Source organism: Acinetobacter sp. 479375, from assembly GCF_000581715.1.
Lineage (GTDB): Bacteria > Pseudomonadota > Gammaproteobacteria > Pseudomonadales > Moraxellaceae > Acinetobacter > Acinetobacter ursingii.
This window is the reverse complement of the sequence record NZ_JEZN01000012.1, coordinates 1-57,671: the sequence shown is the minus strand read 5'-3', so window position 1 is coordinate 57,671 and position 57,671 is coordinate 1. Positions and strand designations below refer to the sequence as shown.

General features: G+C 40.0%; 55 protein-coding genes, 7 tRNA genes, 2 rRNA genes and 1 pseudogene (1 of these 65 running past the window's edge). 23 read left to right on the top strand and 42 right to left on the bottom strand.

The window, feature by feature from the left end; translation table 11 throughout:
* Both J500_RS11075 and J500_RS11070 read right to left on the bottom strand, forming a co-directional pair.
* Positions 1 to 267, bottom strand: partial view of a hypothetical protein gene (locus J500_RS11075; protein ID WP_004995877.1) — the 5' portion only. 456 nt of this gene lie to the left of the window's left edge; 267 of the gene's 723 nt are visible here — the first part of the coding sequence; its start codon is at positions 265 to 267; its stop codon lies beyond the left edge, outside the window.
* 42 nt (positions 268 to 309) lie between these two features.
* Entirely contained in the window at positions 310 to 663 is a 354-nt protein-coding gene (locus tag J500_RS11070; protein WP_004995876.1) for a DUF6176 family protein, read from the bottom strand.
* 139 nt (positions 664 to 802) lie between these two features.
* On the opposite strand from J500_RS11070, the gene J500_RS11065 reads away from it, so the two are divergent.
* Positions 803 to 1,387, top strand: a complete 585-nt coding sequence (locus J500_RS11065; RefSeq protein ID WP_034699616.1) for a peroxiredoxin — start codon at positions 803 to 805, stop codon at positions 1,385 to 1,387.
* Positions 1,388 to 1,428: 41 nt separating this feature from the next.
* Here J500_RS11065 and ftn read toward each other — a convergent pair whose 3' ends face one another.
* Entirely contained in the window at positions 1,429 to 1,893 is a 465-nt protein-coding gene (gene ftn, locus J500_RS11060) for a heteropolymeric bacterioferritin subunit Ftn (RefSeq protein WP_004991126.1), read from the bottom strand.
* Between the two features lie 335 nt (positions 1,894 to 2,228).
* Between ftn and J500_RS11050 the strand changes: the two genes are divergently transcribed.
* Positions 2,229 to 3,284: an SDR family oxidoreductase gene (locus J500_RS11050; protein ID WP_004995870.1), complete on the top strand. Its 1,056-nt coding sequence runs from the start codon at positions 2,229 to 2,231 to the stop codon at positions 3,282 to 3,284.
* 102 nt (positions 3,285 to 3,386) lie between these two features.
* Here the strand turns inward: J500_RS11050 and ligA are convergent, their stop codons facing one another.
* The 5 genes from ligA to J500_RS11025 form a co-directional block, all read right to left on the bottom strand.
* Positions 3,387 to 5,426, bottom strand: coding sequence for an NAD-dependent DNA ligase LigA (gene ligA, locus J500_RS11045; protein ID WP_004995867.1), 2,040 nt, complete (start codon positions 5,424 to 5,426; stop codon positions 3,387 to 3,389).
* Positions 5,427 to 5,522: 96 nt separating this feature from the next.
* Entirely contained in the window at positions 5,523 to 6,569 is a 1,047-nt protein-coding gene (locus J500_RS11040) for a cell division protein ZipA C-terminal FtsZ-binding domain-containing protein (RefSeq protein WP_004995864.1), read from the bottom strand.
* A 1-nt stretch (position 6,570) separates the two neighbouring features.
* On the bottom strand, positions 6,571 to 10,017 hold the full coding sequence (gene smc / locus J500_RS11035; protein WP_004995859.1) for a chromosome segregation protein SMC: 3,447 nt from the start codon (positions 10,015 to 10,017) through the stop codon (positions 6,571 to 6,573).
* Between the two features lie 254 nt (positions 10,018 to 10,271).
* Complete coding sequence (locus J500_RS11030; protein WP_004991137.1) at positions 10,272 to 10,967, bottom strand: GntR family transcriptional regulator; 696 nt, start codon at positions 10,965 to 10,967, stop codon at positions 10,272 to 10,274.
* Between the two features lie 246 nt (positions 10,968 to 11,213).
* Complete coding sequence (locus J500_RS11025) at positions 11,214 to 12,017, bottom strand: sulfite exporter TauE/SafE family protein (protein ID WP_004995854.1); 804 nt, start codon at positions 12,015 to 12,017, stop codon at positions 11,214 to 11,216.
* A gap of 30 nt (positions 12,018 to 12,047) precedes the next feature.
* Between J500_RS11025 and J500_RS11020 the strand changes: the two genes are divergently transcribed.
* Both J500_RS11020 and J500_RS11015 read left to right on the top strand, forming a co-directional pair.
* Positions 12,048 to 12,815 (top strand): biotin--[acetyl-CoA-carboxylase] ligase, encoded by a 768-nt coding sequence (locus J500_RS11020; protein ID WP_004995852.1) that lies wholly within the window; start codon positions 12,048 to 12,050, stop codon positions 12,813 to 12,815.
* On the top strand, positions 12,812 to 13,570 hold the full coding sequence (locus tag J500_RS11015; protein WP_004995851.1) for a pantothenate kinase: 759 nt from the start codon (positions 12,812 to 12,814) through the stop codon (positions 13,568 to 13,570). Before J500_RS11020 ends, J500_RS11015 begins: the two co-directional genes overlap by 4 nt.
* Here J500_RS11015 and J500_RS11010 read toward each other — a convergent pair.
* From J500_RS11010 to ffh, 3 genes are all read right to left on the bottom strand, one after another.
* Positions 13,528 to 14,094: an RBBP9/YdeN family alpha/beta hydrolase gene (locus tag J500_RS11010; protein WP_004995848.1), complete on the bottom strand. Its 567-nt coding sequence runs from the start codon at positions 14,092 to 14,094 to the stop codon at positions 13,528 to 13,530. The genes J500_RS11015 and J500_RS11010 overlap by 43 nt on opposite strands.
* 135 nt (positions 14,095 to 14,229) lie before the next feature.
* On the bottom strand, positions 14,230 to 15,039 hold the full coding sequence (locus J500_RS11005) for a hypothetical protein (RefSeq protein ID WP_004995846.1): 810 nt from the start codon (positions 15,037 to 15,039) through the stop codon (positions 14,230 to 14,232).
* Positions 15,040 to 15,188: 149 nt separating this feature from the next.
* Positions 15,189 to 16,598: a signal recognition particle protein gene (ffh, locus tag J500_RS11000; protein ID WP_004991146.1), complete on the bottom strand. Its 1,410-nt coding sequence runs from the start codon at positions 16,596 to 16,598 to the stop codon at positions 15,189 to 15,191.
* 196 nt (positions 16,599 to 16,794) lie between these two features.
* Between ffh and J500_RS10995 the strand changes: the two genes are divergently transcribed.
* Both J500_RS10995 and J500_RS10990 read left to right on the top strand, forming a co-directional pair.
* Positions 16,795 to 17,604 carry a cytochrome C assembly family protein gene (locus J500_RS10995; protein ID WP_004991147.1) on the top strand — a complete coding sequence of 270 codons (810 nt, stop codon included), beginning with the start codon at positions 16,795 to 16,797 and terminating at the stop codon, positions 17,602 to 17,604.
* 80 nt (positions 17,605 to 17,684) lie between these two features.
* Entirely contained in the window at positions 17,685 to 18,617 is a 933-nt protein-coding gene (locus tag J500_RS10990) for a tRNA dihydrouridine synthase (RefSeq protein WP_004995844.1), read from the top strand.
* A gap of 39 nt (positions 18,618 to 18,656) precedes the next feature.
* Here J500_RS10990 and J500_RS10985 read toward each other — a convergent pair whose 3' ends face one another.
* The 11 genes from J500_RS10985 to J500_RS10935 all read right to left on the bottom strand — a co-directional run bounded on the left by J500_RS10985 (position 18,657) and on the right by J500_RS10935 (position 29,087).
* Complete coding sequence (locus J500_RS10985) at positions 18,657 to 19,850, bottom strand: low temperature requirement protein A (RefSeq protein WP_004991149.1); 1,194 nt, start codon at positions 19,848 to 19,850, stop codon at positions 18,657 to 18,659.
* A 109-nt stretch (positions 19,851 to 19,959) separates the two neighbouring features.
* Positions 19,960 to 20,406, bottom strand: a complete 447-nt coding sequence (locus tag J500_RS10980; protein WP_004995841.1) for a YybH family protein — start codon at positions 20,404 to 20,406, stop codon at positions 19,960 to 19,962.
* 168 nt (positions 20,407 to 20,574) lie between these two features.
* Positions 20,575 to 20,919, bottom strand: a complete 345-nt coding sequence (locus J500_RS10975; protein ID WP_004995833.1) for a YegP family protein — start codon at positions 20,917 to 20,919, stop codon at positions 20,575 to 20,577.
* Between the two features lie 144 nt (positions 20,920 to 21,063).
* The gene (locus J500_RS10970) at positions 21,064 to 21,468 is read right to left on the bottom strand and encodes an NUDIX hydrolase (protein ID WP_004995832.1); all 405 of its coding nucleotides are present in this window, start codon (positions 21,466 to 21,468) and stop codon (positions 21,064 to 21,066) included.
* Between the two features lie 68 nt (positions 21,469 to 21,536).
* Positions 21,537 to 21,881 (bottom strand): zinc ribbon domain-containing protein YjdM, encoded by a 345-nt coding sequence (locus J500_RS10965; protein WP_004995828.1) that lies wholly within the window; start codon positions 21,879 to 21,881, stop codon positions 21,537 to 21,539.
* 167 nt (positions 21,882 to 22,048) lie between these two features.
* A complete protein-coding gene (locus tag J500_RS10960; protein ID WP_004995824.1) occupies positions 22,049 to 22,432 on the bottom strand; it encodes a ribonuclease E inhibitor RraB in 384 nt (127 codons plus the stop codon).
* Between the two features lie 120 nt (positions 22,433 to 22,552).
* On the bottom strand, positions 22,553 to 23,215 hold the full coding sequence (locus J500_RS10955; RefSeq protein ID WP_034699633.1) for a pseudouridine synthase: 663 nt from the start codon (positions 23,213 to 23,215) through the stop codon (positions 22,553 to 22,555).
* 136 nt (positions 23,216 to 23,351) lie between these two features.
* A complete protein-coding gene (locus J500_RS10950; RefSeq protein WP_004995820.1) occupies positions 23,352 to 24,305 on the bottom strand; it encodes a patatin-like phospholipase family protein in 954 nt (317 codons plus the stop codon).
* Between the two features lie 257 nt (positions 24,306 to 24,562).
* A complete protein-coding gene (locus J500_RS10945; RefSeq protein ID WP_034699605.1) occupies positions 24,563 to 26,038 on the bottom strand; it encodes an alanine/glycine:cation symporter family protein in 1,476 nt (491 codons plus the stop codon).
* Positions 26,039 to 26,175: 137 nt separating this feature from the next.
* Positions 26,176 to 27,411, bottom strand: a complete 1,236-nt coding sequence (gltS, locus tag J500_RS10940; RefSeq protein ID WP_004995817.1) for a sodium/glutamate symporter — start codon at positions 27,409 to 27,411, stop codon at positions 26,176 to 26,178.
* A 302-nt stretch (positions 27,412 to 27,713) separates the two neighbouring features.
* Entirely contained in the window at positions 27,714 to 29,087 is a 1,374-nt protein-coding gene (locus J500_RS10935; RefSeq protein WP_004995815.1) for a DcaP family trimeric outer membrane transporter, read from the bottom strand.
* Positions 29,088 to 29,621: 534 nt separating this feature from the next.
* On the opposite strand from J500_RS10935, the gene J500_RS10930 reads away from it, so the two are divergent.
* Positions 29,622 to 30,329, top strand: a complete 708-nt coding sequence (locus J500_RS10930; RefSeq protein ID WP_004995812.1) for a nitroreductase — start codon at positions 29,622 to 29,624, stop codon at positions 30,327 to 30,329.
* 47 nt (positions 30,330 to 30,376) lie between these two features.
* Here J500_RS10930 and J500_RS10925 read toward each other — a convergent pair whose 3' ends face one another.
* Positions 30,377 to 31,597 (bottom strand): multidrug effflux MFS transporter, encoded by a 1,221-nt coding sequence (locus J500_RS10925; protein ID WP_034699603.1) that lies wholly within the window; start codon positions 31,595 to 31,597, stop codon positions 30,377 to 30,379.
* Positions 31,598 to 31,746: 149 nt separating this feature from the next.
* Between J500_RS10925 and yccS the strand changes: the two genes are divergently transcribed.
* The 4 genes from yccS to J500_RS10905 all read left to right on the top strand — a co-directional run bounded on the left by yccS (position 31,747) and on the right by J500_RS10905 (position 38,306).
* Positions 31,747 to 33,921 (top strand): YccS family putative transporter, encoded by a 2,175-nt coding sequence (gene yccS, locus J500_RS10920; RefSeq protein ID WP_081402795.1) that lies wholly within the window; start codon positions 31,747 to 31,749, stop codon positions 33,919 to 33,921.
* An 85-nt stretch (positions 33,922 to 34,006) separates the two neighbouring features.
* On the top strand, positions 34,007 to 34,567 hold the full coding sequence (locus J500_RS10915) for a YcxB family protein (RefSeq protein ID WP_004991187.1): 561 nt from the start codon (positions 34,007 to 34,009) through the stop codon (positions 34,565 to 34,567).
* A gap of 156 nt (positions 34,568 to 34,723) precedes the next feature.
* Complete coding sequence (locus tag J500_RS10910; protein ID WP_004995804.1) at positions 34,724 to 37,384, top strand: PepSY domain-containing protein; 2,661 nt, start codon at positions 34,724 to 34,726, stop codon at positions 37,382 to 37,384.
* Positions 37,385 to 37,523: 139 nt separating this feature from the next.
* The gene (locus J500_RS10905; protein WP_004995801.1) at positions 37,524 to 38,306 is read left to right on the top strand and encodes a YdcF family protein; all 783 of its coding nucleotides are present in this window, start codon (positions 37,524 to 37,526) and stop codon (positions 38,304 to 38,306) included.
* A gap of 5 nt (positions 38,307 to 38,311) precedes the next feature.
* Here the strand turns inward: J500_RS10905 and J500_RS10900 are convergent, their stop codons facing one another.
* The 10 genes from J500_RS10900 to J500_RS10855 all read right to left on the bottom strand — a co-directional run bounded on the left by J500_RS10900 (position 38,312) and on the right by J500_RS10855 (position 41,052).
* Entirely contained in the window at positions 38,312 to 38,770 is a 459-nt protein-coding gene (locus tag J500_RS10900) for a DUF2750 domain-containing protein (protein ID WP_004995798.1), read from the bottom strand.
* A gap of 74 nt (positions 38,771 to 38,844) precedes the next feature.
* Positions 38,845 to 38,920: transfer RNA gene (locus J500_RS10895), tRNA-Val, on the bottom strand.
* A 111-nt stretch (positions 38,921 to 39,031) separates the two neighbouring features.
* Positions 39,032 to 39,108, bottom strand: a tRNA-Asp gene (locus J500_RS10890).
* 38 nt (positions 39,109 to 39,146) lie between these two features.
* Positions 39,147 to 39,222: transfer RNA gene (locus J500_RS10885), tRNA-Val, on the bottom strand.
* 20 nt (positions 39,223 to 39,242) lie between these two features.
* Positions 39,243 to 39,319 (bottom strand) — tRNA-Asp (locus tag J500_RS10880).
* A 45-nt stretch (positions 39,320 to 39,364) separates the two neighbouring features.
* A tRNA-Asp gene (locus J500_RS10875) sits at positions 39,365 to 39,441 on the bottom strand.
* Between the two features lie 45 nt (positions 39,442 to 39,486).
* Positions 39,487 to 39,563: transfer RNA gene (locus J500_RS10870), tRNA-Asp, on the bottom strand.
* A 23-nt stretch (positions 39,564 to 39,586) separates the two neighbouring features.
* Positions 39,587 to 39,662: transfer RNA gene (locus tag J500_RS10865), tRNA-Val, on the bottom strand.
* Between the two features lie 187 nt (positions 39,663 to 39,849).
* On the bottom strand, positions 39,850 to 40,401 hold the full coding sequence (gene elsL / locus J500_RS10860; protein ID WP_004995797.1) for a cell wall-recycling L,D-carboxypeptidase ElsL: 552 nt from the start codon (positions 40,399 to 40,401) through the stop codon (positions 39,850 to 39,852).
* 291 nt (positions 40,402 to 40,692) lie between these two features.
* Positions 40,693 to 41,052, bottom strand: a complete 360-nt coding sequence (locus J500_RS10855; RefSeq protein WP_004995796.1) for a YbaN family protein — start codon at positions 41,050 to 41,052, stop codon at positions 40,693 to 40,695.
* A gap of 91 nt (positions 41,053 to 41,143) precedes the next feature.
* Between J500_RS10855 and J500_RS10850 the strand changes: the two genes are divergently transcribed.
* The 3 genes from J500_RS10850 to dapE all read left to right on the top strand — a co-directional run bounded on the left by J500_RS10850 (position 41,144) and on the right by dapE (position 43,530).
* On the top strand, positions 41,144 to 41,998 hold the full coding sequence (locus tag J500_RS10850) for a DUF1853 family protein (RefSeq protein WP_004995794.1): 855 nt from the start codon (positions 41,144 to 41,146) through the stop codon (positions 41,996 to 41,998).
* A gap of 128 nt (positions 41,999 to 42,126) precedes the next feature.
* Positions 42,127 to 42,270 carry an entericidin A/B family lipoprotein gene (locus tag J500_RS10845; RefSeq protein WP_125625138.1) on the top strand — a complete coding sequence of 48 codons (144 nt, stop codon included), beginning with the start codon at positions 42,127 to 42,129 and terminating at the stop codon, positions 42,268 to 42,270.
* A 126-nt stretch (positions 42,271 to 42,396) separates the two neighbouring features.
* Positions 42,397 to 43,530 (top strand): succinyl-diaminopimelate desuccinylase, encoded by a 1,134-nt coding sequence (gene dapE, locus J500_RS10840; RefSeq protein WP_004995790.1) that lies wholly within the window; start codon positions 42,397 to 42,399, stop codon positions 43,528 to 43,530.
* A 109-nt stretch (positions 43,531 to 43,639) separates the two neighbouring features.
* Here the strand turns inward: dapE and omp38 are convergent, their stop codons facing one another.
* Positions 43,640 to 44,689, bottom strand: a complete 1,050-nt coding sequence (gene omp38 / locus J500_RS10835) for an outer membrane protein Omp38 (RefSeq protein WP_004995788.1) — start codon at positions 44,687 to 44,689, stop codon at positions 43,640 to 43,642.
* Between the two features lie 383 nt (positions 44,690 to 45,072).
* Here omp38 and J500_RS10830 point away from each other — a divergent pair, with 383 nt between their 5' ends.
* The 4 genes from J500_RS10830 (at position 45,073) to J500_RS10815 (ending at position 49,280) form a co-directional block, all read left to right on the top strand.
* Positions 45,073 to 45,585: a GspH/FimT family protein gene (locus J500_RS10830; protein ID WP_004991208.1), complete on the top strand. Its 513-nt coding sequence runs from the start codon at positions 45,073 to 45,075 to the stop codon at positions 45,583 to 45,585.
* A gap of 109 nt (positions 45,586 to 45,694) precedes the next feature.
* Positions 45,695 to 46,870, top strand: coding sequence for a thiolase family protein (locus tag J500_RS10825; protein WP_034699595.1), 1,176 nt, complete (start codon positions 45,695 to 45,697; stop codon positions 46,868 to 46,870).
* 139 nt (positions 46,871 to 47,009) lie between these two features.
* The gene (locus J500_RS10820; protein ID WP_004991211.1) at positions 47,010 to 47,456 is read left to right on the top strand and encodes a VOC family protein; all 447 of its coding nucleotides are present in this window, start codon (positions 47,010 to 47,012) and stop codon (positions 47,454 to 47,456) included.
* A 537-nt stretch (positions 47,457 to 47,993) separates the two neighbouring features.
* A complete protein-coding gene (locus J500_RS10815; RefSeq protein ID WP_034699592.1) occupies positions 47,994 to 49,280 on the top strand; it encodes an OmpP1/FadL family transporter in 1,287 nt (428 codons plus the stop codon).
* 45 nt (positions 49,281 to 49,325) lie between these two features.
* Here J500_RS10815 and J500_RS10810 read toward each other — a convergent pair whose 3' ends face one another.
* Positions 49,326 to 49,643, bottom strand: a complete 318-nt coding sequence (locus J500_RS10810; RefSeq protein ID WP_034699590.1) for a rhodanese-like domain-containing protein — start codon at positions 49,641 to 49,643, stop codon at positions 49,326 to 49,328.
* Positions 49,644 to 49,734: 91 nt separating this feature from the next.
* Here J500_RS10810 and J500_RS10805 point away from each other — a divergent pair, with 91 nt between their 5' ends.
* Both J500_RS10805 and J500_RS10800 read left to right on the top strand, forming a co-directional pair.
* A complete protein-coding gene (locus tag J500_RS10805) occupies positions 49,735 to 50,223 on the top strand; it encodes a YajQ family cyclic di-GMP-binding protein (protein ID WP_004991216.1) in 489 nt (162 codons plus the stop codon).
* Between the two features lie 33 nt (positions 50,224 to 50,256).
* On the top strand, positions 50,257 to 50,751 hold the full coding sequence (locus tag J500_RS10800) for a DUF4442 domain-containing protein (protein ID WP_004991219.1): 495 nt from the start codon (positions 50,257 to 50,259) through the stop codon (positions 50,749 to 50,751).
* A gap of 68 nt (positions 50,752 to 50,819) precedes the next feature.
* Here the strand turns inward: J500_RS10800 and J500_RS10795 are convergent, their stop codons facing one another.
* The 4 genes from J500_RS10795 to J500_RS10780 all read right to left on the bottom strand — a co-directional run bounded on the left by J500_RS10795 (position 50,820) and on the right by J500_RS10780 (position 53,205).
* Positions 50,820 to 51,299 (bottom strand): GAF domain-containing protein, encoded by a 480-nt coding sequence (locus tag J500_RS10795; protein ID WP_004991222.1) that lies wholly within the window; start codon positions 51,297 to 51,299, stop codon positions 50,820 to 50,822.
* Between the two features lie 155 nt (positions 51,300 to 51,454).
* Positions 51,455 to 51,868 (bottom strand): acyl-CoA thioesterase, encoded by a 414-nt coding sequence (locus J500_RS10790; protein ID WP_004991224.1) that lies wholly within the window; start codon positions 51,866 to 51,868, stop codon positions 51,455 to 51,457.
* A 1-nt stretch (position 51,869) separates the two neighbouring features.
* Entirely contained in the window at positions 51,870 to 52,307 is a 438-nt protein-coding gene (gene trxC, locus J500_RS10785; RefSeq protein ID WP_034699588.1) for a thioredoxin TrxC, read from the bottom strand.
* A 1-nt stretch (position 52,308) separates the two neighbouring features.
* A complete protein-coding gene (locus J500_RS10780) occupies positions 52,309 to 53,205 on the bottom strand; it encodes an alpha/beta hydrolase (protein ID WP_034699586.1) in 897 nt (298 codons plus the stop codon).
* Between the two features lie 125 nt (positions 53,206 to 53,330).
* Here J500_RS10780 and J500_RS10775 point away from each other — a divergent pair, with 125 nt between their 5' ends.
* Entirely contained in the window at positions 53,331 to 53,666 is a 336-nt protein-coding gene (locus tag J500_RS10775; RefSeq protein WP_034699630.1) for a TIGR01244 family sulfur transferase, read from the top strand.
* 136 nt (positions 53,667 to 53,802) lie between these two features.
* On the opposite strand, the gene J500_RS10765 is transcribed toward J500_RS10775, so the two are convergent.
* On the bottom strand, positions 53,803 to 55,278 hold the full coding sequence (locus tag J500_RS10765) for a hypothetical protein (protein ID WP_034699582.1): 1,476 nt from the start codon (positions 55,276 to 55,278) through the stop codon (positions 53,803 to 53,805).
* A 153-nt stretch (positions 55,279 to 55,431) separates the two neighbouring features.
* On the opposite strand from J500_RS10765, the gene J500_RS10760 reads away from it, so the two are divergent.
* Both J500_RS10760 and J500_RS17140 read left to right on the top strand, forming a co-directional pair.
* Positions 55,432 to 56,811, top strand: a complete 1,380-nt coding sequence (locus J500_RS10760; RefSeq protein ID WP_034699579.1) for a dihydrolipoyl dehydrogenase — start codon at positions 55,432 to 55,434, stop codon at positions 56,809 to 56,811.
* Positions 56,812 to 56,838: 27 nt separating this feature from the next.
* A pseudogene (locus J500_RS17140) lies at positions 56,839 to 56,976 on the top strand (protease); the annotation flags it as partial.
* 88 nt (positions 56,977 to 57,064) lie between these two features.
* Here the strand turns inward: J500_RS17140 and rrf are convergent.
* Together rrf and J500_RS10750 are read right to left on the bottom strand one after the other, a co-directional pair.
* Positions 57,065 to 57,179: ribosomal RNA gene (gene rrf / locus J500_RS10755) — 5S ribosomal RNA — on the bottom strand.
* Between the two features lie 175 nt (positions 57,180 to 57,354).
* Positions 57,355 to 57,671: ribosomal RNA gene (locus J500_RS10750) — 23S ribosomal RNA — on the bottom strand; the annotation flags it as partial.

The window sequence follows — 57,671 nt, the reverse complement described above, 5'->3', positions numbered from 1 at the left end:
CATCGTAATCAAAGTCTTGTTTTGACCTGTCTTGAGAGCAACGTCATGTACCAAGCGCATGGCTAACTCGCCCCCCAATGACCATCCTGCAATCACATCAAATTTGATAGCTTGTTCTACCTGTTGTGCTAAAACCTGCTCATCTAGCGCATTAAAAATATTACTGAGTTCAACGGTATAGCCTTGTTGTTCAAGTAACTGTTTTAAGGGGTTTAATAGCTTCTCACCGCCACCCCATCCTGTAATGAGAAGAATACGTTGTTTCAATGTCTTACTCTGTGCCTTTCACTTGAAAAAGTATAACCATTTTTATTCGGTGATTTGATTGCGGGGTTGCTCATTATTGTCCAGATCAAGTAACAAAGTTGCAGGAATCACTTTTTCCCAACAATCTCGTTTAAATTGTTGATGAACTTGATCAATCTCAAAAGGACTGGTTTTAGCTATTTGTTGCGCTTTGACTAAATCGACGGCTCGCATATAAGCAATTAAATAACCCTGCCCTTCGATCTGGATATGAAACCATGATTCAACTATAACACCTTCGGCTTGAAGCGTTTCAATCGCTTCAACTTTGCGCTGCTCAAGCTGTTGTTGCCATGTTTCAACTTTTGACCATGTATTATTGGGCTTTAATTTAATCAGTGCTGCACCAACGTCCATTGATCTTCTTTCACTTTATTTATTTTGATTGATCTAATATGCATAGACCGAATCACAAAAGCAAAAATTTCTTAGTACATTTCAAAGTTGATTTTGTTAAACTGGGATTTAGGCTTTTCCAATGGGCTTTTGAATAAACATGAAAATGACGCGCACAATAACAATATTGAGAACAAGCTTAATCAGTCTCTGTTTAACCACAGGACTGATCAATTTCACACATGCTGCCAATGAGATATTTTCAAAATCCAGTACAGATCAAAAACAATGGGTGGGTCAGCCTGCACCTGAGTTTCGATTACAGGATCAAAATGGAATCTGGCACGAATTAAAAGATTTTCGAGGCAAGTGGCTGGTTTTGTATTTTTACCCCAAAGATGACTCTCCTGGTTGTACCCAGGAAGCCAATCGCTTTAAAGCGCTTTCTTCGCAATTTACACAATCGAATGCCGTGGTCATGGGCGTAAGTCTGGATGATGTTGCCTCACATAAGAAATTTTCAGACAAATTAGGACTCACGTTTCCCATTTTGGCAGATAGTGATCATCAGTTAGCCGAAAAATTTGGCATTGTGCGAAATATGGGGATTATGGAAATCGCCAAAAGAGAAAGTTTTTTAATTGACCCCAAAGGTACTGTGGTCTATCACTACACCAGCGTCAACACTCAAACGCATGCTGATGAAGTGCTTAAAGATGTAAAACGTTTACAGCAAAAACCATAATATCAAAATGAAAAACTCAGCCGAAGCTGAGTTTTTTAATCTTACATCTGTGATTGAATATAATTTTGTAAGCCCATCAATTCAATCAAACGTAACTGTTTTTCTAACCAGTAAGTATGATCTTCTTCAGTATCTGACATTTGTGAACGGAGCATATCACGGCTGACATAGTCCCCTTTTTCCTCACACAATTTCACGCCATCTGCCAATTTCTGACGAACATGATATTCAAGCGCCAAATCTGCTTTGAGGCAAGATACAACATCTTCACCAGTGACAATATCATCACGGTTCATGTTAGGCTTGCCTTCGAGGAATAACACACGGCGAATAATCGAATCCGCATGTGCAGCTTCTTCTTGCATTTCATGATCGATACGTTCATAAATTTTGCTTAAACCCCAATCCTCATACATACGTGAATGGATCAGGTATTGATCACGGGCAGCCAGTTCGCCACCGATCAACATATTTAAATAGTCTATGACTTCTGGATTGCCGCGCATTTGTAATTCTCCTCTCGAATATGAATATTATGGTCAAGTTTAAAAATGATTGCAAAGTAAAAATGATGTAAGTTTATGATTTTTATAAAATTAAAATGAGAAACATACGCATTTACAGTTTTAATTGGAAAATTTATTGTGAAAAAATAAATGTTTGCACCCTTTTTAGAGAAAAATTTCTTCAAAATTGCATTCATTTCTTGTTTTTTTATTTTGTAACTAAAGACAATGCTTCTTATTTCATCTGTTTTCATGAAAATATATGTTGCACCTGATTGTATATTTCTGAAAATTTCGTTAAATAAAATAGAGCAAAAACCCTAATAGGCCGCAAAATGAATAAGAACACACCGATTTTAGTGACGGGTGCTACAGGCTATGTAGCTGGCTGGATTATTGAACGTTTACTCATGCAAGGTTATATCGTACATGCAACTGTGCGTGACCCGTCTAAAAAAGAAAAACTACAACATCTCACCGAAATTGCAAAAAAATCATCCGGGCAAATTTATTTTTTTAAAGCCGACTTATTGACACCCCATGCTTTTGACGAGGCCATGAAGGCTTGTGAAATTGTGATTCATACTGCATCTCCTTTTGTGATCAGCAACTATAAAGATGCGGTGAAAGATATTATTGAACCTGCGGTCAACGGTACCATCAATGTCCTTGAAACAGCCAATCGAACGACAACAGTCAAACGTGTTGTGGTAACGTCAAGTATCGCCGCAATCTGTGGAGATGCCATCGAAATTGAAGACACAGCCAACCATGAATTTGATGAAAGTCATTGGAATAACAGTAGTAGTGAGACACATCAACCTTATTCTTATTCCAAAGTCGCAGCAGAACGTAAAGCATGGGAAATGGCGGAGCAGCAGGATCGCTGGTCGCTAGTTTGTATCAATCCCGCTTTGGTGATGGGACCTTCTCTTACAACAGCTACACAATCTGGCAGTGTTGAGCTATTGGAAAAGTTTGGTGATGGAACACTTTTATTTGGTGCCCCTGAAATCTGGATGGGAATTGTTGATGTCCGTAATGTCGCAGATGCCCATGTTGCAGCTGCATTTTCTTCAACGGCAAATGGACGTTATATTATCTCAGGAGGAACTTTAAGCTTTCTTGAAATGGGAAAAATATTGACTCAGCGTTTCGGTTATCGTTATCCATTCCCGCACTTCACAGTTCCTAAAGCAGTTTTCTCTTTATTCGCACCACTGTTTGGTCAATCTCGCAAATTTGTACAGCGTAATGTTGGCTATCCTGTTTATTTCAACTCAAAACGCAGTCAGGAAGAACTTGGTATCGAATATCTAGATATTCAGCAAAGTCTTTGTGAACATTTCCAGCAATTGCTGGATGATGGTCTGATTAAAAAACGGGGATAGCGCAAATGTGAATAGAGAGCATGCGACATCACCATCACGGTAGATAAGACAATAGCCTGAACGTTCACCTTAATCCAGATGAACGCATCATGGCATAATGAGTCACAGCATATTAATGTCGTATTGCGCCAAAAACTCTAAAAACTCCTGTTCATTCATGACACGAATATCGAGTTTTTCGGCTTTATCAAGCTTACTCCCTGCTTTTTCGCCAGCAACCACACATTTGGTTTTACTGGAAACACTACCACTGACACGCGCACCCAGAGCTTGTAAGCGCTGTGTCGCTTCATCACGCCCCATACTAGACAATGTACCGGTCACCACCCAACTTTCACCATTTAATGGTTGACGCGTTGGAGCAGTCGGTGCATCCCAATGAATACCAGCAGCCAATAAACGATCAAGTACTTCAATGTTATGCGGAGCCAAAAAGAAATCAAAAATCCATTCGGCGGTAATTTCCCCCACATCAGGCGTTTTCTTCAAGGCTTCAATGTCAGCATTTTTTAATGCATCAAAAGTTTGAAAAGTATTGGCCAGCATTCGTGCAGTGGTTTCCCCAACACCACGAATTCCAAGTGCGTAGATAAACCGTGCCAGCGTGGTTTTTTTACTGGCTTCAATCGCATCCATCAAGTTCTGAACGGACTTTTCTCCCATTTTTTCAATACTGAGTAAAGTCTCGCGATGTTCGTACAAATGATAAATATCTGCGACATCTTTTAAAAGATTCAGATGCAATAAAGACTCAACCCAACGGTCGCCCAGACCTTCAATATCCATCGCCTTACGCGATACAAAATGTCGAATCGCTTCAATCCGTTGCGCAGCACAATACAAACCACCTGAACAACGTGCCAAAGCCTCACCTTCTGGCATTACCACAGGAGAGGAACAGACTGGACAGTTTTCTGGTAATTGAACGATTTGTGCATCCGCAGGACGAAACTCTGGCCAGACTCGTTCAACTTTAGGAATCACATCACCACTACGATACACACTGACCTGATCACCTACGCGCACATCCAGACGATGAATTTCGCCAATATTATGCAAGGTCACATTGGATACCGTCACGCCACCCACTAATACAGGCTGCAAACGCGCCACGGGGGTCAATGTTCCCGTTCGACCCACTTGCCAATCAATATTTTCAACCGTGGTTCGGGCAATTTCGGCAGGAAATTTATAAGCTGTCGCCCAACGTGGTTCACGGCTTAGAAAACCAAGTTGCTGTTGTTGTTTCAGATCATCGACCTTGATGACCATACCATCAATTTCAACAGTCAGATTCGGACGTTCGTGTTGGATTTGTTCATAACGCTGCTGAACTTCTTCAATCGATGAACATAAAAATTGGCGTTCAGCGATTTCAAAACCCAACTGTGTTAACCAATGCAGACTTTCATGCATGCTCGCCAAACCATGATGCGGCTCACATTGCGCAATCCCATAGGCATAAAAAGCCAAGGGGCGTGATGCTGCAATATTCGGGTCAAGTTGCCTTAAACTTCCTGCGGCGGCATTACGCGGATTAGCAAAAGTTTTTTCTCCTTTGGCTTCATTGGCGGCATTTAAGCGTTCAAAACCCTGTTTCGGCATTAGCACTTCGCCGCGAACTTCCAGTAAGCGCGGGATTTCAACAGGATTATGACTTAAGTATTTTGGAAGATTACGAATGGTTTTAACATTTTGGCTGATGTCTTCGCCAGTTTCACCATCCCCGCGAGTCACCCCTCGGATCAGAACACCATTTTCATACCACAGTGAAATCGCCAGACCATCCAGTTTCAGCTCAACATCGTATTGAACCTGTTGATTGGGTAAGCGTTCCTCAATTCGACGGGCAAAAGCAAACAGTTCTTCCTGATTAAATACATTGCCTAAAGACAGCATCGGTACGGCATGGGTCACCGTTTCAAATTTGCTCAATGCCTGACCACCGACTTTATTGGTGGGGGTGTCGGGTTGTAATAGCTCAGGATATTGCTGCTCTAAAGCTTTTAACTGATGAAATAGCTGATCATATTCATTGTCACTGATACTCGGTTGATCCATCACATAATAAGCATGATTATGTTTGGCAATCAGTTGAATTAATTGACGCATTTGCGCAATGACATCGCTATTCTTCAGCATAAAAACTCACCATATAAAAGGGCGGAAAATCCGCCCAGAGTTGCAACGACTATGCGTTGCAATAAAAGCACTATAAAAGGGGTTCAATTGGAACCGTTAAGCAGTTTCCTGCGTTGAGCGATAGTCAATCACATGATGACGCCAATGTTCTTTCAGTTGTGGGGTAAATTCGAGATTATTTTCATCAAAGACTTTACCGTCCACTTCCCGTGCAATTAATCCTGCAATACTGGTCATCATATCGAAGCCTTTTAAAGCATCCTGATGTGGCAATGCAAGGAAAAATGCCAACCCTTGTACCTGTTCGCTCGATAAAGTTTCAAGATCAAACCCAGCAGGCCCATTATCAGTCATACGTAATACTGAAAACATCAGTGGACTTGGTTCATCCGTTTTATCGTAACGATGAAAACATGCCATTTCACCAAAACGCAAACCGTATTTGAGCAATACTTTTAAGGTCTTATCACCTGACAATGCACGACGAGGGTTCGGATATACATTCAACGCCACAATTTCTTGCGCTGTGGCCAAAGCACTTTCATCATCGAAAAGCTGCTGTTCGTGTAAATGCACATCCAGTAAGTTACTTTCGCCATCAAACTCTGCAATGGTTGCTGCTTCTATTTCTGGATTAAGCTGAAATTCATCGATTTTCTTGGCATGTTGAACTTGCGCCTCATCAGCTTGCACAGCAATGTTAGCTAGATCAGGCTCTGCATCTGGTGCAGGAACGGCTTCAACAACATCGACTACAGTCACTTGCTGTTCTAGCGGTTGTTCAATCTTGAGGGTGGTCTCTTCCGTCTTAAAGTCAACAGATGCCATTTCTTTATCCAGCTTATCCTCACTCAGTTCAGGCGAAGTCAATGTTTTCGCCGCCTGATCTTCGAGAGTTTCTGGGATATCCTGCAAAGCTGGCTCTTTACGCTCTGATTCTTGAGCTGTTATTTCTACAGGTGTTTCAGCAGGCAATTGATCACGCACATGTCGTGGAATGATCGGCTGATTACTCTCAGGATCAATATGTAATGCACTTTCTAATGAGGGTTCGGTTGGAGCAGGTTTTCTAAGAACCATTCTTAAACCGACAATCATGATAATAATGGCGGCGACTATGCCCACAATAGTGGTAACTTCCATACTATGACTCCGTAACTAACCCATATTCTTTTGCTTGTTCCAAATTAACAGTAACCAGTTTTGAGGTACCAGGTTCAGGCATGGTCACCCCTAGTAAATCGGTCGCCATTGTCATTGCAAGTTTATTATGTGTAATGTAAATGAATTGCACCTGTTCAGAAAGCTCTTTTACCAAATTACAAAACCGTTGCACATTGGCATCGTCTAGCGGTGCATCAACTTCATCCAAGACACAAAAAGGTGCGGGATTCAGCCGAAAAATTGCAAACACCAAAGCCAGCGCCGTTAATGCTTTTTCACCACCTGACAATAACGCCAATGAACTGTTACGTTTTCCAGGTGGGCGTGCCATTAGTTTTACACCTGATTGCCAGTCATCTTCAAGACTTAAACTCGCTTCTCCCCCACTAAATACTTTAGGAAATAATTCCTGAAGCTCGGTATTGACCTGATCAAAGGTGGTCATAAATAACTTTCTGGTTTCTTGATCAATACTTTTCATTGCATCTTTGAGCTGCGATACCGTATTTTCCAAGTCTTGAATCTGGTGGCTAAGCTCTTCAAAACGTTGCGATACTTCTTGATATTCTTCAGATGCCGCCAGATTGACTGCACCCAATTTTTCAAATTGCCGTTGTGCTTTTTCCAGACTTTGTTGATGTTCTGTTAAATGAAGTTTTAAGCCAAGAACAGGTTCACTACCCAAACCCTTGAGTTGTTCCTGAAAATGTTCCCGATCAGATTTCGCCGCTTGCCAACTCAACCGTTTTTGTTCCAGTTGCTCGCGCAGTTGTTCATCACGTTGTTGGGTTTGATGGCGCTGCTCGGTCAAATGCTGCTGTTTTTCCTGTAGGCTATTTAGTTCAATCTGCCATTCAGTCCAACTTTTTTTAAGCTTTTCGGTTTGTTGGAATTGTTCAGAAAACTCGGACTCAAGTACAGGCAACTCTAACTGAATTGGATCGACAAATTTCTTTGCCTGTTCTATTTGTTCAATTATCTGGCGATATTGCGTTTTTAAAAAACTGAGATCTTTCTCAAGCAGTTCGATCTGCTGTTGCGTTTGTGCAACGCCTCGACGTGCATTTTCACGCTCTTGCTGCTGCTCTTGCAGTTGCTGCTGCTGATCATCCAGTTGTTCCGCTAAAGTTTCGAGCTGAAATTGTTGGGTTTTATAAGCTGGTAAGCTAGCCTCTAACTTTAAATTCAAAGCATGTAAATCAATATCCAAATCATCACGCTGCATAGCATCATCTTCAAGCTGAACTTCCAGTTGTTTTAATTGTTCATGTAGTTGTTGCTTTTGCAACACAAAAGCCTGCGCCGCACTTTGATGTTTGGTGATACTGAGTTCAAGTTGTTGCTGTCGCTGTTGCTGTTGCTTCGACTGATGTTTGTATTGTTGAATTTGCTCAAGCTGTATATTCAGTTGCTGTTGTTGTTCTGAACCTTTTAAAGCTAATTGCTCAAGTTCTGGTTCCAAGCTTGCAAGAAGCTGTACAATTTCATCTAGTCGAATCCGATGACTCAACACCCCACTGCTTTGGCTGTCTTCATCATAATCCAGTGCAATCACCCAATCCGGCCCGACATGATAAGCATCCAACGTCACGATGCTCTGTCCAGATTCAAGCTGCGTCTGCAACGCTAAAGCCTGATTCAAATCATCTGCCAACCAGATATTTTGCCATAGCGATAACTGCGGGGTTTTAATCCAGTTCGAAAATGGCATTAATGTCAATTGGGATGATTTTTTAGAAAGCGCTGAGGCTTTAATTTGCCGTGCTAGTTCTGGTTCAAAAGTGGCATTCTGTTCAAGATAACGGGCATTCACCCATTGACTGAGTAATTTTTCAATCAGACTGGCATGCGCTTTGCCTGTTTCCGTTAACTGCAACACCGACATCAACCGTAGAGCATCCGATTGTTTCGGACTTTGTTTTGCCACCAATTGATTGAGATTTTTTTGTTCCGCCTGCAACACTTGTATTTGATTGTTGTGTTGCTGAATTTCACTCTTGAGTTGATTGTGCTGTTGTTGCTGCAACTGTAATTGCTGTTCGGCCTGTTCAATCTGCTGTTCAAGCATCACCATTTGTTGCGTCAACTCAAGCAATTGTTGTTCGAGATGTTGCAACTCATCATCTTGGACTTGCGCCGCGATTTGCAAGCTTTGAGTGTCCAGTGTGTGTTTCTGTTGGGTGAGGCGTTCTATACTTTTGCTCAGTTGCTCAAGTTGCAGCGACATCTGGTTTTTCTGTTGTTGTTGCTTGTCGACTTGCTGCCGAATATGGTTGAACTGCTCTTGCGCCTGTTGGTGTTGAGATTTTAAATCCTGATAATGATTTTCACTGTATTGGCTATTGGCCTCAAAAGCATTTAAATGTTCTGTGTGCTCATCCAATTGCGTCAATAAGTTTTCAAGCTGTAGCTCGCTCAGTTGTAGGCGTTCTTTGGTTTGGGATTTTTGTTGTTCTAGCTGAGTTAAAGTCGCACTGTTTTGTTGATACAAACTTTGTTTCTGCTCCAGCGTCATTTTCAATTCAGCCAGTTTTTTCTCAGCCTGTTGCCATTCATGTTGCAGCGGAGTCGATTGTTGAATCAGCTTTTGAAATAAGGCACTGCTGGCTTCAAGATCATGTTCAATAGTGTTCAGCTCAGAACGAACCAGTTTAAACTCTTCTCCCAAAGCGGTCATTTGCAGCGTATATTCTTGCTGCAGCTGACCTGACTGCGCAGATTGAAACGACAGGATTTCGATTTTTAACGTTCTAATTTGCTGTTCAAGCTGTTTGTAATGAACCGCCGCCTCAGACTGGCGTTTGAGTGTTTTGAGTTGTGATTTGAGTTCTAAGGCAATATCTTCTAAACGTGACAGATTTTGTTCGGTATGCTCTAAGTGCTGTAAAGTTTCTCGACGACGTGCCTGATAACGTGAAACTCCTGCGGCTTCCTCGATAAACACCCGCATTTCTTCAGGTTTGGCATCGACCAAACGGTTAATCATGCCCTGCTCAATAATGGCATAAGAGCGTGGCCCTAAACCTGTTCCTAAAAAAATATCGGTAATATCACGACGTCGGCAGCGTGTTCCATTTAAGAAATATTCAGATTTTCCATCACGATTGACCTGACGTCGTACCGCCAGTTCATTATAGGCATTGTAAGCACCGCCCAATTTGCCATAGGTATTGTCAAAACGCAGCTCAACACTGGCAACACTAACAGGTTTACGTTTTGCAGTTCCAGTAAAAATCACGTCCTGCATGCTGCCGCCACGTAATTGACGGGCACTAGATTCGCCCATCACCCAGCGAATAGCATCAATCACATTGGATTTGCCACAGCCATTCGGGCCAACCACCGCGGTACGATTTGCCTTAAATTGTAAAGTGGATGAGTCCGCAAATGACTTAAAGCCTGCAAGTTTTAAACTGCTTAAACGCATAATGTCCTGATCAAAAGTTTTTTTTATTTGCCCAAGATATTTCAATCATCTAGTTTCTATCATCTGATTTCAATATTTTGGACACAGTCGAATCTCGATAACAGGCTATTTTAAAATGAATGCGGTTGAATAGGGATTTTTTTTAGGCTGAAGTTGAACAATTTTATCCAGAAATAGGACGATAAGCTAAAATATCGTCAAATTTTTAGATCATTTAAGATTGGCATTCTATTTGTGTAACCGATCCAATCACATTAACGACGAGAACGACGCGCCCAAGCCAACTCAATTTGTTTCATTCGAGTCAATGAATCCAGTACCAAATTTCGTAAATGACGACAAAAATCTTCCATGAATAATGTTGCCTGATGTGATTTTCGGATCAAAATTGCATCTGCGACCAATTTAAACAATGCCAAAGATTCCTGTAATTCACGACGTGACGTATTCAACGTCAAAAAGTAGCTACGGCGTAATGAAGGCAATAACTCCTTATAAAATTTCATCAAATAAGGATTTGCCACCATATCATGCTGCACCGCCAGATATTGAAAAATACCATCATAAAATTTTTCAGTGTCGCCTGCCTTAACCTGCTCAGCTAAATGCTCCATAAGCTGTTGCAGTTGCTCAGCCTCATGTACACGCCACGTTTCACTAATCCGTTGCACAATATGACCCAACACCAACACATTGGTATCGAACAAAGCTTTGACTTGTTGAGAAGACATTTCCGAAACAATCGCGCCGCGACGTGGATAGATATGAATCAAGTGAGTACGTTCCAGTAGCAATAACGCTTCACGGACAGACCCTCGACTCACGTCCAATTCTTTGGCAATACGCAATTCTTGAATGCGCTCACCTTCAACCAGCTCACCCGTAATAATCTGATCGCTAATATGTTTTGCAATTTGCTCCGACAGGCTCTCTGTCTCTTCAAGTTTCATGAATCACCTGTTTCTGATTTTTACGTTGGCGTTCCGCTGCCATTTATTGTGATTGTTTTAACTGATTCTAGGGATTGCTGACTATGTCATTGTCTAACAATTTTATTGCATTTTGAGCCAATTCGATATTCAGATCATCGGAAATATCATGCGATTTACCACCTCCTCAGCCACTAAATTCATCATTTAAAATCATCATTTAAAGCTGGATTTTAGTGACTTGGAATGGATGATCTTGGGTGCTTTTTATTGAACGAATCCCTGATAAATAAAATAAGTTCCAACGACGGTGAGTAAGCAAGCAAAACATTTTTTCAACATGGCTGGTGACAACATATGCGCGACTTTGGCACCGAGTTTTGCGGTGATAAAACTCATAATACTAATGCCTAAAAATGCATAAATATGGATATAACCAATGGCATTGGGAATATGAATATGCTGCTTTATACCAAACCACATAAAGCCGACTGCACCCGCAACCGCAATCGGTAAGCCACATGCAGCTGAGGTGGCGACTGCTTTTTGCATGACCACGCCATTACGATTTAAGTAAGGTACAGTCAGACTTCCACCTCCAATCCCAAAAATCGCCGAGGCAATCCCAATACCTCCACCTGCAAGCATTTGCATCGGCGCTGAAGGCAAGTGTCGTGTTTCATCCACGATCACGTTGGCACCTTTAAACATTCGATACGCCACCCAAATCGCAAAGATTCCAATGATGATTTGCAGATTTTGTCCAGACAAAAGATCGGCAATGCCCGCCCCTAAAAAAGAACCAATCACCAGACCCGGTGCCAGATTGCGAAATACCTGCCATAACACCGCACCGCGTTTATGATGAGCCATCACAGAACTGATTGAGGTCACAATAATGGTCGCCAGAGAAGTTCCCAACGCCATATGCATAATGATCGCGGGATCATAATGAAGCTGGGTAAATACAATATAAAGAATCGGGACAATAATTAATCCACCGCCCACACCAAACAAGCCCGCAGCAAATCCAGCGATTGCACCGATGGCTAAATATATGATTAACTCCATACCTGATTTTCCAACTTTATAAAACTGAACATGGATGCAGAAACTCGTCAACTACGACAACGCTTAAGCGATGCTGGACAAGTGCCTGACATTGTTATTTTGAAACAAACGACCATATCGACCAATGACGATGTCCGTGAATTGGCTCAAAAAAATATTTCGTCCATTTTGATCTGTAGCGAAACCCAGACGCAAGGGCGTGGGCAACATCAACGAGTATGGATTTCCCCAAAAGGCAATATTTATCTCAGCACACTCATCAACTCACAGACACCTTTAGACGGTCGCTTAGCGCTTGAAGTTGCATTGAATATTTTGCAAATGCCAAAGCTACAGGGTCTAAATCTGCAAGTCAAATGGCCGAATGATTTATATAGCCAACAAGGCAAATGGGGCGGAATTTTAGTTGAGCCATTATCAGCACATCAGGCCATCGTTGGAGTGGGTATCAATTTGTTTACCCCTGAATCACAAGATCCATTACAACCGATCAGCTCACTCACTGATTTTGGTCTAAACAATCTTGATCGTATGGAAGTCATTGCACAGCTTTATCTAGCCATTCAGCAAGCCGCGCAATGGTTTGAGCATGGCTGTTACAATCTTGCAGAACGGTTCAACCATCATGCCGCATTTATGCAGGAACTCGTTCATTTTGAACATCATCAAGGACAAGTGACAGGTCATTTTGAGGGCATTAATCAGGAGGGCGCTGTTCTTATTTCAACGGATGGACAACAACAGGCATTCTATCAAGGTCGGATGCGTCGCATCGCAGTTCAGGATAACCAAACATGAAACAACTTTGGTTAGATGTGGGAAATACTCGCCTTAAATACTGGATTACGGATTCAGATCAGATTATTGAACATGCTGCGGAATTACATTTACAATCCCCTGCCGATTTATTACTCGGTTTAATTCAACATTTTAAAACCCAAAAATTGCAGCAAGTAGGAATATCTTCGGTACAAGATAAAGTCAATAATTTGCGTATTCAGACCATTCTGAGTCAATTGGGTATTCCCGTGATCTTTGCACGGGTGCATAAGGAATACGCAGGCTTACGCTGTGGTTATGATCATCCAGAACAACTGGGGATTGATCGCTGGTTACAGGTTTTGGCACTGGCAGAACCCGATCAACATTTTTGTATTATTGGTTGTGGAACCGCTTTAACGATTGATTTGAATGAAGGTTTGCAACATTTGGGCGGTTATATTCTGCCAAATTTATATTTGCAACGTGACGCCCTCATTCAAAATACCAAAGGTATTAAAATTCCAGACTCAGCGTTTGATAATCTTGAACCAGGTACAAATACGGTGGATGCAGTACATCATGGTATTTTATTGGGGCTATTAAGTGCTATTGAACATATTTTAAAACAATCACCAAGACAATTGGTACTGACTGGCGGTGATGCCCCTCTGTTTGCCAAGTTTTTGCACAAATATCAGCCTCGTGTTGAGGAAGACTTGTTGCTCAAAGGCTTGCAACGCTATGTCGCTTATGACTCGCTGAGCAAAGGACGTAATACATCCCAAAGTTGAGGAAAGGCTGTATAACCATCTTCCTGCATAAAATGTCCTGCCTGTTTGATTTCTAATAGTTGTGCATTCAGGCGTTGCCCCAAACGAATGCTCAACGGCGGCGGGACAAAAGGATCATTACTCGATAAAAAAACATAACGGCGTAGGATCTTTTGGCGTAGTAATTTATCGTCCAATCGTTGTGACTCGATAAAAGTATCGAGCTCAGGGATTGCTTTGAGTTTTTCAGTAAAGCCTGAGACAAAGATGCCTGCTGCGATTGATGAATGTTGAAGGGCTTTACTCAAAAAATTTAAACTCGACAAACAGCCTAAACTATGTGCCACAATAATAGTATTTTCATCAAGTACGCTACATTGCGCATTTAAACATTCCTGCCAAACTTCTGGATCGGGATGTGCTGAATCGGCTAAAAAAATCCGTTCGGCTGTAGCGCCTGCTTGCTGGATATGTTGTTCCAGCCAAATAAACCAGTGATCTTCAGGCACGGCTCGATAACCGTGAATAATATAAACATTTTTCATTTTTTATGGTTCCCCAATACTCAATATTTTTTATTTAATTGATTCAGTTTAAAGGACACATCACCTGAAAAAAGTAGTGATTTTGTTGTGATAAAAAAAGGCGCAATTTATGACAAATACTTACCACCTAAAGATCTAATCCTTTACTTTTAAATCTAAATTAATTTTATTCAAAATATCACTTATTCTACCCCGCACTTCATAACTACCTTTTTCACGAATAAAGTCAAACAATTGATTGTCATTTATTAAACCAATATCCTCTCTCATGAGTAGAATTAAGTCATTATTTAATGAATCTATTTCTTGCATTTTATCTAAACATTTTCTCATTAATTCATTTCTAAATTCTAGTAAAATCGTATGTACATTTAAGTTTTGTTCTATTAGTTCAACTAGAGAATTATACTTATTTGTAATTCTTTCACTTAATTCAAATTTCGACAATTTCTCATTATTGGGTATGCTTTGCAATAATTGCTTTAATTCGTGCACATCTGCATTAAGTAAATCTAACTTAGCTACATTATCTTTATATTCATTTTCTTTCTTTACGATATCAATTATCTCCTGCATAATAAATAAATACACAATAAGATAGTTTTTTTCTATATCAAATATTTTAACAACAATATTACTGGATGCTACTAATTTAATTTTATTAGTAGATGCAGAAAAGAGGTTTATAAATTGATTGTTATTTCTTATGTCTGGCTCATTTATGATTCTAATCAACCAAGTATGAACATTGGAAAGATTTTCAAAATATTCCAAATACAATAATTTTTTTAATTCAATTTTAATCTTTATATCATTTTGTTTTTCCTCACTTTTTAGTTTTTCATATGCTATCCTGTACGATGTTTTACTATTAATATATCCTGCAAGCAAAGTGCCTGAAACAGCTATAAAAGCTACCACAATCGTTACTATTTGTTGATCCATAATACTCTTAATATTTATTATTTCTCTATCCTACTTTACCACAAGACAAGAATTCCATTTGCTGATTTAGTTAGTTTTTTTAATAGAAATCTTGTATAAATCAAAACAAAAAAGGCGCATCAAGCGCCTTTAGTTGTATGGAAAATCCATTATTTTTTATCGTCATTGCCGCCGAACAATGGCCCCATACCACCACCGCCGCCAAATTGTTTTTGCATACCACCTAATGAACGTAACATTTTGCTCATGCCTGATGGATTTGCAAATTTCTTCATCATTTTGGCCATTTGGCTGTGCTGTTTCAGCAGTTTATTAATCTCAGAAACATCCATGCCACAACCTGCCGCAATACGTTTTTTACGGCTTGGATTAATAATATCTGGGTGCTTACGTTCTTTGGGCGTCATTGACTGGATAATGGCTTCCATTTTCTTGACTTGCTTTTCAGGATTGGCTTGCTCAATCGCCTGCTGAATACCTGAATTACTCATGCCTGGAAGTTTATCCAGAAAGCCCATCATGCCGCCCATTTTTTTCATTTGCTCAAATTGCATTAACATGTCTTCCAAATTGAAAGACCCACCCTTTTGCAATTTTTTCGCCATTTTCTCGGCTTTTTCTTTATCGATTTTGCGTTCGACTTCTTCGACTAACGAAAGCACATCGCCCATGCCGAGAATACGCTGCGCGACACGTTCAGGATGGAATGGCTCAAGTGCATCGAGCTTTTCACCCATACCCAAGAACTTAATCGGCTTACCCGTAATCGCACGAACTGAAAGTGCTGCACCACCACGCGCATCACCATCGGTTTTGGTCAGAATGACGCCCGTCAAAGGCAAAGCATCATTAAAGGCTTTGGCGGTATTGGCCGCATCCTGTCCTGTCATGGCATCGACCACGAACAGGGTTTCAGTTGGCTTGACCGCTGCGTGTAATTCTTTGATTTCGCCCATCATGTCTTCATCCACATGTAAACGACCTGCGGTATCGACAATCAATACATCAGCAAATTTAATCTTTGCCTGCTCAATTGCACGATTGACAATATCAATCGGCTTTTCTGAAGCATCGGACGGAATAAAATCAGCACCGACTTCAGCGGATACCGTTTGTAACTGTTTAATTGCTGCTGGACGATACACATCCGCAGAAACAGTCATGACTTTTTTCTTTTGACGTTCTTTTAAGAATCGCGCCAGTTTTGCCGCAGTGGTGGTTTTACCCGCCCCCTGCAAACCTGCAAGGAGTACAACCACAGGAGGTTTGGCAGATAGATCAAGGCTTTCATTGGCCTCACCCATCATTTTGGTCAATTCGTCATAGACGATTTTGACAAAAGCCTGACCCGGAGAGAGCTGAGTCATTACTTCTTGACCCAATGCTTGTTCCTTAACTTTTGCGATAAATTCGCGAGTTACAGGTAACGCAACATCAGCTTCAAGAAGCGCCATACGCACTTCGCGTAAAGTATCTTTAATATTGTCTTCGGTCAGTTGCCCTGAGCCAGTAACATTTCTTAAACTCTGCGTGAGTCGTTCTGTTAAGGTATCAAACATTGCAAAATCCGCTAAAAATGGCCAGTTGCAAAAAAATCTTTCTCAAAATAGAAAATTTATGCATAGATGCTATAGGATACTGTAGTTCGCCGCGAATTTATATCTTATGTAGATGAATTTTAGGGTCTGATGATATTCATTTATAATTAACACTGAATGATCGAATGAAGCTCCAACTCCCGAATAAAGGTTTGACATGATTAGTCTTCCATTGGTTTACACCATTTTGGCACTCATCGCATATACCACCGCATTTTGGTATTTGTTTATGAGTCTGATGTCAAAACGTGAACCAAATCATTGGTTTCTAGGCTTGATATTGGCTTTAGGTCTCATCTTGCATGCAGGTGTGCTGTCTCAGGATATGCTCACACCAATGGGAATTAATTATGATGTGTTTAATCTGATGTCGTTTACATCAGGTTTGATGTTGGTCTTAAGTCTGATTTTTAGTACTTTTCGTCCCACGCTTGCACTTAATTTGATCGGGATTCCTGTCGCAGCGATGGGTTTGATTCTCGGATTTGTCTTTAGCCAACCCAATCAATTTATGGAGCAGCATTCGCTCGGGCTAGATTTACATATTATTTTGTCTCTATCCGCTTATGCAGTTTTGTTGATGGCCACCATTCACTCTATTTTGATGTGGTTTCAAAATCAGGAACTGAAAAAGAAACAAAAAAGCCGTTTCTGGGTCAATTTATTGCCTTCTTTTCAGGCGATGGAATCCTTATTATTTGATTTACTACGAACTGGCTTTGTATTACTTACCGTTGCGTTATTGTTTGGCTTCTTTACCATTGATGACTTTTTCGGACAACATCTGGCGCATAAAACCGCGTTTAGTATCATTTCATGGTTTATTTACGGCGCGCTGTTGTTGGGTCATGCCAAATTTGGCTGGCGTGGAGAAAAGGCCATTCGTTTTACCTTAATCGGATTTATTCTGTTGGCGATTGGATTTATTGGCAGTAAATTTGTACTGGAAATGATTTTGCATCGTTAATTTTTAAATTTGCAGCGTAGACTAGACAGCGTTATACAGATGCCGTATAAACGCTGTTTTTATTTTCAGGTAATGTTGACGTGAAGCTAGTTCTTGCACCAATGGAAGGATTAACCGATCCAATTATGCGAGATGTGCTGACGCATACAGGCAGTTTTGACTGGTGCGTAACCGAATTTATTCGCGTCACAGAAAGCATTTTACCTGATCATGTCTATTATAATTATTGTCCTGAACTGCTCACCGATGGCAAAACTGCCGCAGGTACACCTGTCCATGTGCAATTTTTAGGAAATCATCCTGAAATGCTGGCGGCCAATGCAGCCAAAGTCGTAGAGCTAGGCGCGCCTGCGATCGACTTAAATTTTGGCTGCCCTGCCAAAACCGTGAATCGACATCGGGGTGGTTCGATTTTATTAGATGAACCCGATGTGGTGCACCTACTGGTCAAAGCCGTTCGGGATGCCGTTCCTGCACATATTCCTGTGTCCGCCAAAATGCGTCTGGGTTATCTGGATGAACGCCATACTCTAGATAATGCCCATGCGATTGAAGACGCAGGTGCCAGTTGGCTCACCGTTCATGCCCGTACCAAAGCTGATGGTTATACCCCACCTGCTTATTGGGAAAAAATTCAGCCGATTCAAGATGCGTTAAAGATCAATGTGATTGCCAATGGTGAGATTTGGAATAATGCCGATGCCAAAGCTTGCCAGCAGCAATCAGCCTGTCAGGATTTGATGATTGGACGTGGTGCAGTAACCACACCAGATTTAACCTTATGTATTCGCCAAAATAGAGATGAAGCATTGCTTTCTTGGCAAGATTTAGTCGAATTACAACTGCGTTTTGTCAACGGTGTATTTAAGACTGAAATTGGCATGGTCGGACGTTATAAGCAATGGCTTGGCATGATGAGCAAAGCTTATCCTGAGGCCAAAGCACTCTGGAATGAGATCAAACGGCTGAAAACGCTGGATGAAATTGTGGGAAAATTACAATCTCATCCATAATCTCTCAAGTGTTTGATAAGGCTAATCTTCTAAATTATCTTAATGTGGCTGAGGTTTAGTTTCACGATCGGCCAGATAGCATTTTGAGAAGATCAATCGTAAGGCATAGACGATCGCCATCAGAAAAACCCCTAAACCAATATGTGGGGAAATGGCAGGAATACAAAAAATGATCAGCGCGGTAATCGGATATAACCAGCGTCTAACGCCTGATAAATAAGGTAATTCATTTAACAGCCAAAGACTGGTGGTATAACCGAGTAACGTCGCAGCCACGATATATTGCATAAATTGAGCGCTAACTTCTGCACGACCCAAGGCCACATCTACCGCGGCGGCCAATGCTGCACCTACTGCCGCAACACTGATAAAAATAAAATAATGACCATAACCCCATAAAAATGCATGTTTGCTACTTTTAAGTAAATGATGCGCATCTCGATCAAAATATGCCCACCACATGGTGAACATCATCATCAAACCACCAACCATTAACAACATAATGTCGGTATGAACAATATGTGTGGCTAAATCATCTTGAATAGCTTTATAACAAGCCACAACAGATTCACCCAATACAATGATCGTCAATAATGAATAACGCTCTGCAATATGATGCGGATGCCACGAGGTTGGATTGCCCCATTCTGCGAAGATTGGCACAGCTAACTCAAGCACCAGCAATAATATAAACAGCTCAAGGGTAAAATTGATGGGCGAAAAATGAAAAAGTAGCCATCCCATTTGCACAAAGATAATGCCAAATGCATAACGCAGTGCCACCGTGCGATGCGCAGGATCATGCTTCGCTGCCCGAAACCATTGGCTGACCAAAGCCAAACGCATGATGACATAACCAATAATAATAATGTCAAAATCCTGATGATGAAAAACATCAGGAATACCTGCCGCCATGATTAATGAGCCTGTAATCTGTACAAAGGTCATCAGCCGATAAAACACATCATCATTGTCATAAGCAGAAGCGAACCAAGTAAAATTCATCCATGCCCACCACAGAGCGAAAAAAACCATAAAGTAATATGGCAATGCACTTCCTAGATGATTTTCAATGATCGCATGATGTAACTGCTGACCCGCCTCAGCAATGGCAACGACAAAAATCAGATCAAATAACAGCTCAAGAGGCGTCGCGACTCGATGATTTTCTTTGGGATCACGTGCAGCGACAGGACGCAGTGCTAAATGTTTCGAAGTTTTCAATAAGCCCATGGTTTAGATTTCTTTCTATTTTTTGTGATATCAGCCATTATTCTAAGCCAAATGGCGCAGAAGGTTTAGCTCATTCAGCTTAAGCAATCCAACAAATTTGATTTCGATATTACGGTTCTGCAAAAATATAAAGCGGTTGTTGTTTCTCACAGTCAAAAGGCATTGACATATGTTCATGCACCACTTTCCATTTGCCTGATTCTTTGTAAAATCCAACAGTAGTACGACACCATGGTATATCTTCTGCCGAGGTCTGAGCATCGCCTAAAACTTTAGAATAACAATGCAAAAACACCACTTGATCGGCAGCATAAATGGTTAATTTTCGTCGATGCACCTGAATGTTATCGCCAAAGTAGGGAAAACAATGTTGCCATAAGTTGCGATATGTATTCTTATCGTCTATCTGTAATGCAACATCAAAGACACACACATTCTCAGCATAATCTTGTGTCATTTCATCCAGATCATGCTGATTTAAAGCCTGATCCCATATTTGAGTTAAGGCTAAAACCTCAACAGCACTTTGTTGATGACCAATAATTTCGATTTCCACTTGCAGACCTTTTATTGTTGTTATGACTCAATCAGCTTGGCAAAAAAGCAGAGTCTGCGCTAGCTTGAATTTGTGCAATTCAGGTAAATAATCTAGTTGCATACTGATTGCGCAATCAATAAAAAAACCACTGCAAGAGTGGTTTTAGTTTTGGATATGCCAAATAGCTTATGAATCAGCTGTAGTCAAATCTTTGATGGTCGTACTCGAACCATTGGTTTTAACTGACTCAATGCCTTTGTCTCGTGATTGTTCTGAGGCATAAAACTGGCTTGTTCCAATAATCTGGTGATTTGCAGCTTTCAGATTAAAATACGGCTTTTCATTTTTCGCCGTTAATTTTTCATAGCGAGCCTCATCAGGACTATTATTTTGTACCGAAGCAATACCATTTTCGGCAGAGGCTTTGGCCTTATACAGCTCACTGGTCAAAATCACTTCGCCATTGCCTGCCTTCAATACAAAACGATATTGACCGTCTTTTGCCTTGCTCAACTCATACCATCCAGCCATGATCCACCTCTTGTTGTGTTTTGTTCTAGACGTTGTTTTTAAACCCTATTTATGCAATATAAATGATTTCAGACTTGGAATCAGCTTATTTTTTATACTTTTTTATAGCTTAATCATGTCTATGTATAAAAAGCCATAGCTTGATTAAAACTTTCGAAATACTACCTCTCCAGTAAAATTTAGACAGTCCTGAACACGTACTCTTTGAATAGAACTAAGTTCATCTAATGCAAAAAAAGTATATTCTGAATGTTCATGGCTTAACTGAATCACGGTGTGATCAGGCAACTGACAACGAAAAATACTGACGTGAGCATTGATATCGGTATGTAGATAAATTCCTGACAAATATTCAACCTGAACGATTACCCCTAGCTCTTCTTCACATTCACGTTGCAAGCCCTGCAATATGGTTTCTTCTGGATCAATCCCGCCACCTGGTAGTCCCCAAGAAAAGTTTGCATAAGTCGCTTTGAGCAACAGAACTTTTTCATCACTATTGGTAATCACTGCATGTGCGCCAACCCGATAATGATCAGAAAACGCCATTCTAAGTTCCTTTTCCCACGTCAAATCTAAAAATCAAAAAAAGGGAGGTTTCTCCCTTTTTATCGTGATTATGCTTTTTTGACAAACTCGGATTTGAGTTTCATTTGACCAAATCCGTCAATTTTACAGTCGATGTTATGTCCGTCACTGGCATCTGGCACCAGACGAATTGTTTTAACTTTAGTGCCGACTTTAATCACAGAAGACGAACCTTTCACTTTCAAGTCTTTAATCACAGTGACGCTATCGCCATCTGTTAAAACAGTTCCATGCGCATCTTTTATGAGTTGCTCGGCATCAGCCTGACTCACTTCCCCTTCTTTCCATTCATTGGCACATTCAGGACAAATCAGTAAATCGCCATCTTGATAGGTATATTCTGATTGGCATTTTGGACAATTTGGCAAAGACATAAAAAACTCTAAAAGCATTATTATGACTGGATTTCAATCAAATATCAAAAACCTTAACACTCGTATGGATTTATTTTTAAAAAATTATCTACATGTCACTCTTTTTATCAGGATATATCCATTTCTCAATCACTTAAAATGAATATATCCAGTTCAGCTAGGCAGTTTTAACTTTCTAAGTGTTCATCATCTTCGTATTCATATAAATAGCTCATACAGCCCCAACCATCGTATTCACCATTAAAATCCTGCGCGATGCGGCTAAACCATTCTTCCAAATCCTGTATATCTTCATATTCAGGAATCATGGTCACATGAATATTTAAAACCCAAAGGTCTGAACCATCTGTATGTTGATCTTCTTGAAAAAATGAAACTTTTTGTTCCTGATGCAGTAAATGCAAAGCGCATTTTTCAATCTGTTCCTGAGTTTTAAATACGATTGTAAATTCAAACTCATGTGGCTCAGTCAGGTCATTGCCATCTTCAATCATTTGCCAAAGTACATTGCCATTATCATCATCTGGAAAAAGTTCGTAGTTACGGCTCATTGTCGTTATCCGTTGTTATGATTGTGATACTTAAATAGCTTAACCCAGTTTTATGTCAGTTTGGAGTTAATTTATGCGCATTTTTTTGTTTGAATTGAAAGTACTGTTCAATCTTCAAGATCAAAATGGCACCTTAATTTCAAGATGAACATCAACACCAGTAAAAGGTTGGGTAAATGTTAAAGCATGCGCATGTAACGCCATTCTCGCTAAAGAAAATGCAAATGGATCAGGATGATATAACTTATCTCCCATAATCGGATGCCCAAGATGTTGCATATGCACCCGCAGTTGATGCGATCGTCCCGTTACTGGTTCCAATAAAACACGACTATAGGGATGTTCAGGGTGATCATCCAATAATTGATATAACGTTTTGGCTTGCTTGCCTTGTTCAAAATCTACTTTTTGCTTGGGGCGATTGGGCCAATCTGTGATAAGAGGAACCTCGACACAACCTGAATCAGCAATTTTCCCCTGTACCAATGCCACATAATGTTTTTTAATTTTTCGCGTCTGAAAGATTTTACCCATTGCGATTTCAGCTTGGCGATGCTTGGCAAATAACAACAAACCAGAAGTTGCCATATCTAAACGATGCGTCACTTTGGCATGTGGATACTGCTTTAAAACACGTAAATAGGCGCTGTCCTGATGTTGGGGTAAGCGCCCCATCACTGACAATAAACCCGCAGGTTTATCGATAACAATCAAATCTGCATCTTCATACACCGTCTCTAAAGGATCAAGCGGCGGTTGATAAATGAAATGTGCTGAAGACATACAAATCGCAGTAATGAAAATTTCGCGCAAGATAACAATGCTTCCACAACCTGTCAATCTTGCTTAGTTGATAAACAAAATAAATAAAAAAAGCCGCCCTAAAAGCAGCTTGTGTATATAACAAATTAAATCACTGTTATTGTAATTGAGACTTCTGCTGGCGCATTGCAAAAGCGGTTTCAATATCCCCGATCTTTTTCATGGCAGCAGTTTCACCTGAATAAATTGTGTTTTCACGTTCTTTCACATCAAAAATATGCGCTTTTTCATGCAGCTCAGGCTGAATCACAATGTCCGCATGTTTCAGTTCTTCGGTTGCCAAACGATTTTGCATGATATTAATATTTTGGTTAAATAACCCCCAAATATTGGTGGTCGGCGTATAAGCAGGCTGCGCCAAGATATCGACCGCAATGACAATATCTGCCCCTAATTGACGTGCTACATCGACTGGTACGGGACTGACCAAACCACCATCGACATATTCCTTGTGATCGATTTCAGTCGGCACAAACATACTCGGAATCGAAATCGAAGCCCGTACTGCCTGCCCCGTATTCCCATAATTAAAAACTGTTTTTTTGCCATTTTTTAATTCTGTTGCAACCACATACATTGGGATTTTTAGTTTTTCCAATGGCGTATCATCGACTTGCTGATTAACAAAATCTTCTACTTTTTGACCATCAAAAAAACCTTTACGATCAAAGGTAATTTCTCGAACATCGCCCACTTTCATGTTCAGAGCAATCTGTTTCAATTGCTGGGCATTTTTACCACTGGCATAAATCGCCCCGACAATACTTCCAGCACTGGTTCCCACAATAAAATCCGGTCGAATCCCATGTTGCTCCAAGACTTCTATCACCCCAATATGTGCATAACCGCGCGCGCCACCACTGCCTAAAACCAATGCAACTTTAGGATGTTGCTTTTGCTCAGTTTGTAGAGGAGGCATAAATAAAGCCGATTCCTGAGCATGAGGCAAAGAAGGTACGCTGGAAGTCGTGGTTTGTGAGGACGTCGGCAATTGCTGACAGCCGCCCAATACCAGCCCTCCACCCAAAATCAAAGCTTTGAGATAGTTCATTTCGCACTAAGACCAAAATTTTTCAGCATAGATTTTATGCCGATCTTTTTTAAAATGCTGTATCAAATTATTTAAAACGTCATACTTCTCTGTTAATCATGAGATATTTTATTTTTTATCGATGCTTGGATCCGATTTTTCTCAGCATTTATTTCTCATCTCTGATAAATAATTTTCTACTAATTCAAAGACTGTTAAAAACAAAAACCGCCAGTCTGAATTAAACCAAACTGACGGTGAACTTGAACCAATACGGATTACCAAATATCAGAATCTACTCGTTTTTTCATCTCAGGATATTGATCAATTTTAAACTCTGGATCTTTTTTACCACCTCTAAGTTGCACGGTATAATCCTTTAACAAGGTTCGCGCATAGGGCGTAAGTAATAAGATTGCAGTCAAATTAATGGTTGCCATGATTCCCATGAACAGATCAGCCATGGACCATACTAAGGGCACACCGCTAATCGCACCAAAGTAGACCATGATCAACACCAATATCCGAAATGCAAACATCACTTTAGGACTGTTATTGATAAACTGCATATTACCTTCTGCATAAGCATAGTTGCCCAGCACGGCAGAATAACAGAACAAAAATAATAAAACCGCAAGGAAGTCTCCGCCCCACCCGCCTAGCTCCATCTCCAAGGCTCGTTGTGTCATTTCAACACCCATGACACTTGTATCATGATACACCCCAGAAATCAGGATAATCATTGCGGTAGAAGTACATACGATAAAAGTATCAACAAAGACCCCTAGCATTTGTACAAGTCCCTGATCAACGGGATGTTTTACATCGGAGGCAGCAGCAGCATTGGGTGCTGAACCCATCCCTGCTTCGTTTGAAAATAGACCACGTTTGATGCCCTGCATCATCGCCATCGAGATCATACCGCCAAAAAAACCACCCGCTGCGGCATTAAACTGAAATGCTTCAGTGAAGATTAATTTGAATACTTCAGGGACAACTTCATAATTACTAAAGGCAATATAAAATGCCGCCGCCAAATACAGACCAGCTTTAATGGGAACGAACATTTCAGCAAACTTTGCAATTCGCTTAATACCACCAAAAATTGCAATGGCCACCAATACCACTAAAACCAAACCAACCCACGAAACGACGAGATCTAGTCCACCTAGACTCAAAGTCTGATTGGCTTTGTCCCATCCCCATGAATGTGATGTGGCATTGGTAATGGCATTGATCTGGACAGAATTAAAAACAAAACCATAGGTAAAAATCAGTGAAATAGCAAAGACGATCCCAAAAGGCTTACTCTTTAACCCCTGAGTAATATAGTACGCAGGCCCACCACGGAATTGCTTGGTTTCACTGTCACGTACTTTAAATAATTGCGCTAGACTGGATTCAATAAAGGCAGAACTCATGCCTAACAGAGCTGTAACCCACATCCAAAATACAGCACCTGGCCCGCCAATCGCGATGGCAATAGCTACACCCGCAATATTTCCTACCCCAACCCGACTCGCCAAGCCTGTTACAAATGCCTGAAATGGCGTGATTCCATGTGTATCTTCACCTTCTTTTCGGCTTCCTTTCATTACCCTGACACTTTGCCAAAACATACGAATTTGCACCGCTTTCGTCGCAATGGTGTAAAACGTACCCGCAGCAAGTAAAAAAATAACGAGGAAATCCCATAAAGGATCATTAAAGAAACTCACCCAAGCCATCAGGGTTGCTGTTAATTGTTCATTCATACTCGAAGCACTTATTGTTGTCATATTGCTATGACATCTATCCTAAATAATACTTAACAAATAAAAAAGCCTCTAAGCATAGAGACTTTGTTGTTAAAAATTTGCAAATTAAACAAATCTTAAATCAATTTTAAGTTTTACACAAAAAACTTAAGAATTACTTGAATGACAGTCGCATTAATCAAATCGACGAAAAAGGCGCCACACAAAGGCACAATTAAAAAGGCTTTATGCGATGGACCATACATATTGGTAATGGCTTGCATGTTAGCAACGGCTGTTGGTGTTGCACCCATACCAAAACCACAATGACCCGCAGCAAGTACTGCTGCATCATAATTTTTACCCATCACTCTAAAGGTCACAAAGGCTGCATATAAAGCCATGGTGAGTGTTTGCGCTGCAAGAATAATCACCAGTGGACCAGCCAAATCTGCCAATTGCCACAACTTTAAAGATAACAATGCCATCGCCAGATAAAGCGATAACGATGAGTTTCCAAACACATCAATGGCGCGGTCAAAAATATCGACTCGAAATGCACTTTCCAATACATTTCTGAGAATTACGCCACCGCCTAATGCCCAAACAAAGGTCGGTAACTCAAACCATGTTCCTTTACTATAACCTGTCATAAATTCGGCAAAAGCTAAACAGGCAGCAAACATCCCCAAAGTAGTAATGGCGTTATCTGCGGTAATTAGACGAACCTGATGCGGATTTTCAAATGGTGCTAAATCTTCTGGGTGCGCATCTAAATGGGTATCACGATCCTTGATTTCAGCATCTGTTTTGGCATAAGAAAGCTGATAACGGTTAATTAGTAGCTTTGCTAATGGCCCACCAATGACCCCACCAATAATCAGTCCAAATGTAGCACTTGCCATACCGAGTGCTAAAGCTCCTTGAATCCCATGCTGCGTTTCTAAAATTTCTCCCCACGCCCCTGCCGTACCATGTCCACCAGTTAACGTAATCGAACCTGCGATTAGACCAATTAAGGGATCTAATCCAAGTAATTTTGCCAGACTCATGCCTACAACATCTTGCACAACAATAAAAGAAGCCACACAGATCAAAAATATAATGAGACCAATCCCGCCCTCTTTGAGTTTGGCAAAATGCGCACTTAAACCAATAGAGGCAAAGAAGATCAGCATAAAACTGGTTTGCAACTCGCTACTAAAGATAATGCTATATCCCCAGATGGAATGAACAATTAAAGAAATAATAGCGGCAACCAAACCACCAGCCACAGGTTCAGGAATATTGTAGCGTTTTAAAAAATCGATATGGTTAACCAAAAACCGCCCTAATAACAGCACAATCACTGCTGCAATAAGCGTATAAAATGCATTGAACGTAAATTCCATATTTTTCCCAATTCATATTCCGTTAAGTAAGGATCTCAAGCCTCTCACTTAACTGTTTTAAGGATCATATCGAAGATAATGTTGCCCTTTGAAAAGTTCTCTACCACGAAATGACATGTAGAAATTTAAATTAAATCTGCTAGAGCTTGCCCGACTTTAGCTTAAATCAACATTTAGAATTTGTAACGAAACAGTGTTTAATGAAATGATTCTATGTAATTTTCTACATATAAAAAAACCACAGAATATATCTGTGGTTTTTTAAATGCTCATCTAAGCATCAAATATGAATGATCAATGCATTAGAAACTATAACGGGTCAAGAAGTTAATACGAGAAAGATCACCTTTGTCACCCGCAAATGTTTCACGTTGACCATAAGTGTACTCTGCCCCAAGATCTACGTTTTTAACTGGTGTGTAGATGATGTTGGCAATCGCATTGTAAAGTGTCTTGTTATAACTTTGATTATTTTCAGCATAAGTATTGTCATCTTTAAACCACATGCCTGCTAAAGAAAATGCAGAACGTAGTTTTGGAGACCAATTACGTTGATATCCGATTTGAGCCGTATCAAACTCATTATTGTGAATATCATAATCAGTCGTCTTACCATCTCCAGTAGTCGTATAAGCAGTATTAGTTTGACCACTATAAAGGATATAACGTGAGTCGCCTTTGACATGGTAATAGTTTGCCATGATGGCATCTTTTGGCGTGAATTGATACTTACCACCTACACCAAGACCCCAACCCCATTTTTCTTCGTCATTAGAATCATTGGTTGATACACGATTTTCATGTGCTAAACCATGAACTTGTAATAGACCTTTAGAGTCACTGGTTTTAATGTCATATCGTGCGGTCAAAGCAGGGAAACGACTACCACCAGCAGTTTTACCATTTTCTACATCGCCACCCTCAAGGGCGACCAATACTTTCTGATTTGCATCAATCGGCTGAGTATAACGAACTTGAACATTACGTTGAGTACCGCCACCCATTGGGCCTGTGAAGTCAATAAGATCAGGTGATGTATCTGTATTAACAAATGGAGAGGTCGTCTGACCTGCCAACCATTTTCCTAACGACGCGTAAGCATGACGGATACGAAGTTTTCCATCACCGTTTGATGTGCCATCACCCCAAAAATCTGCTTCAATTTTACCTGTTAACTCACCTAAATCAGTTTGACGTGCAATATCAAGTCCAATGCGTGTAGGAGCAGCAGAAACATTCAAAGAATCCTCAGTTGGATTATCTTTGTTTAAAGGAACCTGCCCTGTTTTGTTATTGATACCACCGGTTGTACCTTTAAAGTCATAGGCTGCATCAACACGTACGTTTCCATACAACTTCACTTGCGTTTGTCCATCTGGCAAAGTTAACCAGCCTGGTTTTGCATTAGCAGGCGCAGGTGTGGCAGGAGCTTGTGCCACAACCACCGCAGGTGCAGAAGCCACAACCACTGGACGTGCTTTTTGCTCTGCCACGATTTGTTTCTGAGTTGCCGCCTGTTGTTGAATTAATGCGCGAAGTTCTGCGACTTCTGCACGTAATTGTTGAATCTCTTGCTGCTCATTTGTCCCCGCATAAGCTGTAGACGCCATAATTGAAGCTGTTGCTACTGCAAGACCATGCTTAATAAATTGCTTTTTGATGAGGGGTAAACTCATGTATGAAGCTCCTTCATTGTTATTGATTGGTTAATCATGAACCGCTTTGTCATCCCTTGGGCCATGAGATCTTGTTCATCCCTTTTTCCCATCCCGAGTATGGAGATTTTGTCATAATTTAAAAAGGGGTCAGATTATGCAAATAAATGATATTTTTTGTTTATTTTCTACTAACAAACTGTATTATTTGTTTTAAAACTAATCTGATAAATAATTTTATTTAAAAATAATCAATGAGATAAGCTACAACCATCCCGACCTTAAGTCTATAAACAAGCGTAGAAGATATTAGACTAATTGATTAATTTTTTTTGAAAATACACGACGTCATATTTATTCTTTTGCTAAATACCATCATATTTTTTGATCAAAGTCATTTGATTTGAGCTACGCACTCAATTCGCTGGTTCAATAGACAGCCTCATCATTTGAGTTTTTCTCAAATAATCAAATTACTAGAAAATAGATTAAAGATTGAGTACATATGCTTTATAGTCTACACCTGTTTTATGACTTAATGAGAAAGGAACTCCTATGAATCCCGAGCAAGTTCAACTCGTAGACGATGCCATTCGTTCAAGACATTCTGTTCGCGCTTTTCTATCAACACCTGTTGACGCTCAAATCATCCAAGATATTTTAGAAGTCGCTTGCCGTGCGCCTTCAGGAACCAATACTCAGCCATGGAAAGTCTACGTCATTACTGACAAAAAACGTGATGAAATGGTCGATCGGGTCTGTAAAGCCCAACTTGAGATTTATAACCATCCTGAAAAAGCCGCAGAATATCAGGAAACCTTTCCCTACTATCCAGAAAAATGGATTTCGCCATTTATTGACCGTCGTCGTGAAAATGGTTGGGGGCTTTATGGGTTACTAAATATCCAAAAAGGTGAAAAGGAAAAAATGGCCGCACAACAATTACGTAATTACCAGTTATTTGATGCGCCTGTTGGATTATATTTTACTGTGAACAAAGCGATGGGCATCGGGTCAAAAATGGACATTTCGATGATGATTCAAAATGTCATGGTCGCAGCCAAAGCTCGTGGACTTGATACCTGTCCTCAAGCAGCATGGAATCATTTCCATCCGATCGTATTAGAGGTACTCGGAGCATCTGACGATGAAGAGTTAGTTTGTACGATTGCACTCGGCTATGCTAATCCTGATGAGATTGTGAATACGTTTATTACGCCACGTGAACCTGTTGAAAAATTTACAGTATTTCTGAGCGAATAAAGCATTTTGAATTAAAAATAGACCTGATAACAGGTCTATTTTTAATCTCAGGATGATCGAATTTGTTTATGACGCATCTCTGCTGCAATCTTGGTAATCGCCCAGACGCCCGCCCCCGTAAAGATGACCATCATCACGCCCATATTAAGCAGAGGATTCCAAATCAGTAAATTCAACATTAATCCACCAAACAACCCCACTGCAAACTGCATACTGCCCATAATGGCACTGGCTGTTCCTGCGCGAGCACCCTGTTCTGACATGGCCAAGGCCATCGCATTGGGTCCAGTAAAACCCAAACCAGATACTGTAAAAAATAAGCCAACCATTATTATTGCTAATGATGCATGTGGCAACAAACCACTTAGCAGCACGATCACTGCCCCTGTAAACTGAATTGTTCCGCCCAGTTTGAGTCGCTGAATCGTACTCAGTCTAGTGACTAACCGTTTATTGATTGATGAGAGGATAATAATTCCCATCGCATTAAAGCCAAAAGCATAAGCAAATTGTTGCTGGTTCAAACCATACATATCCATAAAAACAGGTGAGGCTGAACTGATATAACTAAATAATGCACCGCCTGTTAAGCAGCCGGCCAACATCGGTAAGCGAAAACTTTTATCTTTGAAAATAGCCGCATACAAAGTCAATATTTGATTGAAACTTAGCTTGAGACGACGCGCAGGTTGCAATGTTTCTTTAAAAAAGAAATGTACACAGAACAAACAGATACATCCCACTATTGAAAGAGAAATAAATACCGCATGCCAGTTAAAGAAATATAAGATCCATGCGCCAAGTGTCGGTGCTGCAATCGGTGCAATCCCCATCACAATCATCATACTGGAAAATGCCTGAGCAGAACCTTGTACATCCAATCGATCTCGGATTGCGGCACGAGCAATCACCACACCAACGCAACCACCCAATGCCTGAACCACGCGCAAAGCAATTAAACTCCATTCGCTACTGGCAAAGATACATAGCAGACTCGCGATGGCATATAAACTCAATCCCACATAAAGCGGTTTTTTACGCCCAATCCGATCACTAATCGGGCCATAAAGTAACTGACCAATTGCTAAACCAAAAAAATACGCAGGCAATGTATTCGCCATCATTTGGGTACTGACCCCAAAATCCTTTGCCATTTGTGGCAAAGCAGGCAAATACATGTCAATCGATAACGGTCCCAATGCGGTCAATAAGGCCAGTAGCATGATCCAGGCAGATGAATATTGCTGTCGTGATCTATTTTCAGACATATCTACATTTCAATTTTAAATAGTGGGTTTAAAGACAAGGAACACTGTCCATAGTATGATTCAGACTATAGAACGAGTATTTTCCAAACGTAATTTGTGAGGCTTGGCTAAGGTTAAGCTCATGTTACATTTGTCACAAAGGATTCAGGTTGAAACCCTTATTCGCGCATGTCAGAAGAGCCACTTATAATACGACATTAATGTACAACCTGCGCATGTTAATTGCATTTACAGGTACAGCATTTGTTCCCTACTTCCTAAATTTTCAGCTTGCCACCATTCCTTTAACTTTAGGCGTGGTCGCCGCTGGTTTAAGTGATATTGATGACCGCTTTTCTGTGCGCATCATGAATTTGGTCTATACCGCGGTTGGATTTTTTATTACGTCGGCTTCGGTTCAATTACTTTTTCCCTATCCATTTTTGTTTGCCATTGGGCTAATCGCTTCATGTATCGGCTGGATTTTACTCGGTTCGTTGGGACGGCGTTACGCCACCATCGCCTATGGATGTCTGGTTGTTTCTGTTTATTCCATGCTTGGTGTACATCTTTTTGATGAATGGTATATGCAACCCGTGTTACTGGTCATTGGGGCAGCTTGGTATGGTCTGATTTCAACCATTAGCTTTCTACTTTTTCCTGTACGTCCTTTACAGGATAAACTCAGTGCATGTTATGAGGCGCTTGGAAATTTTCTGTTTGCCAAGTCAAATTTGTTTGATGTCGATATGACAGCGGAAAGCTATCAACAAAGTATGATTGATCTTTCACTGGAAAATGGCAAATTGATCGGTGTATTCAACGACACCAAAACTGCCTTGCTGACCCGTCTAAAGGGTGACCGTGGACAAAAAGACCCCCGCCGCAGTCTGCATTATTATTTTGTGGTTCAGGATATTCATGAACGTGCCGACTCAGCACATATCAGTTATCAGGAATTGTCTAAAGTATTTCAGCACAGTGATATTTTATTCCGTTTCCAGCGTATTTTATCAATACAGGGCAAAGCTTGTCAGGATTTAAGTCAAAGCATTTTAAAGCGACAAGCGTATATCCATAACAAACGCTTTAAACATGCTTTTGAAAACCTGAAACTTTCTCTGGAAAAATTACAGCAAGAACAGATCTATGATCAGGTCTGGGTCAACGCTTTGTATGCCTTATATCAAAATCTAAAATCGATTGATGCACAACTGCGTAACCTAGAAACAGAACGCAATATCAGCCTTGAAAAAAGCAAACAGTTTGAACATCAGTTAAAAGATGATGATTTAAAAGGCTGGAGTGATATCGTTACCCGCATTAAACAAAATCTAACGCCTGAGTCGGTGTTATTTCGACATGCAATTCGACTCTCGATTGTGCTGCTCATTGCCTATATCTTCGTTCAGATTACGGAGATTAAGTATGGTTACTGGATTTTGCTTACCGCTTTATTTGTCAGCCAACCAAATTTCAATGCGACTAAACGACGATTAAGATTGCGCATAATCGGAACATTAGTCGGTATTATTTGCGGTCTTGCTATTTTATATTTTGTACCGTCACTCGAAGGACAGTTGCTGTTACTGGTGATAAGTGGCGTCTTATTCTTTGAACTACGTAGTAAACAATACGCACAGGCGACTGCATTTATTACGATTTTGGCGTTGATCAATTTTAATCTGGATAGTTCAGGTTTTTCTGCGGGTATCCCTCGACTAATCGATACTTTAATTGGCTGTGCTTTGGCATGGTTTGGAGTGAGCTTTATCTGGCCAGACTGGAAGTTTCGACGCTTGCCTCGTACCATTCAGCGCTCTTTACAGGCCCAGTGTAATTATTTAAAAGATGTGGTGCGTCAGTATCATGAAGGACGTGATCATGGTTTGAATTATCGAGTGGCACGTCGTGCAGCACATAATACCGATGCAGAAGTTGCCTCTCTCATTTCTACTCTGGCCACTGAACCTGATTTTGATCCTTATCAAAAAACACTGGCTTTTGAGTTTTTATGTTTGAATCATACTTTCCTGAGCTATATTGCTGCGTTAGGTGCGCATCGTGAACAAAGTCAGGATCAAGATATTTTAAAATTACTCGATCAAGCACTAGATGATATTCAGGGCGCCCTTTTACGCGATGAAGTTCCAGATTTAAGCTCACAAAATATGTTGCAAACCATTCGCCAGCGCCTCAAACAAAATAGTCAGGAAGATCAGACCTCTTTAATTATTTTGCAACAGTTGTCATTGATGCTCAGTATTTTGAATCAGCTCAGTCGGCTGAAACAAAGTCTGAGTCATGATCGGGATAATGATGCAACCGAATTAGGGTCATTATAATTCCCCTTAAAATGGCAGAATATATTCACGAGATTGGCTAAATTAATGCTAAACTCCAATCAGTTTGAAATTCACAATTTGCACTATGACCGCGAAATCTTTATACGCTTATACATTACAGCCTGTTATCTACGAAGTTTCTGAAGCAGAACAACGCAATGTTCAACTGATGATGTGGCGTAGTACTAATAAAATTAGCACCAAAGCATGGATCATTATGGCTGTGGTGGTTGCATTATCACTTGCTGGTATTGTCTTACTCAAAAACTATTCCACGATTTTTTGCTGGGTCGCCATTGTCTGCGTGGTGCTCTACTTTTTAATCCGTAAATACGGTCTTGAATGGTATGTAAAACGTAAGATGAACGAGTTTCCTGTTCAAGAAATTAAAGGAATCCGTTTAGGTGTGCAACCGCATGGGATTGTCATGCGTCAGCAAATGGGTGCTCAGGAAGGCGTAGGTACCATTGGCTGGAAAGACATTTATGAATGGTACAATACACCTGATTTTATCTTGATGAATTTCAAGGTCAAAGGCCAACAAGGGGCGTATATTTTGCCGAAACGGATGGATTCAAAAAACTTTTCGTTTAACACGATTCGTAAGCATTTAACTGAAGCTGTCGGTGAACCCAAAACCATTTAAAGTTTAGTCTTCATTAAAGCCTCCTTCATGGAGGTTTTTTTACATTTTATTTATAAATGATAATGAAAATTAATATTACCTACAAAATCCATATTATCTTCTCAATGTTTGGTTATAATTAATCAAATTTCTTTGCTTAAAACATCTTCTATCATCATGTTTAAAAAAACGTTTTTCCAGATTCACTGGTTTTTAGGGATTACAGCGGGACTGATTCTTTCTTTAATGGGAGTCACAGGGGCAATCTACTCCTACGAGCAACAAATTTTAGAATGGATCAATCAAGACAGCTACGTGGTGCAAGCACAAGCGCAACCTAAGCTTACACCTGTTCAGCTTTATCAGCATTTTTCAACGCAAGATCCCGACATAAAAATCAATAGCATTACCATCGCAAAAGATCCAACGGCATCATCGACAGTGAATATCGCCAAAGAAGGTGAACGTCGTGGTTATAACATGATGGTCAATTCTTATACCGCTCAAGTACTCCCTGAAATTAAAGGTCGCGGCTTTTTTCAGTTTGTACAACAGCTTCATCGTACGCTCACCTTTGGTCCTGTAGGTAAACAGATTACAGGTGCATGTACGCTGATGCTCATTTTCTTTGTCTTGAGTGGTTTGTATCTGCGTTGGCCAAAAAAGCATTCTCTGCGCCAATGGCTCTTTGTAAAACCAAAACTCAAAGGCCGCAATTTTATTTGGGATTTACACGCAGTCGTCGGAACATGGGTCGTCGTGTTTTATCTGATTTTGGCATGTACCGGGCTATATTGGTCATATGACTGGTGGCGCAGTGGCATGTTTAAAGTCATGGGGGTCGAACAGCCTAAACCACAAATGCAGCAAGGTGGTCGAGAACGTACGGGCAGTCCACGCGATCCAGAACAAAATGGTCGTCCTCAGTCTGCAAATGACAAAGCTCAGACAATGCAACAAAATCATCGTCAAATGAATCACCCAAGAACTGGCGATAGATCAACAGATCGAGAGCAATCAGCGTTATCTCCTGTTCAAATCCAGCAAGCATTGAACCAGACGTGGACTGAGTTTAACCAAAAAATTGGTCGTGATTATTCAACCTTAACCATTAACTTACCGAAAACACCAGATGGTTCAATTGAACTGAGTTTTGTCGATCCAGTTGCACAACATGAACGCGCTCGCAATAGCGCAACGTATAACTATCAAACCCACAAAATTGAAAAACTTGAACTTTATGAAGATAAAAAGCTAAATGAAAAAATCATGAGCAGCATGTTACCTGTGCATCGTGGTAGTTTCTTTGGACCTATTTATCAATTTTTTGCCCTATTGGCTTCATTGGCAATGCCTTTATTTTTTGTGACCGGTTGGATGCTTTATCTGAAACGCCGCAAACAAAAACGATTGACTAAAGCTGCACGTCATCAACTCGCCGATCATTATATTGATCCAAATGCAACACCATGGCTCATTACCTATGCCTCTCAGACAGGTGTATCCGAGCAACTGGCATGGCGAACAGCCACCAGTCTGCAAGAAGCGCATCAGCCTGTGACGGTGAAACCCATACAGCAATTGACCGAAAATGAACTTAAAACTGCACCACAGATTTTATTTGTGGTCAGCACCTACGGCACAGGTGAAGCCCCTGATTTGGCAAGTAGTTTTGAGAAAAAGTTTTTAAGCTCAAATCTAAACTTAACTCATATGCATTATGCCGTATTGGCTTTGGGTTCAGATGAATATCCAGACACTTATTGTAGCTTTGGACATCGCGTCAATGACTGGTTAAAACAATGTGGTGCACAGGCATTATTTGATTTGATTGAAGTCAACAATGCCAACAATGAAGATGTACAACGCTGGAATCAAGCTTTAGCCAAAGCAAGTCAATTAGAACTTCAATCGATGAGTATTGAAAAAACATTTGATACATGGGTACTGGATAAACGCACTCAACTCAACCCAGACAGTCTGGGTGCGCCTGCCTATAACCTTGAGCTTACGCCCAAACATGAAGTGCATTGGCAAGCGGGTGACATTGCCGAGATTCAACCTGGCAACAGTGCCGCTCGTATTGAACAGTTCTTACAAAAGCATCAAGTCCATCCTGATACATTGGTCGATTCTTTATCTATTTCTATTCAACAAGCACTTTGGGATAAAGACCTGACGGTAGAAGTTGAACCTTTTGCCAATATGGAACATTTACTCGAACAACTTCCCACATTGCCAACACGTGAATACTCGATTGCCAGTATTCCAACCCAGTTATTTTTAAGGCTTACGGTTCGTCAACAGCTTGATCAAAACGGTCAACTTGGACTGGGTTCTGGTTGGCTGACCGAGCATACTCAAGTCAATGACACAATCGCCCTTCGTATTCGTACCAACGAATCTTTCCATTTAATTGATGATAATCGCCCAATGATTTGCATTGGGAATGGTACAGGTATCGCAGGGTTAATGAGTTTATTACATGCACGTACTCGTCAGGATTATTCAGAAAACTGGTTAATATTTGGTGAAAGACAACGTCGTTGCGATTTTTTCTATCAAACAACCATTGAAGCATGGCACAACATGGGCATGCTCAAACGACTGGATTTAGCCTTTTCACGTGATCAGGAACAACGCGTCTATGTGCAGGACATCTTAAGACAACAAGCCGATGAATTGAAAGCATGGATTGATCGTGATGCAGTAATTTATGTTTGCGGTAGCATTGAGGGAATGGCGAGCGGTGTAGATCAATCACTCAACGATATTCTAGGTGAGGCTCAAGTCGATGAATTACGTTTAAATGGACGTTATCGTAGAGACGTTTACTAAGCAATTTTGCAAATCCTTAAAATTAATGGACAAGGGATATTCCAAAATATAGGAATATCCCTTTTTATTCGACTCGACTCAATGAAATTGCTACAGTTGGTTTTTATTGTATAACTTACCTTTGATAAGAACATTTGATATGTCTGCTCCTTTTTTGATGCGTCTTAGCTTATTCGTTGTCGGTTTAATTTTATGTATAGATGCGATATTGCTTTTATCTTATCGAAAAATCCATTTGGGGGTGATGTTACCCCTATTCATTGGACTCATTTTCTGCATATATGCGGTCTTTAACGTTCAAATCCAAACATGGCTAAATCGACATCTGAAATTTAAAAAACTTTGGCGATTTGGCTGGGGAATCTTCATTGTCTGGCTAATGACGCTGTTTGCATTCTTTATTTTCTTGACGGTACAAATTCAACATAGCGCCTCTATTCCCGCGGTAAAATCCATTATTGTACTGGGTAGTGGTATCGAAAATGGACAACCTTCAGCAGCCCTAGCCAAACGACTAGACACCGCTGCTCCAATTGCCCAGAGCCAACCAGACGCGCTGGTGATCCTAACTGGAGGATTAGACTTTGGAGAAACTCAAACCGAAGCAGCCATTATGGCAAAGTATTTACAGCAACATTATGCCCTGCCATCCCAGCAAATGGCACTTGAAACTCAAAGTACCAGCACCGAACTCAATTTAAAAAATAGTCAGCTAATTTTAAAACAACATCAGATTCAGTTGAATGATCCTATCGCCATTGTCACCAGCGACTTTCATACCGTTCGCGCCAAAGCCATTGCTCAAAAACAGGGTTACTCAGATGTATATATGGTTGCTGCGCCAACTCCGCTACTCATTCGCTATAACGCATGGTTAAGAGAGTATTTTGCTTATCTGAGCGGGTGGGTACTTCATGAATAACTAAACTAATTCAACCGAATGGAACGAGGTAAAGCTAATTGTAAATCAGCAAAGGCCTCTGGCTTTTGCATATAAAGCTGATAAAGACAGCGCTTAATATCCGCGAGCAGATTTTCAGGCTTGACCAGTAAATTCTGCCCTTCTGGTGTCAAGTTTAAAGAAAATAAAGTACGTTGCTCGCGTAAATAGGGAATCAGTTTTTGCACTAAAGTTGAAAGCGAAATTTCTTGAATCTGGTAATTTTGCCAACTTCCTTTTTGTAATAACTGGGCTAAATGTTTACTTTGCCAGATTGCAAATGCCTGCTGACCTGTTGGAGTAGAACATAACGCCCAACCCTCATCATATAAACCGATGACGTGCTTCTGCATCAGCATTGTTTCAATGAATTGTTTATATAAATCTTTAGGATTTAATGAAGAATGAGATTGACCCAATGAATGACGTTGATAGGGATTTCGCATATTGTAATAATAATGAAGCAGAATAAAGCTAAAGCTTAGGAAAAACGTAGAAAAAAAGCAAGATAAAGGAGATATGGTGGGCGCTGACGGGATCGAACCGCCGACATTCTGCTTGTAAGGCAGACGCTCTACCAACTGAGCTAAGCGCCCTGAGCAAAGACAAACAAAGCGAAGCTTTGTCTGAGCGTAAGAGAAAAATCTGTGATTTTTCTAAAAGCATCTTGTATCAGAGAGGTAAGTATTTACATACTTTATATAAAGTGGCGCAGCGGACGGGGCTCGAACCCGCGACCCCCGGCGTGACAGGCCGGTATTCTAACCAACTGAACTACCGCTGCACATAATACTTTTTAAAAAAAAGTATAAGTCACATATATGGTGGGCGCTGACGGGATCGAACCGCCGACATTCTGCTTGTAAGGCAGACGCTCTACCAACTGAGCTAAGCGCCCTCAAAAGTGTTTGTAAAAAGTGGCGCAGCGGACGGGGCTCGAACCCGCGACCCCCGGCGTGACAGGCCGGTATTCTAACCAACTGAACTACCGCTGCACTTTTACAAAGTCACTATTGTGGCAAACGATATTAAAACTTAAGTGGCGCAGCGGACGGGGCTCGAACCCGCGACCCCCGGCGTGACAGGCCGGTATTCTAACCAACTGAACTACCGCTGCACTTTTACAAAGTCACTATTGTGGCAAACGATATTAAAACTTAAGTGGCGCAGCGGACGGGGCTCGAACCCGCGACCCCCGGCGTGACAGGCCGGTATTCTAACCAACTGAACTACCGCTGCACTGAAGTCTTAACGTAAAGGCTTGGTGGGCGCTGACGGGATCGAACCGCCGACATTCTGCTTGTAAGGCAGACGCTCTACCAACTGAGCTAAGCGCCCTTAACGTCTTTATCGTTTGTGAGGTGCATTATAGAGAATCTAAGCAGCGTGTCAAACGCTTTTGCTTTTCTTTTCTTAAAATCCAGTGTGAATGATTAAAAAATAAGTCATTCGATAGAAAAACCTGAAAATTCTGTGTCTTATTTAAACATCAACTTTCTTTTTTAACTTTAGAAATCATTCAATCCTAAATTGAAAATCTTTTTTCGGAGCTCAAATTTGCCAGTACAGGATTAAATGATTCAATTTTTGTTTCAGATAAATAAACCAACGCGCCTTGTTGGACCAAATCGAATACCTCAACCATATCTTGATTACGCATCCGAATACAACCATGTGAAACAGGTATTCCCATTGGTTCAGTGTCAGGTGTTCCATGAATATAAATATAGCGTTGTTTACTATCGCAACCTTGCCCCTGATTGAAGCCTAGTTCAAGACCATCTAACCAAAGGATTCTAGATAAAATCCAGTCTCGTTGCGGATTCTGTACTGCCAATGATGGGGAATAAATTTCACCTGTCGGCTGCCGCGCGATAAAAACAGTATTGATAGGCAAATGTTCACCAAACTTTTCAGCAATTCGGTGCCAGCCACGAGGTGTTTTGCCCGAATTTTCCTGTTCGCCAATTCCATTTTTACCAGAAGAAATCAAATATAACTTATTATGTTGAGGTAAATATAAAAGCTGTTGTTCTAAATCAATCAAGATATCGGCTTGTTCTAGCGTATAAGACATGGTATTTCTCTGATTTAATATTAAAAAAATAAGGGAAATATTCGCAAATTCCCGTATCGTAAAAAATTGAAAGTAATGCTTTAAGTTTTTTTAACAGTTTCACTCAAAGGTAGTTCTCGTCTTGCGCACCTAAAAAGCCTTAAAGCGATGCTTTAAGTTTTTTAACGGTTTCACTCGGGCATAGCCCTCACCATGCGCACCTAAGAAATCCTTAAAGGGGTGCTTTAAGTTTTTTAACGATTTCACTCGGGCATAGCCCTCACCTTGCGCACCTAAAAAGCGTTGCTTTTTTTAACGGTGCTCAGGACGGAGCCATAACCATACTGCGACAATCAACATTATGCTATCAGTAAAAACCTTTACCCAAAATGGTGCATTGGTAAACAACATTATGATGCCACTGATGAGCATCATTATACTGGCAATCCATTTCGCTCTACGTGGAACCGTACCATGTTCACGCCAATTGCGTAAGGTCGAGCCATATTTAGGATGGTTGAGTAACCACTCATCCATTTGTGGCCAGCCTTTTGAAGCAGCCCATGCTGCCAGGATTAAAAAGACAGTTGTTGGCATACCAGGCAAAATTGCACCAATAATCCCAAGTGTGATAAATATCAGCACAAGGCTTCGCCAAAACAACGTTTTCATACCGAATCCTAAAATTGCTTACGCGCGCCTAGTATAAAAGTTTTATCACGTATTTGCTTATTCCGAGTTTAAATTATTGCATCAGGTGATTATGCCCTCATCTCTTTTCAAATCTGAATATTTTGAACCATGGCTACAATTCAAACAACCAAGTGTACGTCAGTTGGCTTTTTGTTTGGCGAGTCCGAATATCATTAAAAGCATTCCAGATGAACTAAGTATTCATTATCATTTTGACCTACACACTGCGAATTTCTGGCAACAACAATTTAAGATCTATCAACCACGCTTACATAAACTCGATCAATCCCCTGTCCCCCTACTAGATTTTTTAAATCAACTGAAAAGTACCCGTTTAGGTTTACGCTTTGAATACCTACTCTGGTTCTGGCTACGAGATGCTGATTATCATCCGTACCAGCTTTTAGGTCATAGCCTTCAACAAATACAAGGGGCGAAAACTTTAGGCGAACTGGATTTTTTAGTTTTAAATCAGGATACGAACGACATTGAGCATTGGGAAGTTGCTTTAAAATATTACTTGGGTGAAGCAGATCTTTCCTTAGGGTGTTGGTTTGGACTCAACCGTGACGACACATTATCCAAGAAAATGAATCATTTTACTCAACGACAATTTCAATTTGTACAAGTTGAGGAGCATCTTATCCAGAAACGTTATGCTCTGCTCAAAGGACAGCTTTATTTGCCCGAAGCTTCGTTTGATAACACAGGATCTTTAGACTGGATTCAACCACAGAGACGATTAGGTCAATGGGGAAATCAAACCAAAAAAAGTTATTATCGATTAACACGGCATGAATGGTTATGTCCCAACCTTAATCAATCCTCAAATGAGGCTATTTGGTGGACCAATGGCCTATATTTTAACCCCAAGTCTGATATCCAAAACTATATGTATCGACAACACTTACTGACCTATAAATAGTTTATTTACAAGAACAATTCTCTTTTGAAACACTTTTTAACACATTTACTATCAAACACTCATGTTTATTTTTATGATTAGTTTTTAATCTCTTAAGTACATCAGAATTAAATCTAAAGTGGAGATAGATGATGAAAAAAATCTTAGCTGCATCAATCATGGTTGCTTTTGTTTTAACGGGTTGTAATACATTTAAAGGTATGGGACAAGACGTGTCTAAAGCAGGCGATGCCGTGACCAAAACTGCTGAAAAAACACAAAACAAAATGTAAGCTTAATATCTTACAATTCGTTTTAAAAACCTTATCGTTTGATAAGGTTTTTTCATTTATGCATATTCATAGCTGGCAGTTTCGCCTATTATAACCACCAGTTTTTCATTGCCAATATTGTTTCCTATGACTTCATCAGCCACCTTAGATCTTAGTTTAGAGCTTTTACGTCAACCTTCTGTTACTCCGATGGATCATAATTGTCAAAATATTATGGCGGAGCGCCTGATTCAGGCAGGTTTTCAAATCGAGCATATGCGTTTTGAGGATGTCGATAATTTATGGGCGCGTCGAGGTACACAATCTCCCGTTTTTTGTTTTGCAGGGCATACTGACGTTGTACCAACAGGTAGCTTACAGGCTTGGGAAACAGACCCATTTCAACCCGAAATTAGAGATGGGAAACTATATGGTCGTGGCGCAGCAGATATGAAAACAGCCTTGGCAGCGATGGTTGTCGCCACTGAGCGTTTTGTAAAAAAACATCCACATCATAAAGGCTCAATTGCGTATCTCATTACCTCAGATGAAGAAGGCCCATCAATAAATGGCACGGTTAAAGTCATTGAGACGCTTGAAGCGCGTCAAGAGAAAATCACATGGTGTCTGGTGGGTGAGCCATCAAGTACAGCACAATTAGGCGATATTATTAAAAATGGACGTCGCGGTTCACTCAACGGTGTTTTGACCGTTCAGGGCAAGCAAGGTCATGTGGCTTATCCACATCTGGCACGTAATCCAATTCATTTGGCTGCCGCTGCTATTGATGAACTATGTCAAACTATTTGGGATGAAGGTAATCAATATTTTCCAGCAACCACCTTTCAAATCTCCAACATTCATTCTGGAACAGGAGCAACTAATGTTGTTCCGGGAACACTAGAAGTAACCTTTAATTTTAGATACTCAACAGAAGTTACAGCCGAGATTTTAAAACAGCGTGTTATAGATTTACTTAATCGACATGGGCTTGAGTATCATATTGACTGGACTCTTTCAGGATTACCTTTTTTAACTCCTGTTGGCGAACTCGTCAATGCAGCCAAACATGCGATTCAAAAAGTTACAGGCACCGAAAGTCAATTATCGACAACTGGTGGAACTTCAGACGGACGCTTTATCGCTCCTACTGGCGCACAAGTTTTAGAGTTGGGTGTACTAAATGCCTCTATTCATCAGATTAATGAACATGTGAATGTTGCCGATCTAGAACCTTTAGCTGAAATCTATGAGGAAATGCTAACGCAGCTTCTTGCCTAAACTAAAATTGATCTCATAAATGCACTTTTTAGTGCATTTTTTATATTTTTAGAATAGCGATAAAAAAAGAGCAGCTCTAAAGCTGCTCTTTTGCAATCAAAAACTCAGATTATTGAGCTTGTTGACCAGGTTGAACTACGACAGTACGGCTACCAGTAATTGTAGCGAATACACGACGGTTCATCGCACGACCTTCTTTAGTGCTGTTGTCAGCAATCGGTTGATCCCACGCGAAACCTTGTGTAGATAAACGTGATGCATCGATGTTGTATTCGTTTACAAGAGCTGATTTAACAGAGTTAGCACGAGCCAATGATAAACGTTCGTTCAACTTACGTGGACCAGTGTTATCTGTGTGACCATCGATACGTGCAGTTGCATTAGGATATTCGACTAACTTCTCAGCAACTTTAGCAATTTCTGGTTTGTATTGGTCTTTGATATTTGATTTATTAGTATCAAAGAACACACGAAGTTCCATGTTAAGATCTTCAGTCAACTCTTGTGGTTGAGGTTGAACTGGAGTTGGCTCAACTGGAGCAACTTCTACAACTGGAGCAGCTGGTTTCAAATGACCACCAAGAACTACGTTCAAACCTGCAAGTGCAGTATAGTTCCAGAATTGTTCATCAAAGTTATATGTACCACGAGCTTCAGTACGAAGTGACAATGCATCGTTTAAGCGCCAGAATGCACCAACACCAGCATTACCTAAAGTACCTTCTTCGCTATTGCCTTTCCATGGAGCACCACGGTATACGCCATCATCAAATTCATATTTGTAATGACCAGCACCTAACAACACATAAGGTTTGATTTTGCTGTCATAGTTTTTGGTGATCAAATCAGAAGTTACATAAAAGTTACCATTGATTTGTTTTTGTTTGTATTCAGCACCAGCGATAGAACCGTCTACATCACCTTTTACTTGGTTATATTCAGCTTCGAAACCTAACCAAGGCGTTAATTCAACACCCAGTGCCGCACCAACGAATAAATCGTCTTGAAGCTCTGGTCCGTTAGTTAGCTTGTTGTTGTTGTGCTCCGTGTCTTGGAATGTATAACCAAGCAATAAAGGAGTTACGGTAACGCCAGCATTTACAGCAGCGAATGGAACAGCAGCAAGCATAGTAGCAAGTGCAATACGACTCAATTTCATGGATATCCTCCAGAGATAAACAAATTGTTTGTTATTCAAGCTCAGCCTAAAATTTTTATGGCCCTGAGATAACTTTTTATATACCCCAGTATTATTTTTAAGCTACTCACGTTGAATCATACAAACACTTAAACTGATTTCCAAGTGCTTGATAACTTTAATCAAGTAAATTATTGACAAAATTACTTACAATTTCCGTTGTAATTCGGTAACTATTTACTCAATTTATTGTTGTGAATAGCTTATCTTCACGCTTTCTTTATTTTAACAGTATTCAAACGCTTAAGTAATAAATATTTCAATTCGATCTTTTTTTCAATGTTTTGTACTTAATCTACTGTTAAAAAACAAAAAAAATTACATAAGACGGACGTATTCTTAACATGAAAAATAAAAATTGTGGATTCTCGTTAATTGAAATTAGCGTGGTAATCATTGTAATTGCTGTAATTGCCTCTTTTGCCATACCCTCTTATCATCAATATATGGCTGCACAAGAGGCAAAAAAAGTCCCCAAAACACTCACACTTTACATACAAAAAGCCAAACATGAGTCTTTGTTATTTAGACAAAACATTATTTTGTGTGCCAGCACTAGCTTTAAAGAGTGTAATAACGATTGGAATAATGGTTATATGGTTTTTATCGATAAGAATAAAAATCGGGACTATGACTTAGATGAGCCTATATTAGCCTTTGAGAACATGCAATTGAGATACGGCACTCTGTCATGGCGGGGATTTGGTAATAGAAGAATCATTTTTGAAGGAAACTCAGGACTTCCTTTATCTTCAAATGGTACTTTTCAGTATTGCTCTGATCAATATCATAATCATCGTAAATTAACATTGAGTCGAATGGGACATCCTCGAGATGAACCTTTAGCAAATTGTTAAGAAAACTGTTCAGTCTAGGTTCTGGTCTTTTAAGTCAATTTTCTAGGTCTGCTTTTTTAATATACTTCTTAGAGAATGTAAGCTTTAAATCATTGAGGGAGAAATCATTGTGACTGATATCGTAATTGTAAATGGCGCTCGTACCGCAATGGGTGGATTTCAGGGAGATTTATCTCCTTCGACAGCACCAGAACTAGGCGGAGTCACCATCCGTGAAGCTGTTCAACGCGCAGGCCTACAGCCTACAGATATTCAAGAAGTCATCATGGGTTGTGTATTACCCGCAGGTTTGAAGCAAGGCCCTGCACGCCAAGCGATGCGTCAAGCAGGTTTACCTGACTCAACGGGTGCCGTAACGATCAATAAGTTATGTGGTTCTGGCATGAAAGCAGTAATGCAAGCTACTGATATGATTAAAGCAGGTAGTGCCGAAATCGTAGTGGCGGGCGGTATGGAATCCATGACCAATGCACCTTATATTTTACCTAAAGCTCGAGCAGGTTATCGTATGGGGCATGGTGAAATTAAAGATCATATGTTTTTTGATGGTCTTGAAGATGCAGAAACTGGTCGCTTAATGGGGTCTTTTGCGCAGGATATGGCCAATACACGTGGATACACGCGCGAACAAATGGATGAATTTGCTATTCGCTCACTCAAACGTGCCCAAACTGCCATTACTGAAGGTTATTTTAAAGATGAAATCGTGCCTGTGACCATTTCATCACGTAAAGGTGACGTTACGATTGATCAAGACGAACAGCCTTTAAATGCCAAAATTGACAAAATTCCGTACTTAAAACCCGCATTTGCCAAAGACGGAACCATCACTGCTGCCAATGCAAGTTCAATTTCTGATGGTGCTTCTGCACTTGTGCTTACTTCTGGTGAAATTGCCAAACAACGTGATTTACAACCATTAGCTAAAATTGTAGCCACTGCATCAAACTCTCAACATCCATCAGAGTTTACCATTGCTCCTGTAGGCGCAATCGCCAAAGTTCTTAAAAAAGCAGGTTGGGTTGCTCAGGATGTAGATCTCTGGGAAATCAATGAAGCTTTTGCAATGGTCACCATGTGCGCTATTGATGATTTCAAACTTGATCCTGAAAAGGTCAATATTCATGGAGGCGCGTGTGCTTTAGGACACCCTGTAGGCTCAACAGGTTCGCGGATTATTTTGACGTTGATTCATGCACTAAAACGTACAGGCGGGAAAAAAGGTGTTGCTGCGCTATGTATCGGTGGTGGTGAAGCAACTGCGGTTGCCATTGAGCTACTATAATCTATTGTTACTGTATGATGTCACCAATCCCGCTAAGGCGGGATTTTTTATAAATATACAAAATAAGACTGTTTTTTATTCAGTTTTAAAATTATAGTCACTCAAGTCACAATAAATAAAAATAACAGGGTTAAATCTTATGCAGTTCAATCATTATCTTAATTTCAACGGTAAAGCCGAAGCAGCATTTACCTTCTACCAATCGATTTTCGGTGGAGAGTTTTCAGTATTGACTCGATATGATGACCTTCCACCTCAGGAAGGAATTGTATTGTCAGATTCACAGAAAAGTCTAATATTGCATGTTTCGCTGCCTATCAACGAATTTACAGTACTCATGGGCTCTGATGTCAATGAGCAATTTTGTAGTCCAGCAAATGCCATCTTAAATAAAGGCAATAATCACTACATTTCCATTAATCTCGAAAATAATGATAACGAAGCCCGCCGCCTATTCAATCTACTTTCCATAGGTGGAGTTATTGAAATGCCGTTACAAAAAACCTTTTGGGGCGTACTGTATGGCGCTTTTAGCGACCAATTTGGAATTAAATGGATGGTTAACTGCCAGCTTCTGGATGAATGAAATCATATGCGTCTCACCTGACCTAAAGCGCAAGTTATAAAAGTTCCTTTTAAAATAAAGATTAGAGCTTTGTTATGAATATATTTTAGATAAAAATAAAAAATCAACATAAATCTTAAAAAATACTTAATAAAACCATCAAAAACCAATTCTTCATTGATAAATCTGGATGAACAAATCCGATTTCGATCAAATCACTCATAATCATCAAAATAAATCTTTGACTGTAGCGTCTAGTTATTTGTTAATTAGAGACAATTAAACATTTAAGACAAATAAATTAATTTATTGAATTATATCATTATTATTTTTAAGCTCTTTTTTAAAACTCAATAAAATTCTGTATCAAATTATTGCTAAAACAGTTTTTTTACTGACTATGCAACATAGAGCATTTACTCTTATTTTAATTGTGTTATTTTTGTTGCATGGAGTGAAGATTAATTCCCTGTATGGAACTTACTTCTCCAAAAATTAGAACTGTAATTGCTTGGAAATAAGCAATAAATTACTTTTGTTGTTCAAGGAAAGATTAGAATGAAATTAAAACATTTAACCACAGCCATTATCATTGCATCGCTGCCTGCAACAGGGGTTTTTGCAGCAGCTTTGGATCGTTCAGGTCAATCCATATCGGCATTTCTACAACCTGGTAACTATTTTGAAGCTGGTATCTCAATTCTAGATCCTGATGTTTCTGGCAAAACCAAAGACAATTATCCTAATGCAGCACTGCCATTACTCTCAAACACGAGTACTGGTGAAATGGCAGATGACTATCAATTTTATAATGCAGCATTAAAATTACAGCTTCATCCAAACTTTTCTTTTGGCTTACTTTATGATCAGCCATTTGGAGCTAAAGCCACTTATTCAACTACAACCGCAGCACTACCTACGGTACTGCCTGGAGCCGCGGCTGCTTTAGCTGGTCATGGAGCATTCCATAATGGTAGCGAAGGGACTGAAGTTGATGTAACTACTCAAAATTTGTCGTTTATTCTAGGTTTTCAACCTACTGTAAACTGGAATATTTATGGTGGTGCTGCCTATCAAACCGTTAAAGGTAGCGTCCAATTACGAGGTACAGCTTATGGTGGAAATGCAACATTTGGTGGTTACAATGCCAACATTAAAGAAACGGGTGATGTGGGCTGGCTAGCAGGTGTTGCATTCCAGCTGCCTGAGATTGCGTTAAAAACGTCTTTGACTTATCGTTCTGAAATCGAACACTCAGTCAATGCCAGAGAGACTTTCAATTCTGCGGGAAGCTTTGGTGCATTAAACTTCTTAACACCAAATAAAACCGACATTACCACACCTCAGTCAGCAAACTTAGACTTCCAGACAGGAATCATGGCTGACACGGTTGCTTTTGCAAATGTGCGCTGGGTGAACTGGAAAGATTTTTCAATCCGTCCAGATAAATTTGGTAAAGCAAGCCTGATTGCTGGTCAAAGTCCGACAGTTAATAAACCAAATGGTTTTGATCTGGTCGCTTATACAGATGATCAATGGTCTGCAAATGTAGGGGTTGGCCGTAAACTAACAGAGCAATGGGCGGGCAATATTTCAGTAGGCTGGGACTCTGGCGCAGGTAATCCAGTGACAACACTTGGCCCAACAGAAGGTTATTGGAATGTTGGTCTAGGAGCGCAATTTAGTCCAGCGCCAAACTATTTTATTGCAGGTGGTGTAAAATATTTTTGGTTGGGTGATGCCAAAGCACAATCTGCAGCACAATTTGGTACTTCTGAGTATGTCGCTGATTTTACCGATAATCATGCCATCGCTTATGGTTTAAAAATTGGTTACCGCTTCTAAAACTTGATTTAAAATATAATAAAAAAGCACCCGAGGGTGCTTTTTTTATGAATTGCCCTGCTCTAAAGGTAAACCTGCATCTTTGGCAGCGCGGGTTCCCCCCATCAGAATGACATATTCGCGTGCAGCATCAAAACCATCAAGTAATTCTGCCGCACGTGGTGCTTTACTACCGCCACCGCATAAAATATAAATCGGCTGATCCGCAGCCACCTGAGTCAGACTATCGGCCTTTAAATCATTAATAGGTTGATTTATTGCACCTTTAACATGCCCCTCAGCATATGATTTTGCGTCACGGACATCCCAGATAATGGCATTTTCTGGGAACTCAAATGTCGTAATTTCTTGTTTACGGATCATTGCGCACTCCTTTGATGTAAACAACACTTGGCAAATGAAGAAAACATCCCTAGCATCTCAGATATTCTTTCACTTTGCAAAGGTCTAAGCTATGCCTTCTTTCGATATTGTTTCTGAATTAGAGTTATTTGAAGTTAATCACGCGGTTCAAAATACTCAAAAAGAAATCGCAACACGTTTCGATTTCCGTGGACAAGATGTTTCTATTGAACTGAATGAAAAATCCAAAGAAATTAAAATCAGTACAGAAAGTGATTTTCAATGCGAACAAGTCTATAACATGCTGGAAAATCATTTCTATAAACGTAAAATTGATGTTCAAGCACTTGATCCGCAAAAAGCCACAGCTTCTGGAAAAAATGTAGTACAAGTAATCAAACTCAAAGATGGACTTGACTCAGATACCGCAAAAAAAATTAATAAAGCCATTAAAGAAAGTGGTATCAAAGTGCAATCTTCTATACAGGGAGACAAAATTCGCGTGACCGATAAAAAACGTGACACTTTACAACAGGTCATGGCTTTTCTAAAGGAACAGCAGTTTGGTCTTCCCTTGCAGTTTAATAACTTTAAAGATTAATTTCAGCGCTGTTCTTTTTACACAGGATGCACTATGTCACAGGCCAATCGTTTATCAAAACTGGTGAAAACCACGTCAAAATTTCCGAAAAGTATTCGTAGTACACTCTGGAGTAAAGCCTTTGGTCGGATTGTACCCATGGTCGGAACCGCCAATATTCGTTATCTAGAAGTTGATCAAGACCATGTCGTGGTGCGTCTGGAAAATCAGCGCAATATGCAAAACCACATTAAAGGTGTACATGCTGCTGCAATGGCATTACTCGCTGAAACTGCGACAGGCTTTTTAACAGGGCTGCATGTCCCGGATAATCGAATTTTGCTCATTAAATCACTGCATGTCGATTATTTAAAAGTGGTACAAGGTGGATTAACGGCAACAGCAACTTTATCGCCTGAACAGCAAAAATTTATTGCGGATAATGAAAAAGGTGAATTATTGATTCCTGTGACGGTCATTGACGACGGTTCAAATGAACCGATTCATTGTGAAATGTTATGGGCATGGTTACCTAAACGTCCAAAATAATTTATATGTAATAACTAAAGCCCAAATCTATATTTGGGCTTTAGTTTTTTGATCTTTATTTTTGATCACTAAATAAAATGCTCTACGATTGCAACGATTTGTTTTAAATATTCAGCATCTACTTCATCAAAGCTATCCAATGCATCGCTATCAATATCCAATACTGCAACACATTTATTCTGCTTCATCACAGGTAAAACAATTTCAGATTTTGAATCAGAGTTACAAGCGATATGCCCTGGAAATTGCTCCACATCTGGCACGATCATAACCTTCTGTTGCTGCCATGCTGTCCCGCAAACGCCCCGCCCTTTGCCGATCCGTGTACAGGCGATTGGCCCCTGAAATGGCCCCAAGACTAATTCATTATCCTTAACCAGATAAAATCCAATCCAAAACCAGTTAAATTGTTGCTTTAATGCCGCACAAATATTGGCAAGATTAGCGATCACATCACTTTCATCTGCAACAATGGCCTGAATTTGTGGAATCAGGCTTTGGTATTGTTCAGCTTTATTGCCCTGTTGTAGCGATAATTCTTCTGCCATATCATTGATCCAAATCAAAGTATTGTATCGGATGAAACCTTCCGAGCTTTATCTATTTATGTGAAAAGTACATAGTTGAATATTTCTAAGTGTAAATAAAACTCATAAAAAAGCTCAGCATCATACTGAACTTTTTGGAAACTTTAGTTTGTAAATTAAACTGCTAAAAATTTCTGCTTAACTTCTTCAGGAATCTGTCGTTTATTACCTTTTACATCCACCGCCACAAAGGTAAAAATTCCCTCCGTCACTTGTTTAGGTTGACGAGATTCATCGTGACTATCCCAAACTTCAATCTGGATCTGAATTGAAGTATTTCCCACTTTTAGAAGTTTGGTGTAACAACTAATCACATCACCAACTTTAACAGGAACAAGGAAAGTCATCTGATTAATTGAAATGGTTGCACAACGTCCTTTACTAAAACGTTCTGCATGAATTGCGCCTGCCAAATCCATTTGTGAGACAATCCAACCGCCAAAAACATCACCACTCCAGTTGGTATCGGCAGGCATTGCAATGGTTTGAAGGGATAAAGTTCCTTCAGGCTTTTTGAGAGACTCTGACACATTAACTCCGAACTTGGGCTTGTAATTGCTGATCCAGCCACTGCTGTAACTCACTGGATCGAAGCGCGCCGCTTATTCTACCAATTTCGTTGGTTTTATTCATCAAAACCAGTGTCGGAATACTACGGACATGAAAAGCCTGACTTAAACGCGGTGAAGCTTCAGTATCAATTTTGGCGAAAATAACATGTGGATTCTGTACTGCAACCTGAGCAAAATGAGGTGCCATCATCTTGCATGGCCCACACCAATCTGCCCATAAATCGATCAGAATGGGTAAATCACTATTGCTTACATAATGACTGAAGTTTTGCTCATTCAGCTCAATCGGTGCAAGTGGAATCAGTGCGGTATGGCATTGGCCACATTTAGGATCTGCATTTAATTTTTCTTCAGCGACCCGATTTTTAGCACCGCAGCTTGGACAAACAATAATCATATCAAGTCACTCCAGTATGTTGATGTAAAAATTCTAATTGGCTTGCTACTGCTTTTTCAAACCATTTGCCATGATAAATATCAAAATGATACATATCCCATTCATGATAAGTCACAAACGGTGCGATATTGGTCGCAGCTTCACGACTCGAATCTATAGGAACCAGACTATCCAGTTTCGCGACAATGAATAAGACTGGAATACTAATATCGCGTACAGATTGAATCGGCCGATAACGAATCAGTTGAAATAATGCGCGGGCAGGAACTTCACCACTCCAATAGTAATCAGGATTTACAATCGATAAATAGCCTTGATAGCTATCAATGGTTGGAAAAAAGGAAAGCTGTTGTTGTGCCACGACGGGCAAGGTTCGTGGGTTTAATCCAACCTTTGCCCCCATATAATCCTGACTAGATAATTTAAGTGCTTTGGGTAATTGCTGGATCGGATAAATTTTGGCGGTTTCAGCACCATCCACAAAAGGCACCTGTACCATAATTGAAGAAATATTTTTTAATTCACTGGCCAAATTGAGGACATAACCACCACTGAGTCCAGTTCCCCAAAGTACAATACGTCGCTGATCTACCCATTTACAGCTACTTATATGCTGAATAACTGTTTTCCAGTCTTCGATCTGATCTTTGAGTGAAATAAGTTCTCTGGGCTTTCCTGTGCTTCCGCCCCAATAACGATAATCAAATAGCACCACCGCATAGCCCGCCTGAGCAAATTTTTGTGCGTACTGAATCAATTTAAACTGGCGTAATGCGGCAAATTCATGTGCCATGATGATCACAGCAGGTTTACGATCTGCTTTAGGACGATAGAAGTCAGCAGCTATGGTCTCTTGACCAATGGGTACATACAGCGGCTCAACTGTATAAGCAGGCATACGCGCTCCAATGCGTTATATTTTGGTTATCGGTCGTTATATATTTTAAAAGCACTGTTTAAAGTGACAGGGTGCTTAGTGCTATGATACAGCATAAACGTTTTTTTAAATTTTGGAGTGACGAAATGACGGATAATGTTGGTTTTGCTGGTCAAATTGGCCCAGAACATGTCGAACAAGTGGTCGAAAAAGGCTTTAAATCCATCATTAACAACCGACCAGATCTGGAAGGTGGCCCTGAGCAACCAACCAGTGCTCAAATCGAAGAAGCTGCGCGTAATGTAGGACTCGACTATGTGTATCAACCTGTCGTTGCAGGTCAAATTACAGAGTTAGACGTGCGCAATTTTGCCAATCATTATCATGAATTACCAAAACCGATTTTAATGTTCTGTCGTACAGGTAATCGTTCGAATAATTTATATCAGTTGGCTAAACAAATGGATTTATTGGATGATTAAAGTTTTGTATCTTAGCTTATTATGCTTTTGTATGGCATCCACTGCTTGCAGTACTGTAAATGTACGCCCCACAGCCAGTGTGATGGTGGGAACTGGGATATAAAAAAACAGCGCCGAAGCGCTGTTTTTTTGGGGATTACTCACCATCATTACAATTAGTAGAAATACCATATGGGCTTCTAATATTTGGTGCAATATTATTCTCAATATCTACATCTGTGATTAAATAACCAAGACCAAGACTAGTCGAACCACTAATTGCTTTACCACCCACAGTAGAATCTGCTAACAACTGAATTGTTAAATAACCAGCATAAATTTTAGGATATTGAATTTTTAAATCAAATCGTCCATTTGCATCAGTCGTATATTTATTATCAGTAGCAGGTGTACCTTCAGAGTTTATAAATGACACAACTTGTACAGTAGTTCCAGGTTTGACAGGAGACAATTGATCAATCTCATTTCCACTGCTATTGACTTTGATCGTTGGAGTAACGCATTGAGTAATAAGAACTGGTAAATATTTATCTGCTTTACCATCTGCTGGGAGATCTGTATCCACAAAGCCAAAATAGCCCTTATTATAAGCTAGAGCATTTACTCCCATTACAACACTCTGGTTTGCAAGGGGTTTGCCATCAACATCAGTCACTTGGACTGAAATATTTTTATAATAATAGACACCTAACGCAGAATCTTCAATTTTAGTAGGGTTGTAAGCAAGTGAAATGGCACCTGCAGGTTGTGGTACAGAAGAATTTACAACATTTAGTGTATATGTATAAACTTTTGTAGACTGACCAAAGTTCGCTTCTAAAACTAAATCATCGTTAATGAACTGTTGTGCTGAATAAGATGATGCTCGTTGAGACTCACTAAAGGACAAAGTATACGTAATTTGTCCATTTACATCTGTTTGGGTAGCATTTGGTGTAAATTTAACGCCGTTTAAGGCTGAATTTCTTACTTTAAGAGAAATTGCCTGATTTGCTAATGTAGCACCATTCGCATCAATTGCCGTTAATTTTATAGTTGTCTGATCACCACGAACATTTAACGTTGTCTTAGTCGCATCGAACAATACAATACTTGTAGTGTCAGACTCGTTATTACTATCCGCCCCTGTAACACTTACAGTTTGTTCTTGACTTAAAGTACCTTTATTTGTTTTTGCTACAATTTTAAATCCATTTTTTATGAGATCCGAAATTGAGGATGACGTTGATGGAGTGGTAAGAACATATACTGTATTGCCAAACTCATCTGTCTTTTGCTTTGCAACACTAGCATTAAGAACATTATTAGAAGGATCTATGATTGATAAGGTAATTTCCGCATCACTAAGCCCTCCTTTATTCTCATCTAATGCCCTAACAGTAACTGTTAACTGACCATTAGTTGCAGCTATAGATGGCTTATCAAGCTCTATCTTTAAGGCAGCAACATTAACGGAATTAGTACCTTCAGTTCCACCAGTGTTATTACCATTTTCAGAACTTGTTGAACCTTCTTTGTTAAAATAACCTTCACTTCCACCACCACCACAACTCGCTAACAGAATTGATACAGCGATAGCGGACAACTTCATTGTAAGTTGTTTCTTATTCATAACACTTCCTTACTTCCCCAATCCATTCCAAAATGGAATAAGATATTTTGTATTTATTCAGAGTGAATGAAACCATATCCTTTCATTTATGTAAATATTAATTATCTTATGTAGTGTAATGTAATTATCATTTTTTTGGTTAAAAAGGAAAATATGTACGATCTCATCATTATCGGTGCAGGTACAGCAGGTATCAGTGCATATAAAGAAGCAGTTAAATATACCCAGAATATTTTAATCGTTAACGATGGCCCATGGGATACGACCTGTGCCCGCGTTGGTTGTATGCCAAGTAAAGTACTCATTTCATCAGCCAATCGAATGTATGATAGTCAACACATTAATCAGGTTGGTATTTCAGTTGAATCCTCATTTGACACTTCCCATGTCATGTCCCATGTTCGCGCATTAAGAGATCGTTTTACTACTGCGACCATAAAAGATGTACAAAGTTGGCCAAAAAACCATCGGCTATCAGGTAAAGCAACTTTTATGAATTCAGACACTATCGAAGTCAATGGAAAACACTATCAGGCAAAATCTTTCATACTTGCTGTAGGCTCAAGACCAGCCACTAATCAGGAATGGAAAGATCTTTTAAAAGAAAAATTTATAACATCAGATGAAATATTTGAGCTTAAAAAACTTCCATGCTCTTTAGCAGTCGTAGGTAGTGGCGTCATTGCGATCGAGTTAGCCCAAGCCTTTTCAAGACTCGGTGTTAAAACGGCTATTTTTGCGCGTAGTAAACGCATTGGTATTCTAACTAGTCCAAATTTACAACAATTGGCACAACAACAACTTTCTAAAGAGTTAAATATCTATTTTGAAACATTGCCTAATTCTGTAAAGTTAACTGATCATCAAGTTGAGTTAAATTTCAAACACGATGGAACAGAACAAACAAAAAAGTTTGATTATTTACTTAACGCCACGGGGCGTTCCAGTTTATTAGATTCATTAAACTTGAATAAAATTGATCAACAATTTTCTGATGTGAAAAAACTTCCTATTCATCCAGAAACAAAGCAATTAGGCAAATTACCTATATTTATTGCTGGTGATGCTTATACAGATACACCTCTTCAACATGAGGCAGCGCATGAAGGGCGGAAATTAGTATATAACTGTCTACACTACCCCAAAACCAAAAATGTCAAAAATTTAACGCCCTTAGGTATAGTTTTCTGCTCTCCTGAAATGGCTATTGCTGGGCAAAGCTATCGACAGTTACAAGATAAAAATATTGATTTTGTGACAGGTTACGTTTCTTATGAAAAACAAGGCCGTGCATTAGTATTAGGGAAAAATAGAGGTGGTGCCGAAGTCTATTTTGATAAAAAAACACAAAAACTACTTGGGGCAGAATTATTTGTACATTCAGCAGAACATTTGGCTCATTTACTTTGCTGGATGATTCAACAGGAAATCACATTAGATAAGATCTTAGAACAACCTTATTATCATCCAACGCTAGAAGAAGGCTTACGTACCGCATTTAAACATGCTCGTCGGCAAATTAAATCAAACTGAACCAATTTAAAGTATGATCTCTAGCCTGAAAATGCAGGAGCGAACTGGGTGGATGAAACTGTACATCGATGTACCACGGGGGGCTGGGTATTGATTAGCTCACGTAATCCCGATGATATTCCATACTTTAACCAAGCTATTGTTCAGGAATTAACAACCAGTTAGTTTCTTTGATTTTCTATTTATTGCATCTATTTTATTTATAAAAAAAACACCCCCTCTGCATAAGCGGAGGGGGTATTTAGTATTTAAAAGCTGGCGATGACTTACTCTCACATGGCTAACGCCACACTACCATCAGCGCGAAGAGGTTTCACTTCTGAGTTCGGGAAGGGATCAGGTGGTTCACTCTTGCTATTGTCGCCAGCAAACTGTTGTGGTGCTTTGGGGTCTTATTCACATTACTTAATAATGTATGCCTTACTTACGAACCAAAGAGTTATTAACGGATTGGAAATTGAGTCGGTATTGTAACTAGTTTATTGACTAAATCAAGTTTTCGTATCGAATTTATCTTGAATACAACAACTGTTTGGGTGTTGTATAGTCAAGCCTCACGAGCAATTAGTATTGGTCAGCTTCACATATCACTATGCTTCCACATCCAACCTATCAACGTCCTAGTCTTGAACGGCTCTTTAGGTGACATATAGTCACAGGGAAATCTTATCTTGAGGTAGGCTTCCCGCTTAGATGCTTTCAGCGGTTATCCCTTCCGAACATAGCTACCCGGCGATGCGACTGGCGTCACAACCGGTACACCAGAGGTTCGTCCACTCTGGTCCTCTCGTACTAGGAGCAGATCCTCTCAAATTTCCAGCGCCCACGGTAGATAGGGACCGAACTGTCTCACGACGTTC

What these genes read in the sequence shown, in the direction of transcription:
- J500_RS10985 (WP_004991149.1), bottom strand. Translation starts at nt 19,850, where the DNA reads ATGGGCTTATTGAAAACTTCGAAACATTTAGCACTGCGTCCTGTCGCT.
- J500_RS10760 (WP_034699579.1), top strand. Translation starts at nt 55,432, where the DNA reads ATGTACGATCTCATCATTATCGGTGCAGGTACAGCAGGTATCAGTGCA.
- J500_RS10950 (WP_004995820.1), bottom strand. Translation starts at nt 24,305, where the DNA reads ATGAACTATCTCAAAGCTTTGATTTTGGGTGGAGGGCTGGTATTGGGC.
- J500_RS10975 (WP_004995833.1), bottom strand. Translation starts at nt 20,919, where the DNA reads ATGGCTGGATGGTATGAGTTGAGCAAGGCAAAAGACGGTCAATATCGT.
- J500_RS10960 (WP_004995824.1), bottom strand. Translation starts at nt 22,432, where the DNA reads ATGAGCCGTAACTACGAACTTTTTCCAGATGATGATAATGGCAATGTA.
- J500_RS10795 (WP_004991222.1), bottom strand. Translation starts at nt 51,299, where the DNA reads ATGGCAGAAGAATTATCGCTACAACAGGGCAATAAAGCTGAACAATAC.
- ftn (WP_004991126.1), bottom strand. Translation starts at nt 1,893, where the DNA reads ATGCGCGGCAATCCAGAAGTCATAGACTATTTAAATATGTTGATCGGT.
- J500_RS11040 (WP_004995864.1), bottom strand. Translation starts at nt 6,569, where the DNA reads ATGGAAGTTACCACTATTGTGGGCATAGTCGCCGCCATTATTATCATG.
- J500_RS11050 (WP_004995870.1), top strand. Translation starts at nt 2,229, where the DNA reads ATGAATAAGAACACACCGATTTTAGTGACGGGTGCTACAGGCTATGTA.
- J500_RS11005 (WP_004995846.1), bottom strand. Translation starts at nt 15,039, where the DNA reads ATGGATCAACAAATAGTAACGATTGTGGTAGCTTTTATAGCTGTTTCA.
- J500_RS11010 (WP_004995848.1), bottom strand. Translation starts at nt 14,094, where the DNA reads ATGAAAAATGTTTATATTATTCACGGTTATCGAGCCGTGCCTGAAGAT.
- trxC (WP_034699588.1), bottom strand. Translation starts at nt 52,307, where the DNA reads ATGATTATTGTTTGTCCAAGCTGCGGTGCTAAAAATCGGGTCGCTGAA.
- J500_RS10845 (WP_125625138.1), top strand. Translation starts at nt 42,127, where the DNA reads ATGATGAAAAAAATCTTAGCTGCATCAATCATGGTTGCTTTTGTTTTA.
- J500_RS11065 (WP_034699616.1), top strand. Translation starts at nt 803, where the DNA reads ATGAAAATGACGCGCACAATAACAATATTGAGAACAAGCTTAATCAGT.
- gltS (WP_004995817.1), bottom strand. Translation starts at nt 27,411, where the DNA reads ATGGAATTTACGTTCAATGCATTTTATACGCTTATTGCAGCAGTGATT.
- J500_RS11015 (WP_004995851.1), top strand. Translation starts at nt 12,812, where the DNA reads ATGAAACAACTTTGGTTAGATGTGGGAAATACTCGCCTTAAATACTGG.
- J500_RS10765 (WP_034699582.1), bottom strand. Translation starts at nt 55,278, where the DNA reads ATGAATAAGAAACAACTTACAATGAAGTTGTCCGCTATCGCTGTATCA.
- J500_RS10945 (WP_034699605.1), bottom strand. Translation starts at nt 26,038, where the DNA reads ATGAATGAACAATTAACAGCAACCCTGATGGCTTGGGTGAGTTTCTTT.
- J500_RS10850 (WP_004995794.1), top strand. Translation starts at nt 41,144, where the DNA reads ATGCCCTCATCTCTTTTCAAATCTGAATATTTTGAACCATGGCTACAA.
- J500_RS10805 (WP_004991216.1), top strand. Translation starts at nt 49,735, where the DNA reads ATGCCTTCTTTCGATATTGTTTCTGAATTAGAGTTATTTGAAGTTAAT.
- ligA (WP_004995867.1), bottom strand. Translation starts at nt 5,426, where the DNA reads ATGCTGAAGAATAGCGATGTCATTGCGCAAATGCGTCAATTAATTCAA.
- J500_RS10800 (WP_004991219.1), top strand. Translation starts at nt 50,257, where the DNA reads ATGTCACAGGCCAATCGTTTATCAAAACTGGTGAAAACCACGTCAAAA.
- J500_RS10780 (WP_034699586.1), bottom strand. Translation starts at nt 53,205, where the DNA reads ATGCCTGCTTATACAGTTGAGCCGCTGTATGTACCCATTGGTCAAGAG.
- elsL (WP_004995797.1), bottom strand. Translation starts at nt 40,401, where the DNA reads ATGTCTTATACGCTAGAACAAGCCGATATCTTGATTGATTTAGAACAA.
- smc (WP_004995859.1), bottom strand. Translation starts at nt 10,017, where the DNA reads ATGCGTTTAAGCAGTTTAAAACTTGCAGGCTTTAAGTCATTTGCGGAC.
- J500_RS10915 (WP_004991187.1), top strand. Translation starts at nt 34,007, where the DNA reads ATGACCGCGAAATCTTTATACGCTTATACATTACAGCCTGTTATCTAC.
- J500_RS10820 (WP_004991211.1), top strand. Translation starts at nt 47,010, where the DNA reads ATGCAGTTCAATCATTATCTTAATTTCAACGGTAAAGCCGAAGCAGCA.
- J500_RS10830 (WP_004991208.1), top strand. Translation starts at nt 45,073, where the DNA reads ATGAAAAATAAAAATTGTGGATTCTCGTTAATTGAAATTAGCGTGGTA.
- J500_RS10910 (WP_004995804.1), top strand. Translation starts at nt 34,724, where the DNA reads ATGTTTAAAAAAACGTTTTTCCAGATTCACTGGTTTTTAGGGATTACA.
- omp38 (WP_004995788.1), bottom strand. Translation starts at nt 44,689, where the DNA reads ATGAAATTGAGTCGTATTGCACTTGCTACTATGCTTGCTGCTGTTCCA.
- J500_RS10925 (WP_034699603.1), bottom strand. Translation starts at nt 31,597, where the DNA reads ATGTCTGAAAATAGATCACGACAGCAATATTCATCTGCCTGGATCATG.
- J500_RS10930 (WP_004995812.1), top strand. Translation starts at nt 29,622, where the DNA reads ATGAATCCCGAGCAAGTTCAACTCGTAGACGATGCCATTCGTTCAAGA.
- J500_RS10900 (WP_004995798.1), bottom strand. Translation starts at nt 38,770, where the DNA reads ATGCGAAATCCCTATCAACGTCATTCATTGGGTCAATCTCATTCTTCA.
- J500_RS10775 (WP_034699630.1), top strand. Translation starts at nt 53,331, where the DNA reads ATGACGGATAATGTTGGTTTTGCTGGTCAAATTGGCCCAGAACATGTC.
- J500_RS10955 (WP_034699633.1), bottom strand. Translation starts at nt 23,215, where the DNA reads ATGTCTTCAGCACATTTCATTTATCAACCGCCGCTTGATCCTTTAGAG.
- J500_RS10935 (WP_004995815.1), bottom strand. Translation starts at nt 29,087, where the DNA reads ATGAGTTTACCCCTCATCAAAAAGCAATTTATTAAGCATGGTCTTGCA.
- J500_RS10995 (WP_004991147.1), top strand. Translation starts at nt 16,795, where the DNA reads ATGATTAGTCTTCCATTGGTTTACACCATTTTGGCACTCATCGCATAT.
- J500_RS11070 (WP_004995876.1), bottom strand. Translation starts at nt 663, where the DNA reads ATGGACGTTGGTGCAGCACTGATTAAATTAAAGCCCAATAATACATGG.
- J500_RS10970 (WP_004995832.1), bottom strand. Translation starts at nt 21,468, where the DNA reads ATGGCGTTTTCTGATCATTATCGGGTTGGCGCACATGCAGTGATTACC.
- dapE (WP_004995790.1), top strand. Translation starts at nt 42,397, where the DNA reads ATGACTTCATCAGCCACCTTAGATCTTAGTTTAGAGCTTTTACGTCAA.
- ffh (WP_004991146.1), bottom strand. Translation starts at nt 16,598, where the DNA reads ATGTTTGATACCTTAACAGAACGACTCACGCAGAGTTTAAGAAATGTT.
- J500_RS10855 (WP_004995796.1), bottom strand. Translation starts at nt 41,052, where the DNA reads ATGAAAACGTTGTTTTGGCGAAGCCTTGTGCTGATATTTATCACACTT.
- J500_RS11025 (WP_004995854.1), bottom strand. Translation starts at nt 12,017, where the DNA reads ATGGAGTTAATCATATATTTAGCCATCGGTGCAATCGCTGGATTTGCT.
- J500_RS11030 (WP_004991137.1), bottom strand. Translation starts at nt 10,967, where the DNA reads ATGAAACTTGAAGAGACAGAGAGCCTGTCGGAGCAAATTGCAAAACAT.
- J500_RS11020 (WP_004995852.1), top strand. Translation starts at nt 12,048, where the DNA reads ATGGATGCAGAAACTCGTCAACTACGACAACGCTTAAGCGATGCTGGA.
- J500_RS10810 (WP_034699590.1), bottom strand. Translation starts at nt 49,643, where the DNA reads ATGATCCGTAAACAAGAAATTACGACATTTGAGTTCCCAGAAAATGCC.
- J500_RS10965 (WP_004995828.1), bottom strand. Translation starts at nt 21,881, where the DNA reads ATGTCTTTGCCAAATTGTCCAAAATGCCAATCAGAATATACCTATCAA.
- J500_RS10905 (WP_004995801.1), top strand. Translation starts at nt 37,524, where the DNA reads ATGTCTGCTCCTTTTTTGATGCGTCTTAGCTTATTCGTTGTCGGTTTA.
- J500_RS10815 (WP_034699592.1), top strand. Translation starts at nt 47,994, where the DNA reads ATGAAATTAAAACATTTAACCACAGCCATTATCATTGCATCGCTGCCT.